48 protein-coding genes and 2 pseudogenes (2 of these 50 running past the window's edge) are annotated in these 56,568 nt (G+C 70.2%); 24 read left to right on the top strand and 26 right to left on the bottom strand.

Features of this window, described 5'->3' with window-relative positions:
* On the top strand, nt 1-1,096 hold the 3' portion of the coding sequence (locus tag D7Y04_RS05245) for a tetratricopeptide repeat protein (protein WP_121758510.1). Its footprint begins 2,681 nt before the window's first position; the window shows 1,096 of its 3,777 coding nt (coding positions 2,682-3,777); the start codon falls outside the window, past its left edge; the stop codon is at nt 1,094-1,096.
* A 59-nt stretch (nt 1,097-1,155) separates the two neighbouring features.
* Here the strand turns inward: D7Y04_RS05245 and D7Y04_RS05240 are convergent.
* Nucleotides 1,156-1,632 (bottom strand): annotated as a pseudogene (locus D7Y04_RS05240) (isoaspartyl peptidase/L-asparaginase); the annotation flags it as partial.
* Between the two features lie 459 nt (nt 1,633-2,091).
* Nucleotides 2,092-2,643 (bottom strand): annotated as a pseudogene (locus D7Y04_RS05235) (isoaspartyl peptidase/L-asparaginase); the annotation flags it as partial.
* Between the two features lie 260 nt (nt 2,644-2,903).
* On the opposite strand from D7Y04_RS05235, the gene D7Y04_RS05230 reads away from it, so the two are divergent.
* Nucleotides 2,904-3,569: a type 1 glutamine amidotransferase domain-containing protein gene (locus tag D7Y04_RS05230; protein WP_121758509.1), complete on the top strand. Its 666-nt coding sequence runs from the start codon at nt 2,904-2,906 to the stop codon at nt 3,567-3,569.
* A 10-nt stretch (nt 3,570-3,579) separates the two neighbouring features.
* Here the strand turns inward: D7Y04_RS05230 and sufT are convergent, their stop codons facing one another.
* Genes sufT through D7Y04_RS05195 form a run of 7 tightly spaced genes read right to left on the bottom strand, consistent with a single transcriptional unit; the run spans nt 3,580 to nt 9,838 of the window.
* Nucleotides 3,580-4,131, bottom strand: coding sequence for a putative Fe-S cluster assembly protein SufT (gene sufT, locus D7Y04_RS05225; protein WP_120598962.1), 552 nt, complete (start codon nt 4,129-4,131; stop codon nt 3,580-3,582).
* 9 nt (nt 4,132-4,140) lie between these two features.
* Nucleotides 4,141-4,593 (bottom strand): Fe-S cluster assembly sulfur transfer protein SufU, encoded by a 453-nt coding sequence (sufU, locus tag D7Y04_RS05220; protein WP_120580586.1) that lies wholly within the window; start codon nt 4,591-4,593, stop codon nt 4,141-4,143.
* The gene (locus tag D7Y04_RS05215; RefSeq protein WP_120580585.1) at nt 4,590-5,819 is read right to left on the bottom strand and encodes a cysteine desulfurase; all 1,230 of its coding nucleotides are present in this window, start codon (nt 5,817-5,819) and stop codon (nt 4,590-4,592) included. The genes sufU and D7Y04_RS05215 overlap by 4 nt, the downstream gene beginning before the upstream one ends.
* Nucleotides 5,816-7,126 carry a Fe-S cluster assembly protein SufD gene (sufD, locus tag D7Y04_RS05210; RefSeq protein ID WP_121758508.1) on the bottom strand — a complete coding sequence of 437 codons (1,311 nt, stop codon included), beginning with the start codon at nt 7,124-7,126 and terminating at the stop codon, nt 5,816-5,818. Before sufD ends, D7Y04_RS05215 begins: the two co-directional genes overlap by 4 nt.
* The gene (sufC, locus tag D7Y04_RS05205; RefSeq protein ID WP_121758507.1) at nt 7,123-7,905 is read right to left on the bottom strand and encodes a Fe-S cluster assembly ATPase SufC; all 783 of its coding nucleotides are present in this window, start codon (nt 7,903-7,905) and stop codon (nt 7,123-7,125) included. The genes sufD and sufC overlap by 4 nt, the downstream gene beginning before the upstream one ends.
* Nucleotides 7,905-9,344, bottom strand: coding sequence for a Fe-S cluster assembly protein SufB (sufB, locus tag D7Y04_RS05200; protein WP_120580582.1), 1,440 nt, complete (start codon nt 9,342-9,344; stop codon nt 7,905-7,907). The genes sufC and sufB overlap by 1 nt, the downstream gene beginning before the upstream one ends.
* Nucleotides 9,341-9,838, bottom strand: coding sequence for an SUF system Fe-S cluster assembly regulator (locus D7Y04_RS05195; RefSeq protein WP_120580581.1), 498 nt, complete (start codon nt 9,836-9,838; stop codon nt 9,341-9,343). The genes sufB and D7Y04_RS05195 overlap by 4 nt, the downstream gene beginning before the upstream one ends.
* A gap of 200 nt (nt 9,839-10,038) precedes the next feature.
* Here D7Y04_RS05195 and D7Y04_RS05190 point away from each other — a divergent pair, with 200 nt between their 5' ends.
* The gene (locus tag D7Y04_RS05190; RefSeq protein ID WP_121758506.1) at nt 10,039-11,238 is read left to right on the top strand and encodes an ABC transporter substrate-binding protein; all 1,200 of its coding nucleotides are present in this window, start codon (nt 10,039-10,041) and stop codon (nt 11,236-11,238) included.
* A gap of 28 nt (nt 11,239-11,266) precedes the next feature.
* Here the strand turns inward: D7Y04_RS05190 and D7Y04_RS05185 are convergent, their stop codons facing one another.
* The 6 genes from D7Y04_RS05185 to D7Y04_RS05160 are packed head-to-tail and all read right to left on the bottom strand — an operon-like array spanning nt 11,267 to nt 15,985.
* Nucleotides 11,267-11,452, bottom strand: coding sequence for a hypothetical protein (locus tag D7Y04_RS05185; protein WP_120598965.1), 186 nt, complete (start codon nt 11,450-11,452; stop codon nt 11,267-11,269).
* Nucleotides 11,436-11,714, bottom strand: coding sequence for a hypothetical protein (locus D7Y04_RS05180; RefSeq protein WP_120598966.1), 279 nt, complete (start codon nt 11,712-11,714; stop codon nt 11,436-11,438). The genes D7Y04_RS05185 and D7Y04_RS05180 overlap by 17 nt, the downstream gene beginning before the upstream one ends.
* 23 nt (nt 11,715-11,737) lie before the next feature.
* Nucleotides 11,738-12,607, bottom strand: coding sequence for a hypothetical protein (locus D7Y04_RS05175; protein WP_121758505.1), 870 nt, complete (start codon nt 12,605-12,607; stop codon nt 11,738-11,740).
* Nucleotides 12,601-13,683 (bottom strand): hypothetical protein, encoded by a 1,083-nt coding sequence (locus tag D7Y04_RS05170; RefSeq protein ID WP_120598968.1) that lies wholly within the window; start codon nt 13,681-13,683, stop codon nt 12,601-12,603. The genes D7Y04_RS05175 and D7Y04_RS05170 overlap by 7 nt, the downstream gene beginning before the upstream one ends.
* Nucleotides 13,680-15,239 (bottom strand): TadE/TadG family type IV pilus assembly protein, encoded by a 1,560-nt coding sequence (locus tag D7Y04_RS05165; RefSeq protein ID WP_120598969.1) that lies wholly within the window; start codon nt 15,237-15,239, stop codon nt 13,680-13,682. Before D7Y04_RS05165 ends, D7Y04_RS05170 begins: the two co-directional genes overlap by 4 nt.
* On the bottom strand, nt 15,215-15,985 hold the full coding sequence (locus D7Y04_RS05160) for a TadE/TadG family type IV pilus assembly protein (RefSeq protein WP_120598970.1): 771 nt from the start codon (nt 15,983-15,985) through the stop codon (nt 15,215-15,217). The genes D7Y04_RS05165 and D7Y04_RS05160 overlap by 25 nt, the downstream gene beginning before the upstream one ends.
* Before the next feature lie 228 nt (nt 15,986-16,213).
* Here D7Y04_RS05160 and D7Y04_RS05155 point away from each other — a divergent pair, with 228 nt between their 5' ends.
* Nucleotides 16,214-16,900 carry a hypothetical protein gene (locus D7Y04_RS05155; protein WP_147454774.1) on the top strand — a complete coding sequence of 229 codons (687 nt, stop codon included), beginning with the start codon at nt 16,214-16,216 and terminating at the stop codon, nt 16,898-16,900.
* Between the two features lie 33 nt (nt 16,901-16,933).
* Here D7Y04_RS05155 and D7Y04_RS05150 read toward each other — a convergent pair whose 3' ends face one another.
* Genes D7Y04_RS05150 through D7Y04_RS05135 form a run of 4 tightly spaced genes read right to left on the bottom strand, consistent with a single transcriptional unit; the run spans nt 16,934 to nt 23,046 of the window.
* A complete protein-coding gene (locus D7Y04_RS05150) occupies nt 16,934-18,484 on the bottom strand; it encodes a DUF4388 domain-containing protein (protein ID WP_121758504.1) in 1,551 nt (516 codons plus the stop codon).
* Nucleotides 18,485-18,501: 17 nt separating this feature from the next.
* Entirely contained in the window at nt 18,502-19,320 is an 819-nt protein-coding gene (locus tag D7Y04_RS05145) for a lipopolysaccharide assembly protein LapB (RefSeq protein ID WP_120598975.1), read from the bottom strand.
* 29 nt (nt 19,321-19,349) lie between these two features.
* Nucleotides 19,350-20,555 carry a radical SAM family heme chaperone HemW gene (hemW, locus tag D7Y04_RS05140; RefSeq protein WP_121758503.1) on the bottom strand — a complete coding sequence of 402 codons (1,206 nt, stop codon included), beginning with the start codon at nt 20,553-20,555 and terminating at the stop codon, nt 19,350-19,352.
* A gap of 13 nt (nt 20,556-20,568) precedes the next feature.
* Nucleotides 20,569-23,046, bottom strand: coding sequence for a plectin 1 isoform 8 (locus D7Y04_RS05135; protein WP_121758502.1), 2,478 nt, complete (start codon nt 23,044-23,046; stop codon nt 20,569-20,571).
* A 196-nt stretch (nt 23,047-23,242) separates the two neighbouring features.
* Between D7Y04_RS05135 and D7Y04_RS05130 the strand changes: the two genes are divergently transcribed.
* Nucleotides 23,243-25,846 (top strand): pitrilysin family protein, encoded by a 2,604-nt coding sequence (locus tag D7Y04_RS05130; protein ID WP_120600091.1) that lies wholly within the window; start codon nt 23,243-23,245, stop codon nt 25,844-25,846.
* A 76-nt stretch (nt 25,847-25,922) separates the two neighbouring features.
* A complete protein-coding gene (gene prmA / locus D7Y04_RS05125; protein WP_120600092.1) occupies nt 25,923-26,789 on the top strand; it encodes a 50S ribosomal protein L11 methyltransferase in 867 nt (288 codons plus the stop codon).
* Between the two features lie 234 nt (nt 26,790-27,023).
* On the opposite strand, the gene D7Y04_RS05120 is transcribed toward prmA, so the two are convergent.
* Entirely contained in the window at nt 27,024-28,052 is a 1,029-nt protein-coding gene (locus tag D7Y04_RS05120; protein WP_120600093.1) for an asparaginase, read from the bottom strand.
* A gap of 87 nt (nt 28,053-28,139) precedes the next feature.
* On the opposite strand from D7Y04_RS05120, the gene D7Y04_RS05115 reads away from it, so the two are divergent.
* From D7Y04_RS05115 to D7Y04_RS05085, 7 genes are all read left to right on the top strand, one after another.
* The gene (locus D7Y04_RS05115) at nt 28,140-28,874 is read left to right on the top strand and encodes a 16S rRNA (uracil(1498)-N(3))-methyltransferase (protein ID WP_121759281.1); all 735 of its coding nucleotides are present in this window, start codon (nt 28,140-28,142) and stop codon (nt 28,872-28,874) included.
* A gap of 109 nt (nt 28,875-28,983) precedes the next feature.
* A complete protein-coding gene (locus D7Y04_RS05110) occupies nt 28,984-29,250 on the top strand; it encodes a GlsB/YeaQ/YmgE family stress response membrane protein (protein ID WP_014393940.1) in 267 nt (88 codons plus the stop codon).
* A gap of 251 nt (nt 29,251-29,501) precedes the next feature.
* On the top strand, nt 29,502-31,583 hold the full coding sequence (locus D7Y04_RS45450) for an RDD family protein (RefSeq protein WP_233601276.1): 2,082 nt from the start codon (nt 29,502-29,504) through the stop codon (nt 31,581-31,583).
* A gap of 50 nt (nt 31,584-31,633) precedes the next feature.
* Nucleotides 31,634-34,723, top strand: coding sequence for a FrgA protein (locus D7Y04_RS05100; RefSeq protein ID WP_121758501.1), 3,090 nt, complete (start codon nt 31,634-31,636; stop codon nt 34,721-34,723).
* Nucleotides 34,724-34,739: 16 nt separating this feature from the next.
* Nucleotides 34,740-36,281 carry an ATP-binding protein gene (locus D7Y04_RS05095; protein WP_121758500.1) on the top strand — a complete coding sequence of 514 codons (1,542 nt, stop codon included), beginning with the start codon at nt 34,740-34,742 and terminating at the stop codon, nt 36,279-36,281.
* On the top strand, nt 36,278-37,669 hold the full coding sequence (locus D7Y04_RS05090; RefSeq protein ID WP_120598881.1) for a sigma-54 dependent transcriptional regulator: 1,392 nt from the start codon (nt 36,278-36,280) through the stop codon (nt 37,667-37,669). The genes D7Y04_RS05095 and D7Y04_RS05090 overlap by 4 nt, the downstream gene beginning before the upstream one ends.
* A gap of 181 nt (nt 37,670-37,850) precedes the next feature.
* Nucleotides 37,851-39,188 carry an FAD-binding oxidoreductase gene (locus D7Y04_RS05085; protein ID WP_121758499.1) on the top strand — a complete coding sequence of 446 codons (1,338 nt, stop codon included), beginning with the start codon at nt 37,851-37,853 and terminating at the stop codon, nt 39,186-39,188.
* Nucleotides 39,189-39,191: 3 nt separating this feature from the next.
* On the opposite strand, the gene D7Y04_RS05080 is transcribed toward D7Y04_RS05085, so the two are convergent.
* From D7Y04_RS05080 to D7Y04_RS05070, 3 genes are all read right to left on the bottom strand, one after another.
* The gene (locus D7Y04_RS05080; RefSeq protein WP_121758498.1) at nt 39,192-40,574 is read right to left on the bottom strand and encodes a wax ester/triacylglycerol synthase family O-acyltransferase; all 1,383 of its coding nucleotides are present in this window, start codon (nt 40,572-40,574) and stop codon (nt 39,192-39,194) included.
* A gap of 44 nt (nt 40,575-40,618) precedes the next feature.
* The gene (locus D7Y04_RS05075) at nt 40,619-41,422 is read right to left on the bottom strand and encodes a hypothetical protein (RefSeq protein ID WP_121758497.1); all 804 of its coding nucleotides are present in this window, start codon (nt 41,420-41,422) and stop codon (nt 40,619-40,621) included.
* Nucleotides 41,423-41,516: 94 nt separating this feature from the next.
* Entirely contained in the window at nt 41,517-42,512 is a 996-nt protein-coding gene (locus D7Y04_RS05070; RefSeq protein ID WP_120598877.1) for a class I SAM-dependent methyltransferase, read from the bottom strand.
* 455 nt (nt 42,513-42,967) lie between these two features.
* On the opposite strand from D7Y04_RS05070, the gene D7Y04_RS05065 reads away from it, so the two are divergent.
* The 4 genes from D7Y04_RS05065 (at nt 42,968) to D7Y04_RS43965 (ending at nt 46,606) form a co-directional block, all read left to right on the top strand.
* Nucleotides 42,968-43,360, top strand: a complete 393-nt coding sequence (locus D7Y04_RS05065) for a hypothetical protein (protein WP_121758496.1) — start codon at nt 42,968-42,970, stop codon at nt 43,358-43,360.
* Between the two features lie 89 nt (nt 43,361-43,449).
* Entirely contained in the window at nt 43,450-44,829 is a 1,380-nt protein-coding gene (locus D7Y04_RS05060; protein WP_121758495.1) for a hypothetical protein, read from the top strand.
* Between the two features lie 68 nt (nt 44,830-44,897).
* Nucleotides 44,898-46,079, top strand: a complete 1,182-nt coding sequence (locus D7Y04_RS05055) for an AAA family ATPase (protein WP_121758494.1) — start codon at nt 44,898-44,900, stop codon at nt 46,077-46,079.
* Between the two features lie 26 nt (nt 46,080-46,105).
* On the top strand, nt 46,106-46,606 hold the full coding sequence (locus D7Y04_RS43965) for a hypothetical protein (RefSeq protein ID WP_147477036.1): 501 nt from the start codon (nt 46,106-46,108) through the stop codon (nt 46,604-46,606).
* 17 nt (nt 46,607-46,623) lie between these two features.
* Here the strand turns inward: D7Y04_RS43965 and D7Y04_RS05050 are convergent, their stop codons facing one another.
* Together D7Y04_RS05050 and D7Y04_RS05045 are read right to left on the bottom strand one after the other, a co-directional pair.
* Nucleotides 46,624-46,827 (bottom strand): hypothetical protein, encoded by a 204-nt coding sequence (locus D7Y04_RS05050; protein WP_121758493.1) that lies wholly within the window; start codon nt 46,825-46,827, stop codon nt 46,624-46,626.
* Between the two features lie 76 nt (nt 46,828-46,903).
* Entirely contained in the window at nt 46,904-48,055 is a 1,152-nt protein-coding gene (locus tag D7Y04_RS05045; RefSeq protein WP_121758492.1) for a site-2 protease family protein, read from the bottom strand.
* Between the two features lie 166 nt (nt 48,056-48,221).
* Here D7Y04_RS05045 and D7Y04_RS05040 point away from each other — a divergent pair, with 166 nt between their 5' ends.
* From D7Y04_RS05040 to D7Y04_RS05020, 5 genes are all read left to right on the top strand, one after another.
* Nucleotides 48,222-49,784 (top strand): acyl-CoA carboxylase subunit beta, encoded by a 1,563-nt coding sequence (locus D7Y04_RS05040; RefSeq protein ID WP_121758491.1) that lies wholly within the window; start codon nt 48,222-48,224, stop codon nt 49,782-49,784.
* A 131-nt stretch (nt 49,785-49,915) separates the two neighbouring features.
* On the top strand, nt 49,916-50,530 hold the full coding sequence (locus D7Y04_RS05035) for a hypothetical protein (RefSeq protein WP_121758490.1): 615 nt from the start codon (nt 49,916-49,918) through the stop codon (nt 50,528-50,530).
* Nucleotides 50,531-50,570: 40 nt separating this feature from the next.
* Nucleotides 50,571-52,088 carry an acetyl/propionyl/methylcrotonyl-CoA carboxylase subunit alpha gene (locus tag D7Y04_RS05030; RefSeq protein WP_121758489.1) on the top strand — a complete coding sequence of 506 codons (1,518 nt, stop codon included), beginning with the start codon at nt 50,571-50,573 and terminating at the stop codon, nt 52,086-52,088.
* 39 nt (nt 52,089-52,127) lie between these two features.
* Nucleotides 52,128-52,637: a biotin/lipoyl-containing protein gene (locus tag D7Y04_RS05025; RefSeq protein ID WP_120580372.1), complete on the top strand. Its 510-nt coding sequence runs from the start codon at nt 52,128-52,130 to the stop codon at nt 52,635-52,637.
* Nucleotides 52,638-52,644: 7 nt separating this feature from the next.
* The gene (locus tag D7Y04_RS05020; RefSeq protein WP_120599640.1) at nt 52,645-53,166 is read left to right on the top strand and encodes a YfbM family protein; all 522 of its coding nucleotides are present in this window, start codon (nt 52,645-52,647) and stop codon (nt 53,164-53,166) included.
* Nucleotide 53,167: 1 nt separating this feature from the next.
* Here D7Y04_RS05020 and D7Y04_RS05015 read toward each other — a convergent pair whose 3' ends face one another.
* A complete protein-coding gene (locus tag D7Y04_RS05015; protein ID WP_171807452.1) occupies nt 53,168-53,947 on the bottom strand; it encodes a TSUP family transporter in 780 nt (259 codons plus the stop codon).
* A gap of 68 nt (nt 53,948-54,015) precedes the next feature.
* Here D7Y04_RS05015 and D7Y04_RS05010 point away from each other — a divergent pair, with 68 nt between their 5' ends.
* Both D7Y04_RS05010 and D7Y04_RS05005 read left to right on the top strand, forming a co-directional pair.
* Nucleotides 54,016-54,828: a hypothetical protein gene (locus D7Y04_RS05010; protein WP_121759280.1), complete on the top strand. Its 813-nt coding sequence runs from the start codon at nt 54,016-54,018 to the stop codon at nt 54,826-54,828.
* Between the two features lie 106 nt (nt 54,829-54,934).
* Nucleotides 54,935-56,568, top strand: partial view of a DnaJ domain-containing protein gene (locus D7Y04_RS05005; protein ID WP_121758488.1) — the 5' portion only. Its footprint extends 1,009 nt past the window's final position; the window shows 1,634 of its 2,643 coding nt (coding positions 1-1,634); it begins with the start codon at nt 54,935-54,937; its stop codon lies beyond the right edge, outside the window.

Below are 56,568 nucleotides of genomic sequence, written 5' to 3'. Positions count from 1 at the left end.
CACCTCGGAGGTGGAGGCGTTCGCGCGCCAGGCCACCGAGGGCAAGAAGGGCCTGGAGGCGGTGAAGGCGCTGCACTCCGCGGTGATGAAGCGCTTCTCCGGACGCGACGCGAGCCTGGCGCAGTCCGCGGCCTCCACGGTGGCGCAGGACCGCGGCAGCCGGCTCACCGTGATGAAGGCGGGCCTGGAGACGCTGGGCATCCCGTCGCGCGTCGCGGCGATTCGCACCTTCAACACCGACCCCTCGCCGTACCTCTTCCCGGCGGACGCGCTGCTGCCCTACGCGGCGCTGCGCGTGGAGGTGCCGGGTGAGCAGCCGGTGTGGCTGGACACGTCCGTGCGCTACGGCCCCTTCGGCGAATTGCCGGAGACCGCCACGGGCGAGCGTGAGGCGTACCTGCTGCCGGAGCCCGGCAAGCCCCTGCAGAAGGTGAAGACGCCGCCGCTCAAGCCGCGCACGGGCAAGGACGTGAAGCTCACGCTGGAGCTGGGCGCGGACGGCAGCCTCAAGGGCCAGGGCGAGGAGGTCTACTCCGGCTTCGAGGCCGCTCAAATCGCCGAGGCCTTCGAGCAGCTCTCCGCGGAGAGCCGCAACCAGGCGCTGCAGGGCGCGGTGGCGCGCTACTTCGGCGGCGCGGAGCTGTCGTCCGTGAAGCTGGAGCACGAGGAGGCCGTGGGCGCGCCCTTCGTGCTGCGCTACGCGTTCACCGTGCCGCGCTTCGGGCGCCTGGAGGGCGACAACCGCATGGCGCTGGGCCCCCTCACCTTCCCCGCCCTGCTGGGCCGGCGCTACGTGCAGTTGTCCACGCGCACCACGCCGCTCTACATCGACGACACGGAGGCCAGCCGCACCAACGTCGCGGTCACCCTGCCCCAGGGCTGGAAGCTCAGCGACCCGCAGACGGGCCTGAAGGTGGACAGCCAGTTCGGCCACTACACCCGTTCGGAAAAGCAGGACGGACGCACGCTCAGCATCTCGGAGTCCTTCAACCTGCCCCGCGCCCGCGTCAGCCCGGCGGAGTACGAGAAGTTCTCCGGCTTCGCGGGTGACGTGGACCTGCTCCAGGTGCGCGAGCTGTTCCTCGTGAAGCAGTAGTCCCCGCGCCGCTTCCGCGCACCCGTCAGGGGTGCGCGGAGCCGGGCTCCGCCACCTGACTAGGGCTGCTGGAAGATGGCGACGGTGGGCGTGCCGTCCTCGTTGATGTAGCCCCGATACATGCCGCTGGAGTTGAAGGGCATGGCCACGTGGCCCTGGCGGTCCATGGCGATGACGCCGCCCTCGCCGCCGGCCTTCACCAGCACATCGTTGATGACGTAGTTGGCGGCCTCCGGCAGCGGGAGGTCCTGGTACTCGACGCGGGCGCAGATGTCGCGCGCCACCGTGTAGCGGATGAAGAACTCGCCGTGGCCCGTGGCGGAGACGGCACAGCGCTCATCCGCGTAGGTGCCCGCGCCGATGATGGGCGCGTCCCCCACCCGGCCGAAGCGCTTGTTGGTCATGCCGCCCGTGGACGTGCCCGCCGCGAGGTTGCCTTCCTGGTCCAACGCCACCGCGCCCACCGTGCCGAACTTGTGGTCCCCCGTGATGGGATCCACGCCCGGCGTCAGCGATGAGCCGGGCTGCGGCTGCGCGGGCGTCGCGGGCTGGCCCGGCGGCGGCGCCGATGCGGGCGGCTGCGCGGGCGTCACCGGCTGTCCGGGCGTCGCAGGCGACGTGCGTTGTGCGGGCGTCACCGGCTGTCCGGGCGTCGCAGGCGACGTGCGTTGTGCGGGCGGCTGCGCGGGCGTCAGCGGCTGTCCGGGCGTTGCGGGCGATGCGCCTTGTGCGGGCGGATGGCCCGGTGCGGAGGGCTGCCCGGGCGTCGCGGGCGACGTGCCTTGTGCGGGCGGCTGCGCGGGCGTCAGCGGCTGTCCGGGCGTTGCGGGCGATGCGCCTTGTGCGGGCGGCTGGCCCGGTGCGGAGGGCTGCCCGGGCGTCGCGGGCGACAGGCCCTGCGTGGACGGCTGACCCTGTTCCGCGGGTGGTGCTCCCTTCGCCTTCTCCTGCTCCAGCGCGCGCTGGAGGCCCTGCCAGCGCTCCTCCGTGTAGAAGTATTTCGCGTCCACCAGGGGCATGCCCTGCGACTGCGCGAAGGCCTCCGCCCCGTCGCCCACCATCATCACGTGCGGCGACTTCTCCATCACCAGCCGCGCCAGGTCGATGGGGTTCTGGATGTGATGGACACCGGCCACCGCGCCGGCCATGCGCGTCTTGCCGTCCATCACCGCCGCGTCCAGTTCGTTCACGCCGTCGTGGTTGAACACCGCGCCCTTGCCGGCGTTGAAGTACGGCGAGTCCTCCATCACGCGGATGGCCGCCGTCACCGCGTCCATGCTGCGGCCGCCCTTCGCGAGCACCGCGTGCCCCGCCTGGAGCGCTTGCGTGAGCGCGGCGCGCATCGCGGCCTCGCGCTCCGGGGTCAGGTTCTCGCGCGAAATCACGCCCGCGCCGCCGTGGATGACCAGCCCCCACTTTGGCTTCACGCGCGGCGGCTCGTCCGTGCGCAAGGCCGCCTCGTCGCGCGCGGCGCCCGCCTGCGACGACGTGACGCAACCCAGCGGGGCCAGCAGCAGCGCGGTGCTCGCGAGCAGGCCGCGGTGCATCCGTGAAGAGAACGAGGGGGACATGCCGTGCGCCTCCAAAGGGGGGCCCGCGCTCAGGCGGACTTCCTTTGTCGTAAAGCCGTTCCCCCAAGGCGTCCAGCGCCGCCGCATGCCGCGCCGCACCAGCCCGGGAGAAGGCATCACCCCGGGCGCCTGCCTGTCCGCCTGCCCTCCGCTTCCCCTCCCGGAAGGGCATGACCACTGTGCAGGTTCGGGTTGTAGGGCATGCCCAGACATCAAGACATCGGGAGGACGGGGCAATGAAGAAGCTGAAGGGGATGCGAGTGGCCGTGCTGGCGGCGGATGGCTTCGAGCAGGTGGAGCTGACGCGGCCGGTGAAGCGCCTGGAGCGAGAGGGCGCACGCGTCACCGTGGTCTCCCTTCACAAGGGCCGCATCCGGGGCATGAACCTGCTGGTGCCCGGCCGCAAGGTGCGCGTGGACGCGACGCTGCGCGACGTGAAGGCCGCGGACTTCGACGCGCTGCTGCTGCCCGGCGGCTTCATGAACCCGGACTTCCTCCGACAGAGCGCCCTGGCACTGGACTTCGTGAAGGACGCGGACCTGTTGGACCAGCCCATCGCGGTCATCTGTCACGGGCCGTGGCTGCTCGCGTCGGCGGGACTGCTGGAGGGCCGGCACCTGACGTCCTGGCCGGGCATCCGCAATGACATGGAGAACGCGGGCGCGCACTGGACGGACGAGCCCGTGGTGCGCGACAGCAACTGGGTGTCCAGCCGCGGGCCACACGACCTGCTCGCCTTCGAGCACGCGATGGTGGAGCTCTTCGCGGAGCGCATGTCGCCCGCTATCGCCCGCCGCTCCACTGCGGAAGCCGCGCCGCGCTGGCCCCGCTGGCTCGCGGGTGGGCTCGCCGCCGCGGCCACGCTGGGCCTGGTCGCACGCGGCCGTAAAGCCCTGGTCTAGAGGCGAGGGCTCACATCCAGCCCAGCTGGAGCCGAGCCACGTCCGACATGCGGCTCTGGTCCCACTGCGGCTCCCACACCAGCTCTACGTGGGCCTCCTTCACGCCGGGCAGCGAGGACACCTTGGAGCGCACGTCCTCCACCAGCACCTGCCCCATGCCGCAGCCAGGCGCAGTCAGCGTCATCTCGATGTCCACGCGCTGCCCGCCCTCGTCCATCGGCGTGGCCTTGCACGTGTACACCAGCCCCAGCTCCACGATGTTCACCGGGATCTCCGGGTCGTAGACCGTGCGGAGCTGCTCCCAGACCTGCTCCTCGTGGAACTCGCCGGGCGTGACGCTCTCATCGGGCGTCTTCGCCTTGGCGGCGTACTCCTCGCCCAGCACCTCCGCGTTCTTCTCGTCGATGCGGAACAGCTGGCCGTACGGATCCTGCACCGTGACGTTGCCGCCCAGCGTCTGCACCACCGTCAACTCCGAGCCCGCCGGCAGCAACACCTTGTCCCCGCTGGGGATGAGCATCGCGTCCACGTCGCGCTCGATGACCGTCATCGCGCCTCGCATGACCCCTCCCTACTCCGTCGACACCGACGTGGAGCGGCCATCCAGCGCCGCGTTCAGCGTGTGCCACGCCAGGCTCGCGCACTTCACCCGGGCCGGGAACTCGCTCACGCCCGACAGCACCGCGAGCTTGCCCAGCGACTCCACGTCCACCTTGTCCGGCCCTTCGGTCACCAGCGTGTGCACGCGCTCGAAGAGCGCGTGCGCCTCTTCCCGCGTCTTGTCCTTCACCGCGCCCGTCATCAGCGACGCGGACGCCTTGGAGATGGCGCAGCCCTGGCCCTGGAAGCCGATGTCGCGGATGACGCCGTCCTCCAGCTTGAGCGTCACGGAGAGCTGGTCGCCGCACAGCGGGTTGTAGCCTTCCGCCGCGCAGGTGGCGCCCTCCACCACCCGGAAGTTGCGCGGGCGCTTGGAGTGCTCCAGCACCACCTCCTGGTACAGGTCCTTGAGGTCCGAGCTCACGCGAACACCTCCTTCACCTTGTGCAGGCCCTTCACCAGCGCGTCCACGTCCTCACGCGTGTTGTAGAGCGCCAGCGACGCGCGCGCCGTGGCCGCCACCCCGAAGCGCTGCATCAGCGGCTGGGCGCAGTGGTGCCCGGTGCGGATGCAGATGCCCTCCTGGTCCAGGATGGTGCCCACGTCGTGCGGGTGGACATCCTCCAGCGTGAAGGACAACACGCCCGTCTTGTGCGGCGCCGTGCCCACCAGCTTGAGCCCCGGAATCGACTGGAGCGCGTCCGTCGCGTACGCGAGCAGCCACTGGTCGTGCTGGGACACGTTCTCCATCCCCACGGCCTCCAGGTACCGGATGGCCGCGGCCAGCCCCACCGCGCCCGCCATGTCCGGCGTGCCCGCCTCGAAGCGGTGCGGCACGCGGTTGTAGACGGTCTTCTCCATCGTCACGGAGAGGATCATGTCCCCGCCGCCCTGGTACGGCGGCAGCGACTCCAGCATGGCCAGCTTGCCGTACAGCACGCCGATGCCCGTGGGCCCGAAGAGCTTGTGCCCGCTGAAGGCGTAGAAGTCACAGCCCAGGTCCTGCACGTCCACCGGGAAGTGCGTCACCGACTGCGCCCCGTCCACCAGCACCGGGATGTTCTTCGCGTGCGCCTTCGCCACCAGCTCCTTGATGGGATTCACGGAGCCCAGCGCGTTGGACACATGCGTAATCGCCAGCAGGCGCGTCTTCTCCGTGAGCAGCGCGTCCACGGTGTCCATGCGCAGCTCGCCGCGCTCGTCCACGGGAATCACGCGCAGCTTCGCGCCCGCCGCGTCGCACACCATCTGCCAGGGCACGATGTTGGAGTGGTGCTCCATGGCGGAGATGAGCACCTCATCGCCCGGGCCCACGTGCTTGCGGCCGTAGGTGGCGGCCACCAGGTTGATGGCCTCCGTGGTGCCGCGCACGAAGATGACCTCGCGCACGTCCTTCGCATGGATGAAGCGGCGCACCGTCTCGCGCGCGTCCTCGAAGGCCTGCGTGGCGCGCTCGGAGAGGATGTGCACGCCCCGGTGCACGTTCGCGTTGTCGTGCGTGTAGTAGCGCGTGATGGCGTCCAGCACCGCCTGCGGCTTCTGCCCCGTGGCGGCGCTGTCCAGGTACACCAACGGCCGGCCCCGCACCTCCTGCCGGAGGATGGGGAAGTCCGCGCGCACTCGCGCCAGGTCGAATCCAGGCCCGCTCATCCCATCACCTCCGCCGAACCCGGCAGCTTCTCCGCGAGCAACGCCTCCACCCGCGCGCGCACCGGACCCTCCGGCACCGCGCGCACCAGCTCGCTGGCGAAGGCCTGCGTCAAAATCCGCTCCGCCTCCACCTTCGGAATGCCGCGCGAGCGCAGGTAGAACAGCGCGTTGTCATCCAACCGACCCACCGCCGTGCCGTGTGCGCACTTCACGTCGTCCGCGAAGATCTCCAACTGCGGCCGGGCGTCCACCTGCGCGCCCTCGGAGAGCAGCAGGTTGCGGCTCTGCTGGCTGGCGTCCGTCTTCTGCGCGTCCTCGCGCACGCGAATCTTCCCGTGGAAGGTGCCGCGCGCGCGGTCGTCCAGCACGCCCTTGTAGAGCTCGCGGCTGGAGCAGTGCGGCACCGCGTGGTCCAGGTCCGTGCGGTTGTCCAGGTGCTGCGTGCCCCGGCCCACGAACAGGCCGTTGAGCACGCACTCGCCACCCTCGCCCGCGAAGGCCGCGTGCACTTCATTGCGCGCCAGCGCGCCACCGAACGAGAACGCGTGCGACTGGAAGCGGCTGTCGCGCCCCTGCCGCGAGTACAGCCCGCCCAGGTGCAGCGCGGTGTCACCCTCCGCCTGGAGCTTGAAGTGGCGCAGGCTGGCGTTGTCCCCCAGCGACACCTCCGTCACCGCGTTGGTGAACGTCGCGCCCGAGCCCAGGCTCGCGTACGTCTCCACCAGCGTGGCCTCGCTGCCCTCGCCCGCCACCACGACGATGCGCGGGCTGGCCAGCACCGGCCCGTCGCCGCCGCGCGCGAGGAACAGCAACTGCACCGGCACCTCGCTCAAGGCCCGAGGCGCGAGCGTGAGCAGCGCGCCCTCTTCCAGCAGCGCCGCGTTGAGCGACGTGAAGGCATGCGCCGACGGCCGAGCGCGCTGGCCCAGCGTCTCCTGCAACAGCGCCCCGTCCTCGCGCAGCGCCTGCGACAGCGGCTTGAGCACCACGCCGCGCGGCAGGCCGGCGAGCACCGACAGCGCCGGCACGAAGCGGCCGTCCACGAACACGAGCCGGGGACCGGGCAGCGCCAGCCGAGCCACCGCCTGCGCCACGTCCTCGCCCACTGACACGTCCCGCACGGGCTGGAACGGATGCGACGACAGCGTGGCCACGGGCGTGTACTTCCACTCCTCGTCCTTGGACGTGGGCAGGCCGCGCGCCTGGAACTGGCTCAAGCCCTCCTCACGTAGCGCCTGGAGCCACGAAGGGACATCCGCGCGCGCCTGGAAGGCCCGGGCCACGTCCACGTAGTGGGACGCGCTCATGGCCGGGCCTCCTTCGCCTTACCGGCCCCCTCCCCGCCAATCCAGCCGTAGCCCTTCTCCTCCAGCTCCAGCGCCAGCTCGCGTCCACCCGAGCGCACGATGCGGCCCGCGGCCATCACGTGCACGTGGTCCGGCACGATGTAGTCCAGGAGCCGCTGGTAGTGCGTGATGACGACCATCGCCCGGTCCTTCGCGCGCAGCGCGTTCACGCCACCCGCGACGATGCGCAGCGCATCGATGTCCAGGCCCGAGTCCGTCTCGTCCAGCAGCGCCAGCCGGGGCTGGAGCACCGCCATCTGGAAGATCTCGTTGCGCTTCTTCTCTCCGCCGGAGAAGCCCTCGTTCACGGAGCGGCTCATGAACGCCGCGTCCAGTTGCACGAGCTTCGCCTTCTCCTTGGCCAGGGAGAGGAAGTCCATCGCATCCAGCTCTTCCTCGCCCTTGGCGCGGCGCTGCGCGTTGAGCGCCGTGCGCAGGAAGTGCAGGTTGCCCACGCCGGGAATCTCCACCGGGTACTGGAACCCCAGGAACACCCCCGCCTTCGCGCGCTCCTCCGGCGGCGTGCCCAGCAGGTCCTTGCCGTCGAAGCGCACGGTGCCCTTCGTCACTTCGTACGTCTCACGCCCCGCCAGCACGCCCGCGAGCGTGCTCTTGCCGGAGCCGTTGGGGCCCATGATGGCGTGCACCTCACCAGCGCCCACCTCCAGGTTGATGCCCTTGAGGATGTCCTTGCCGCCCACGCGGGCATGCAGGTCCTGGATGCTCAACAACGACGCCATCACCCCACGCTCCCTTCCAGACTCACGCCCAAGAGCTTCTGCGCCTCCACGGCGAACTCCATGGGCAGCTCCTTGAAGACCTGCCGGCAGAAGCCGTTCACGATCATCGACACCGCGTCCTCCTGCGAGATGCCGCGCTGCCGGCAGTAGAAGAGCTGGTCCTCGCCAATCTTCGACGTGGACGCTTCGTGCTCCACCTGCGCGGTCGCGTTCTTCACCTCGATGTACGGCAGCGTGTGGGCGCCGCACTCGTCACCCAACAGCAGCGAATCGCACTGCGTGTAGTTGCGTGCGTTCGCCGCGCTCTTGAGCACCTTCACCAGGCCCCGGTACGTGTTCTGCCCGCGGCCGGCGGAGATGCCCTTGGACACGATGGTGGACCGGGTGTTCTTCCCGATGTGCACCATCTTCGTGCCCGTGTCCGCCTGCTGCCGGTGGTTGGTGAGCGCCACCGAGTAGAACTCGCCCACCGAGTCATCCCCCTTGAGGATGACGCTGGGGTACTTCCACGTAATCGCCGAGCCCGTCTCCACCTGGGTCCACGAAATCTTGGAGCGCTGGTGCGCGATGCCGCGCTTGGTTACGAAGTTGTAGATGCCGCCGCGCCCTTCCGCGTCACCCGGGTACCAGTTCTGCACCGTGCTGTACTTGATGGACGCGCCGTCCAGCGCCACCAACTCCACCACCGCCGCGTGCAGCTGGTTGGTGTCGCGCATGGGCGCGGTGCAGCCCTCCAGGTAGCTCACGGAGGCGCCTTCATCCGCGATGAGCAGCGTGCGCTCGAACTGGCCCGTGTCCGCCGCGTTGATGCGGAAGTACGTGGACAGCTCCATGGGGCACTTCACGCCCTTGGGCACGTAGCAGAACGAACCGTCGCTGAAGACCGCGGAGTTGAGCGCCGCGAAGAAGTTGTCGGAGAAGGGCACCACCGTGCCCAGGTAGCGCTCCACCAGCTCCGGGTGCTCGCGCACCGCTTCGGAGAACGAGCAGAAGATGACGCCCGCCTTGTAGAGCTTCTCCCGGAACGTGGTGGCCACCGACACGGAGTCGAACACCGCGTCCACCGCCACGTTCTGAAGGCGCTTCTGCTCCTCCAGCGGGATGCCCAGCTTCTCGTAGGTGCGGAGGATTTCCGGGTCGACCTCCGACAGGCTGTCCTTCTTCGGCTTCTGCTTCGGCGCCGAGTAGTAGCGGATGGCCTGGTAGTCGATGGGGTTGTACTTCACCGCCTGCCACGACGGCTCCTTCAGCGTGAGCCAGTGGCGGTACGCCTTCAGGCGCCACTCCAGCATGAAGGCCGGCTCGTTCTTCTTCGCGGACAGGACGCGGATGACGTCCTCATCCAGGCCGGGCGGCAGCGTGTCCGACTCCACCTGGGTGACGAAGCCCGCCTGGTAACCCTTGCGGGTGAGCTCCTGGATGGTTTCGGTGGTGCTCATGAGCGGACTCCCGTGACGGAAGCGGGCGCGCTGATGGACGCCGGCAGGCCCAGGCCCACCAGCCGCTCCGGCATGCGGGGCGCGGGCGCGCGCAGGTCCGCGAGCGTCAGCTTCCCCAGCGCTTCCTGGATGGCTTGATTGATGAGGCGCCAGTGGCCTCGCACCTGGCAGACGGATTCCAGCTCGCAGGGGCCCGCGGGCTTGCCCTGGTGCTGGCCACACTCCGTGAGGGACACCGGCCCCTCCAGCGCGGACACCAGCTCCGCCAGCGAGATGGCCTCCGCCGGACGCGCCAGGCCGTAGCCGCCGTTCGCCCCCCGGTGTGACACCACCAGACCCGCCTGCAACAGGCCCTTCAGGACCTTGCTCGCGGACGGAAGGGCGACATGCGTGCGCGCCGCCAGCTCTCGCGTGGTGCGGGTTTCCCCGTCCGCGCGCGCCAGCTCGGTCATCAGCACGATGCCGTAGTCGGTCATCTTGCTCATCCGGAGCATGTGGGGGTGTCTCCTGTGGCTGTCCGCGGGCCCGATGCCCGCGACGGCCTCTTATGTAATGTGGACCTGTTTAGTCCACATTCAAATCCAGAGCGCTTCCCTGCCCGTTACGTCGGGTGCGGGTTCGCCGCACTCCACCGGGCAAGCTAGGGTGGAGCCGTCCGCTTTTTGAGTCCGTCTCCCCCCGAGGAGCCCCACCGATGCGCCGTTCCCTCCCCCTCCTGCTCACCGCGCTGGCCCTCGCCCTGGTGGGTTGTGAGAAGAAGTCCGCCCCGGCCCCCGCGCCCGCGCCCGCCACGCAAGAGGGTGGCGCCACGGCCGCTCCGCCAGGACCTCCGCCGGCGGGCAGCATCCTCATTGGCGAGGTGGGCAGCCTCACCGGCTCCGAGGCCACCTTCGGCATCTCCGCGCGCAACGGCATCGACCTGGCGCTCCAGGAGGCCAACGCCGCGGGCGGCGTGCGCGGTCAGAAGCTGGTGGTGCGCGTCTACGACAGCCAGGGCCGGCCGGAGGAAGGCGCCCAGGCCGCCACGCGCCTCATCGCCCAGGACAAGGTGGTGGCGCTGTTGGGTGAAGCCGCGTCGTCCGTGTCCATGGCCATGGCGGACAAGGCGCAGGCGGGGAAGGTGCCCATGATTACGCCCACCTCCACCAGCCCGGAGGTGACGAAGAAGGGCGACTACATCTTCCGCGTCTGCTTCATCGACCCGTTCCAGGGCCTGGTGATGGCGAAGTTCGCGCGGGAGAACCTGAAGCTGTCCAAGGTCGCGATGCTCACCGACAACAAGAGCGCCTTCTCCGTGGGGCTCGCGGAGGTCTTCAACCAGAAGTTCAAGGAGTTCGGCGGCACCATCGTCGGCAACGAGAGCTACTCCAAGGGCGACACGGACTTCCGCGCGCAGCTCACGTCCATCAAGAACCTGAAGCCGGAGGCGGTGTTCGTCCCGGGCTACTACACGGACGTGGGCATCATCGCGAGGCAGGCGCGCGAGGTGGGCCTGCGCGTGCCGCTGCTGGGCGGTGACGGCTGGGACTCCGACAAGCTGTACGAGCTGGGCGGCTCCGCGCTGGAGGGCAGCTACTTCTCCAACCACTACTCGCCGGACAACCCGGACCCCGTCGTGCAGAACTTCCTGAAGACGTACAAGGCCGCTTACGGAGCCGTGCCGGACAGCGTGGCGGTGCTGGCGTACGACGCCGCGCGCCTGCTGGTGGATGCCATGAAGCGCGCGCCGGACACCTCTGGGCCCGCGCTGCGCGACGCCATCGCGTCCACGAAGGACTTCCCGGGCGTGGCGGGCACCATCAACCTGGACGCCAACCGCGACGCGGTGAAGCAGGCCGTGGTGATGAAGGTGGAGGGCGGCAAGGCGGTGTTCGTCACCACCGTGAAGCCCTAGGCCGCTTCCGGCCGCCCGTCCCCTACCGTCAGGGGATGGGCGACTGGATGATGTAGTAGATGGATTGGAAGTAGGTGTTGAGGGCCCGCAGCAGTTGGACGAGGAACGGCCAGCTCATCACCGTGAAGCCGAAGAACGCCGCCGTGATGACGCCGTACTCCGACATGGCCTGGCCACGCTGGAGGGCCTGCTTCAGGCTAGCGCGCGCCTTCATCGGGAGCCCCCATCGTCATGTTGCCGCCGCCGCCCTTCTTGCCGTTGCGGCACTGGTCCACGCACTTGTCCTTCGCCTGGCCAGCGACCTTCGTGCAGTAGGGCTGCGCGTTCTTCGCCTTCTCCTTGCACACCTTCTCGAACTTCATCTTGTCCTCCGCGCAGCGGCGCTCGCAGCTCGCGCCAGCGGAAGCCAGGGGGGCCCACAACAGCGCGCCCACGCCCAGGGAGAGGACCAGAAGCTGCTTCTTGAAATGGCTCATCGTTCGATCTCCATGCGCGCGGTTCACGGCGCGGCCTGGGCCCGCATCAGGGACAGATGGAAGTCCACCGACTGCTGCGCGGCGGGTTGCCTCAAGGTGGCCTGTCCGCGCAGCCCCGTGCGCGTCAGGGTCAGCTGGGTCTCCTGGAAGCCCTCCTGACCGGCCTCCGCCACGCTCCAGCCCTGCTCGCGCAGCTGCGCGCGGTAGGCCTGATCCGCATCGGAGAGCGTGGCGCCGGGCACCCGGCCCGACACGGTGATGCTGGTGGCACCCTCCATCCGCAGGGACAGGGACGCCACGTCCTGCAGGCCCCGCGGCACCGGAACGCCCGGGGGCACGCGGCCCGCGCGCTCCAGGTAGTTGCGCATGCGCGCCGAGGAGACGAAGACCAGGGTTTCGTCCCCCTGGTGCAGCGTGGACATCAGCCGCACCTCGTCGTCCTTCGGGGCCCAGTAGCCCACGTAGCCGGCGTTGTCGTTGAAGCGCACGCCCACGACGGGCAGGCCTTCATCCAGGATGACCTTGCGGTAGTGCTGCAGCACCTGGTCCGACGAGTCCTGCGTGGAGAACCACGCCACCGCGATGGGCGTGTCCGGCCCCAGGTAGTCCGCGGCCAGTGCCTCCGGACGGCCGCCGTTGGGATAGGGCGGGAAGTACGTCAGCGTGCGCGCCAGGATGGCTTCGTCCCGCTTGGAGCGCGTGGGGCCGCTCTGCGCCGCCGTCGCCTCCTGGTCCAGTTCGTCCGCGGCGGCCTCCGCCCGCTCCAGCTGCGTGCGGGCGCCTCCGTACTGCGCCTCCTCCAAGCCCATGCCGATGGCGATGCCCGCCAGCGCCACCGTCACCAGCACCGCCGCGGTGCGGAAGGCGGGGTGCGCGGTCAACTCCTTCAGCACGACTCCGGATCCTTGCACCCCATGTACCACTCGCCCCGCTGCCCGTGCTTGTAGGTGTTCTGGTTCTTGTCGTTGTCCCAGTCACGCCACTCCTGGTTGAAGTAGCGGGTGCTGCCCTCCTGGTCCACGGTGTTGGCCGGGGTCTGCATGTTGGCCAGGTGCGGGTGGATGGACACGTACGGGTCGTTGGGCGAGTCCTCGAACATGTACAGCATGGAGCCGTCCAGCAGGTCCTGCGTCAGCGCGTTGCGGAACTGCAGCATGCGCTGCTTCATGGTCATGGCGCCGCTGACGTTCGAGTACACGTAGTCCACGCGCTCGTAGAACTCACCGCTGGAGTCCGACGGGGAGATGTCCGCGTCCTCCGTCAGCGCCCAGGTGTCGGTGATGATGCTCATGCGCTGTTCCTTGAGGAAGTACGCATTGCCGCCCATGCCGGTGTCACCCGTGCCCTGCTGGGCGTTCGAGTGGACGTCACCCTCGCCCTTCCAGTTCTTCTTGGTCAGCGCCACGTTCTTGCTGAACTCCGGAAGGAACTGCTCGGGCAGCAGGTAGTTCTCCACCACCGCGCGGGCGGAGCACTCGATGTAGCCGCCGTTGGTGAACTGGCCCTGGTACTGGCCGGCCAGGCCGCCCAGCGACGCCGCGCCGGTGTCCGGCGCCTCGCACGTCACCTGCTTGGCCTTGTCGTTCATCCAGCACACGTGGGCGACGACCGCCAGGTGGTGGTCCAGGTCCTCGCAGTCCGCGTAGTTGCTGCCGGACATGACATCCGGCCGGTCGATGCCGGACTCGTGGTCGCAGTAGGTGAGGCGGGCGTTGTGCTGCACGTTGGAGGTGCCGCCCTGGGGGCCGCTGCCGCCGCCGCCGCTCTGCTTGAGCGCCTTGGTGTAGTCCTGCGTGGTGAAGTCCCAGATGGTCGTCACCGCGGCCTCCTGGGCATCCAGCGAGTAGCGCAGGAGGTCGTCCAGGAAGAGCGCGTACATGAAGATGGGGATGAGGACGATCATCGACAGCGCCATCTCCACGGAGGCGGCGCCCCGGACGCGGCGGCTCTGCGGGTGCACGGCGCTCATAGGGCCAGGTCCTTGGCGCCGGCGAGGTCCGCCGCGTCGCTGTTGCCGGCGCGGTTGAGCACGCGCGAGGCCTCCTGGGCGGTGAACGGGTGCAGCTTCACGCGCCAGTAGGGGTTGAAGAGGCCCGGGGCCTCCTTCCAGCCGTTGGGGCCCAGGCGGTGGTAGTAGACGAGCACCTTGGAGAGCGCCGCGCCTTCGCCCGGCGCGAGCTGCAGCTTTCCGTCGCCCTGGGCGCCGTGCGTGAGCGTGAAGGAGCCGGTGTCGTTGAGCTCCCAGGGCGCCTTCTTCGGGTCACCCACGAAGAACTGCTTGGTGACGTAGCTGTAGACATGCGGCTGGCCCCAGTCCGTGCTGGGGTCGTCGTTCGCGCGGAACTTCATGAAGCAGTTGCCGGTGCTCGAGCAGGACATCAGGTCCTTGGTGTTGATGCCCTTGAACTCGTCGTGCTGGCCGGAGTGGGCGCCGGAGGGCTCGTGGCTGCCGCCGTTCTCGCTGCTCTCCACCACGGCCTTGTAGGTGCCCACGCCGAAGCCGTGGCGCCACTGGGACATCATGGTGCCGTGCTCGTCCGCGACGACGACCTTGCCCTCGTTGCCGGTGACCTGGCCGGGGCCGTGGATGTTGCTTTTGGTCTGCGCGACCTTGGCCGTGCCCTGGTGCCCCATGATGACGTGGGTGCCTTCCTGGGGGATGTCCTTGAGCAGGTCCTTGATGAAGTCGCTTTTGAAGTAGGTGGGCAGCCCGCTCATGATGACGGGCAGGCTGCGGTTGGCGGCCCAGCCGGGGCGCGAGGCGTTGGAGATCTCCGTCATCACCTGGGCGCGGGCCTTGTTGCTGGAACCGGCGCGCGAGCAGTTCATGCCGTCCACCGCGCAGTCGAACTCCTCGCTGTTGAGCCCACCCACGGACGATTCGAGCGAGTTGGCGCCAGGGACGTTCCAGTCGGTCAGCTTCGACAGGTCCGCGGACTGTCCGCTGCGCACGGCGTTGCGCGCCTTGCTGTGGGCGGACTTCTGCGAATCGTGGATGCTGTTGGCCATCTTGTTCAAGTCTTCGATGACCTTGTTGAACTTCTCCTCCACGTCCTTGACCTTGGAGTCGTAGTCACTCGCCTTGGAGCTGTAGTCCATGGCGATCATCACCGCTTCCAGCGCGTCGAAGCAGTGCTGGAAGTTGTAGGGCGGGCACTGAGCGACCTCCAGCGCGGCGATGATGAAGAAGCTCATCATGCCGGCGCGCATCATGTCGCCCGTGGCGCTGGCGGCGGCCATGTAGCCGTGCGCGGACGTCATGCCCACGTAGGACGACGCGATGGCCCGGTTGCTGGCCGCGTAGTAGTTGAGCGCGCGCGCCTCCACGACGCCCATGGAGTAGGCGAGCGCGTCGCTGTGCTGCTGCAGGCTCATCTTCTCCCGCAGGGCATGGCTCAGGTTGAAGCTCAGCGTCGTCATCAACGCGAGCAGGAGGAACGACAGACACGCGAGCACCAGGGCCTGGCCCCGGTGGCGGCGCTTGGGCCGGGAGGCGGACCTCACGGTTCGAACGGGAAGATGCATTCGTTCTCCTCCGGAAGTTCCTTCTGGGTGAGGTAGATGTTGGAGTGCATCCGCATGATGTACGTGGCGCGGATGGGCAGGATGTAGAGCTTGTTGTCCGCCGCGGAGTCGTACTTGGACATCTTCTTGACGACGAACTCGTCGCGGTCCGAGTCCTTGCCCAGGCGCAAGACGTGCGGCAGCTCCCGGCCGCGCGCGATGTTGTAGATGACCATGTCCGCGAACGGGATGGGCATGCGGTAGTTGAACGTCACCTGCACGCTCAGCTTGGTGCGCAGGCTGTCCGCCCAGCCGCCGTCTCCGGAGGCGACCTTCGGATCATCGAAGTCCATCTCCTTGTTGCCGTGGGAGCCGGAGCCCATGTTCCCCTTGAGGGGGCCGCAGATGGTGACCTCCGCGAACTTCAGGCCGGAGGCGTCGTTCATCTTGTTCTTGGAGATGTCCCCGGATTCGAACTTGGACCTGAAGTCACCGGCGCTGGTGATGGGCTTGATGATTTCCGCGCCCCCGCTGGCGGCCGTGCTCACCATGGGCAGGAGCACCGCCAGGGCGGCCCTCTCCATGGTGGGGATGTCCGCGTTGTGCAGGGAGCCGGCGCGCACGGCCTTGTAGGCCGCGTACTTCGTGAGGAGCCGCGCCTGGTGCATCAACCCCAGCTGGAGGATGCCCAGCAGCATGAACACGAACAGGGGCAAGACGATGGCCGTCTCCACCGCCGCCTGGCCTGATTCGTTGCCGCGCCTCATGCTTCGCCCCTGTACTGAAAATACCCCAAGGTGGGAGTCTTCCCGACCCATTGTGCCGTTACCATACCGCCCGTAGGTTCGGCGGGAATCGGCCAAGTGGCCGGGAATGCAGGCCCGGCCTCCGGGCTTGCGGACATTATCGGGCCGGCCGGGGTCCTGGGTGCTTGACGCTGTGCGTATGCCATGGTTGGCACGGGCATTCGCGTTGAGGCGCAGGGAGACGAATCCATGATCTGGCACGTGGCGAAGCGAATGGGCGTGGTGTTGGCGGTGGCGTTGCTGGCGGCCTGCAGTGACGACGGCGAGGGCGGCGGCAAGACGGACGGTGGCACCTCCACCGATGGGGGCACCAACGCCACCAAGTCCCTGGCGCCGGGCCTGGGCTTCTCGAGGGAGGCGCCGTTGGGGCAGGCCTTCACGCTGCCCGCGGGGCTGACGCTGGAGAACCCCATCGTCGCCTACTCGCCGGAGAACCCGGTGGACTGCGACGACAAGTACTCGGACGAGGCCAAGGGCACCGGCGAGGAGGTGCGGGTGTGCCTCATCTTCAACAACACCACGAACGCGCCCATCACCGTGACGCTGCCGCCGGGGCTCATCCTCGTGTCGACCAACGACGACGTGCAGAACGGCATCATCGTGCAGACGGTCAGCATCGTGGTGCCGCCGGGCGAGCGCTACTTCGCCCCGATGTTCGCCTACTGCGTCAACGAGAACCGCTCCACGACGGGCAATGACGACCGGTACGAGTTGGGGCCCACCGTCCAGCACAAGGACTTCCAGGACATGTTCTCGCTGCTGGCGGGCAAGGACATCTCGAAGGAAGAGGCTGCTCGCATCCAGAGCGTGGTCGACCATGTGGCCCAGGGCGAGGGGCTGTCCGCCGCCGACCGCGCCACCCTGCAGGGCATGTAGCCCCCGCGCCGCGGCCCTTCGTCCGGCGGGCCTTCACCGCCGCCGGGCGATCTCCTGGATGAGCGCCACGTAGCGGCGCTGCTGGGGATTCAACTTGAAGGCCTTGCGGAGGGCATCCTCCGCGAGCGCCCACTGGCCCTCGCCCCGGGCCACGTCGCCCAGGAAGGCCCAGCCCTCTTCCAGGCCGGGATCCTGGCGCGTCAGCTCCTGGAGTTCCTGGAGCACCAGCCGGCCGTGCGCTTCCGGCTTCATGAGGTAGCGCGCCCAGGCGCGGTGGGCCTGGTACAGCGGGCGGGGGTCGATGTCGCAGGCGTATTCGAAGTACTCGAAGGCGCCCGCGAAGTTGCGCGCCTCCAGGCGCCGCTTGGCCTCGTCGAACTGGGTGGTGGCGTCCAGCAGGTCCGTGCGGATGCGGAACTGCTCCGCGGTGGAGGGCCGGCCTGTGTTGCTGCGCGCCTTCTCCCGGTGCGCCTGCCTGCGCTTCTTCCACAGCGCGTTCTGCTCCGGCTCCGACAACGAGCCGTAGGCCCGCGCGTACGCGGCGAGCATCCCTTCCGCCTTCTCTTTCAGCTCCGAGGTCTGGAAGCGCAGCGGTGAGAAGCGATCCGCGGCGGCGAGGAACGCCTTGCGCAGCGCCACCGGCTGCACGTCCTCCGGCACATCCAAGAGCGCGAACGGATCCAGGCTGCGGTGGTTGAGGAACGCGCCCACGAGCGCGTTGCGCGCGGCCTCGTCCTCGTCCGAGAAGGGCGTGCCCGACGGGGCCTGCTGGGCCTGCACGGGCACCGGCGTGAAGACGGGCTCCGGGGCGGGCGCGACGGCGGGGGCCTTCCTGGCCAGCTCCTCGGCGCGTGCGTCCACGTCCTCCGCGAAGCCCGCCACGCCCAGCAGGCACAGCGCGTAGAGCCGGCGCAGCACGGAGTCCATGTCGAAGCCGGTGCGCTCCAGCAGCTCGTTGAAGGTGGGCCGCTGGCGCAGGGCCTGGAACAGGCGCGCGTCCTTGGAGGACAGCTTGGGGGCGGACTCCACGCCGGGCATCTGTCCGAAGCGGCGGTCGTCCGTGAAGGTGAAGTGCGTGGCGACGGTGTCGAAGGGCAGCTGGGTGGAGACGCCCGTGAGGATGAGCTGCGCGGTGTTGGCGCGCACGGTGGCGTCCGGGTGCTCCACGTCCGCGATGAGGCGGTACTTCGCCTCCGTCCAGCGGAAGCAGTCCAACAGCTTGTGCGCCAGGTTCGCCTGGAGCTGCTTGTAGAGGTCGAAGGGGCTGATGAGCCCCTTCTGCACGAGCAGCCCGCCCAGCTGCATGCCCGAGGACACACTCTCCGCCAGGGACTTCTGGTAGTCGCCTTCCGGCAGGCGGCCCTTCTCCACCAGGTACTTGCCCAGCGTCTCGTGCAGGAGGTTGGAGTTGCACGCCACCGGCGCGCCGTCCTCGAAGGTGATGCGCTTCTCGCGCTGGCGCACCTTGAGCTCCAGCGTGCAGGTGCGCTCCTCCACCATCAGCGCGTGCAGCAGCAGCGGGAAGGGCGTGTCCGCCAGCAGGCCCTCGCGCTGGCGCAACACCTGGGACGGCAGGGGGAACATGCGCGGAAAGCCTACTACTACTCCGCGTCGTCGCCGCCCATGTCGTCCGCGGCGTAGGGCTCATCCTCGTAGGCGCCGTAGCGGCCGTAGGTGTCGTGCGTGGGCAGGTAGCGGGTCAGGTACGCCCCCACGCCCATCAACACCAGGGCCACGGCGGCGTACGCCAGCGGGCGGGACGGACGGGCGCGGTACGCCCACCAGCGGTCGCGGCGCTTCTGGAAGCGGGGGGCGACGGCGTACTCGCGCCAGGCGGCATCGCGGGCGTCCTGCGCCTCCACGTCCAGCCCCTGCTTGTCCATTGCACGCGCCAGGAGCACGCGCCCCTCCACGGAGCCCTGACGCACCTGGAGGAAGCGCTCCAGGGCCTCGCGCGCGCCGGGGAAGTCGCCGCGCTGGAGGCGGAAGCGGCCGCGCTCCAGGTCGATGGCGCCCTGGCGGAAGTCGGCGTCCAGGCGCTCGGCCTCGGTGAGCAGCAGCTCGCCCCGGGGCGCGTCGCCCGCGCCCAGGTAGGCCACGCCCAGCAGGTAGAGGGTGTCCACGTCGTCGTCGCCCGCGTCCAGGTTGGGGCGCAGCAGGTCCACCGCCTCCTGGTAGCGCTTCTGGCCCAAGCGGATGTCGGCCAGCTCCGCGCGGGCGCGGCGGTCGTGGGTGTTGGTGAGGATGGTGCCCGCGAGGTCTCCCGCGCGCTGCCACCGCTTGAAGGCGCGCATGGGGCTGGGCAGCACCTGCAGCGTGAACCGGTCCGCCGCGAACAGCAGCACGGCCAGGATCCCGAGGGACAGCAGCGGGCTGCCCGTCAGCATCGTGAGGCCCATCCACATGAACCACTTGGTCAGCACGGTCGACTCGTCCTTCCTGGATCCACCTACAGCAGCCGCGCGCAGATGGCGCTGTGCACGTCCGCTCCCCGCTCCGTCAGGGCCAGCCTGCGGCCATGACGGGTGGCGAAGCCGTGGGCCACCAGCCGCTCCACCTCCGCGCGCCGGGGCTCCACGGGCTGGCCGTATCGCTCACAGACGGCCTCCCAGTCCACCCCCGACACCAGGCGCAGGCCCATGCTCAGCCGCTCGGCGAAGAGCTCCTCGGCGCTCAGGTCCTCGCGGCTCGCCTCCGGGAGTCTCCCCTCCTCCACCGTGCGCAGGTAGGCCTCCGGGCTCCGGAGGTTCACGTAGCGGTGGGGCGTGGGGGACAGCAGCATGCCGGTGGCGCCCACGCCCAGCGCCAGGTACTCGCCGCCGGTCCAGTACAGCGCGTTGTGCCGGGAGCTGAGGCCGGGGCGCGCGTGGTTGGAGACCTCGTAGCGGGTGAGGCCGTGCGCGCCGTACACGTCGCGCACCACCTGGGCCATGGCCACCACGTCGTCGTCCTCCGGCAGGAAGAGTTCACCGCGGTCCAGTTGCTTGGACAGCGGCGTGGACTCCGCCAGCACCTCGCGCTCCACCGTCAGCGCGTAGGTGGACAGGTGCTCCGGCTCCAGCGCCACCGCGCGGCGTGCGTCCGCCTCCACCTGCGCGACCGTCTGGCCGTGCACGCCGTAGATGAAGTCCATCGCCACCACGGGGAAGGCCGCCTGACGCGCCGCCGCCACCGCGCCCTCCACCATGGCGGCGTCGTGCGCGCGGCCCAGCGCCTTCAGCGTCTGAGGCTGGAAGGACTGCACGCCCAGGGACAGCCGGTTGATGCCCGCGGCGCGGTAGCCGGCGAAGCGCTCCGCGTCCGCGCGCTCCGGGTTGCCCTCCAGCGAGACTTCCAGGCCGGGGGCGAGCGACATGCGCGCGGCGATGCCCTCCAGCACGCGCGCCACATGGCGGGGGTGCCACAGGGACGGCGTGCCACCGCCCAGGAAGAGGGACTCCAGCGGCTTCGTGCGCAGCGACGGGTCCGCGGCGAGGCGCGCGTCCAGCTCCGCCAGCACCGCGTTCGCGTAGCGCTCCTCCGGCACCTGGCGCGCCACCGCCACCGCGAAGTCGCAGTAGGGGCACTTGGCCAGGCAGTACGGGAAGTGCAGGTACAGCCCGAAGCGGGCTGCCTGCATGCCCGTCAATGGGTCCGTGGGCGCGGCGAAGGACATGGAGGTCCAACCTCTACTTCAGGGCCTTCAATTGCGCTTCCAGCCGCGCCACCTTCGCCTTGGCACTGGCAGCCGATTCGAGCGCTGCCTCGGCCGCCATCAGCTTGCGCTTCATGGAGGCCACGTCCGCCTTGAGCTGGTCGCGTTCCGCCGCCAGGTCCGAGGGCACGTCCGCGCCGGCAGCGGGTGCCGCCGCGAGCTTCGCTTCGAGCGCCTGACGGGCCGCCTGCTCCGCCTTGAGCGAAGCGCTGACCTGGGCGAGCCGGGCCTCCAGCGCGGCCTTGTCCGCCTGCCGCGCGTCACCCACTTCGGCCTGCGCCTGGGACTCGCCGAGCTTCGCCTCCAACGCGGCCCGCTCCACGTGCTCCGCTTCGAGCGCGGCGCGAGCCTCCTCGAGTTGCGACTCCAGCGCCGCCTTCACGCCCTGCTCCTCCAGGAGCGTGACGTCGGACTGCGCGAGCTTCGCCTCCAGCAGCGCCTTCGCGTTCTGCTCCGACGTGAGCTTCGCTTCGAGCGCGGCCTTCGCCGCGTCCAGGTCCTTCACGCGGGCTGCCTGTGCTTCGGCGACGCGCCGCTTGGACTCGGAGGCCTCCAGCGCGCCCTCCACCATCTTCACGCGCTGCTGGAGCCGGTCCACCTTGTCCGCTTCCGCGCGGGCCGCCTCCAACTGCTCGCCGAGGGAGACCAGCTCATCGCGCTGGCCGTCATGTCCCGCGCTCAGCGCCTCGGCGCGGCCCTCGGCCTCGGCGGCCTGCACCCGGGCGTCCGCGATCTCTGCTTCCACCGCCTCACGGCGGGCGCGCTCCAGCGACAGCTCCTCCTGGGCCTTGGCGACCAGGGCCTGCTGGCGCTGCACTTCCGCCTCGCGCTGGCCCGCGGCCGTCTCCAGCATGGACACGCGCGCGGAGTAGCCCACGCGCTCCGCCTGCGTGGTGGCCAGCTTGCGCTCCACGGCGGCCATCTGCTGCTGGTGCGCCTCACGCTCGGCCTGCGAGGCCGTGGACTGAGCGGTGAGCTCCGCCAGCTGGGCCTCCAACGCCGCCACCTTCGCCTCGGACTCGTGGACCCGGACCTCGGCCTCGTGCACCGCCTCGCCGAGCGCCGCCGCGTCCGACTCCATCCGGTCGCGCAGCGAGACCTGTTCGACCTCCGCGGCCTCCAGCACCTCGCGCAGAGAGGCCAGCTCCGACTCGGTCATGCGCGCGCGGACCTCCGCGGCCTCGACCTCCGAGCGCGCGGCTTCACGCGCCTGGGCGACCTCCGCCTCCAGCTCGCGCACGCGCGCCTGGACCCGGGCGGCCTCCGCGGCGCGGCCCTCCAGGGCACTTCGGAGCGAGGGCAGCTCCGCGGCCTCCACCGTGCGCGCGGTGAGCGCCGCGCGCAGACCCACCGCGTCCGCGTCCTTCAGCGCGAGCGCGCGCTCCAGCTCCGTCACCTGCGTCTGGAGCGTCTTGAGCCCGTCCTCCACCACCGCGAGCTGCCGGCGCGCGGCGTCCCGCTCGCCCTCCATCCCCTTCGCGTGGGTGTGCGCCTCCTCCAGCGAGCTGCGCGACCAGTCGCTCTCGCTCTCCAGGGCACCCATGGCGCCCTTCGCCTCCGAGAGCGCCGTCTCCAGCTGGCTGATGTTGAGCGCCTGCGCGTCGCGCTCGGTGGTCAGCCGCTCCACGTCCGCGAGCAGCGACTGGTACTGCTCCTGGACCGCCTCCAGCGCGCCCTGCGCCTCGGACTTGCCGGAGGCCAGCTCCGCCATGCGGTCCTGCGCGAGCCCCAGCGCCTCCTTCGCGCCGACCAGCTCCTCCGCCATCGACCCGCGCGACTCGCGCTCGGCGTGGAGTTCCTCCGTCAACCGGGGGACCTCCGACTCCACCTCCGCCAGCGCGCGCGTGAGGTCCTTGCGGTCCGCCTCCGACGCGGCGAGCTCCGCCTCCAGCGAGGCGACCTTCGCCTGGGCCAGCTTCAGCCGCTGCTCGTCCTGCGCGGACGGCGCCGGAGCACCGCCGCCGCCTTCCCTGCGCGCCTTCTCCAGCGAAGCCTTGAGCTGGGTGACTTCGCCCTCGCGCTCGGCATACAGCGCGCGCGCCCGGGCCAGGGTCTCCGTCTTCTGCTTCAGGATGCCCCGGAAGAACTCCAGCTTCTCCTCCGGCGAGCCCCCCATGGGCAGCCGGGGCTCCGCGGGCTCCGCGAACGGGTCCCCCTTGCCGGGGCTGCGCGCCGCGGCCGCCGGGGACGGAGGCGTGGTCGTGGGCAACCCTCCACCCCCGATGGGCGCGGGGTTCGTGGGCACCCGGGCAGCGGGCGCGGCGGCAGGGGCTGCGGGCAAGCCTGCGGCGGGCCGCCGGGGCGGCAGGGGGGGAGGCGCGGAGGGGGGAGGCCTGGGAACCGCGAGTGGCCTGGGGGGCGCCGGAGCGGGCGCCGCCACTGGGGCGTCGCCGTCATCCAACAATTCCTTCAGGTCCGCGAGCGGATCCGCCTCGTCCGGGGGAGACGGCATGTGCGCGGCCCAATTTACCGGCCACGGGGGGTTTCCACCAGTTACGCGATGGACACCGCGCCGCTTCGCCTGCCTGGTGGGAGGCGGACGGCACGGTCCGCTCGACGTGGAGGGGGCGGGACGTTAGCCAATGGAGCAAACATCACACCTCGCCTTGCCTCTCCTCGGCAGGGGATGACAGCTTCGGACCACTCCTATGGCCATCCGCTACACCCTGCCCAACGGGCTCACCGTCGTCTTCGAGGAGCAGCACGCCGCCAAGGTCGCGGCCTTCCAGGTCTGGGTCAAGGCCGGCAGCGCGGACGAAAGGCCCGACCAGGCCGGACTCGCTCACTTGCACGAGCACATGCTGTTCAAGGGCACGGAGCGCCGGGGGCCCGGTGAAATCGCCCGGGACATCGAGGCGCACGGCGGCGAAATCAACGCCTGGACGTCCTTCGACCAGACCGTCTACCACATCGTCATCGCCAGCCAGTTCGCCCGCACGGGCCTGGACATCCTGGGCGATGCGGTGCGCCGCTCCGCGTTCGACAAGGACGAACTGGCGCGCGAAATCGAGGTCGTGTGCGAGGAGATCAAGCGCAGCTACGACTCCCCGTCGCGCCGCGCGTCCCGCGGGCTGTTCACCGCCGCGTTCCAGACGCACCCCTACCGGCTGCCCGTCATCGGCACCGAGGAGAGCGTGCGCAGCTTCACCCGCGAGAAGGTGCTGGAGTTCTACCACCGGCACTACACGCCCAAGAACCTGGTGCTGTCCGTCGCGGGCGACCTGAACGAGGCGGAGCTGCGCCAGTGGGTGGAGGAAATCTTCGGCGGTGACTGGGGCCGCCCCTACGCGGGCCCGGTGGAGCGTCCTCGCGACCCGCCGTCCACGGGCCGCCGCGTGCTCATCCAGACGGAGGACGTGAAGGAGGCCTATCTGCACCTGTCCTTCGCCATCCCGGAGCTGGAGCACCCGGACGTGCCCGCGCTGGACGTGCTGGCGATGCTCGCCGGCCAGGGCAATTCGTCGTGGCTGGTGCGCGAGGTGAAGCGCCGCCAGCACCTGGTCAACGACGTGCACGCGTCCGCGTACACGCCCAAGGACCCGGGCATCTTCTCCGTGTCGCTGACGCTGCCGCCCGCGCAGTCGCTGAAGGCGCTCACGCAGACGGCGCGCGTGCTGGAGGCGCTGCGCACCACGGTCGTTCCCGAGGACGAGCTGCGCACCATCCAGTCGGTGGTGGAGGCGGAGTCCGTCTACCGCAAGGAGACGGTGCAGGGCACCGCGCGCAACCTGGGCTCGTACCAGACGTCTCCGGGCGGCCTGGAGTCAGAGGCCCGCTACCTGGAGGAGATCCGCAACCTGAAGCCGGAGGACCTGCGCCGCGTGGCCCAGAAGTACCTGCGGCTGGAGCACGCCGTCGTCACCGCGCTGGTGCCGCCCGCCGCGGAGCTGACGGAGGCGCTCGTGCACGCCGCGCTGGATGAAGCGGCGAAGAGCCCCGGCCTCACGCCCCCGGAGCGCACCGCGAAGCAGCCTCCCCCGGAGGCCCCGCCGCGTCCGGCCCGGAGCGCCATCGCGTCCGCGCGTTCGGAGGTGGTGCAGGAGAAGCTGCCCTCCGGCGCCACGCTCATCATCCGCGTGGAGCCGCACGTGCCGCTGTTCTCCATGCGCGCGGCGTTCATCGGCGGCGCGCGCTACGAGACGCCCGAGGACAACGGCATCACCACGCTGCTCAGCCGCGCCCTCACCAAGGGCACCACGACGCTCAGCGCGGATGACATCTCCCACCTGACGGACCTGTACGCGGGCAACCTCACCGGCCAGGGCGGCCGCAACTCCGTGAGCGTGAAGGCGGACTTCCTGTCGCGCTACTTCGAGCAGGGCTTCCGGCTGTTCGCGGACGTGCTCGTGAACCCCGCCTTCCGTGAGGAAGAGGTGGCGCGGGAGCGCGCGCTGCTGCTCCAGGACATCCTCACCCGCGAGGACAAACCGTCAGGCCTGGCGTTCGAGCTGTTCTCGCGCACGCTCTACCAGGAGCACCCGTACCGCCTGTCCATGCTGGGCGAGAAGGCGTCCGTGGAGGCGCTGGGGCCCGAGCAGCTGCGCGCGTACCACCGGTCGTACATGGACCCGTCGCAGATGACGCTTAGCGTGGTGGGCGACGTGGACGTGGAGCAGGTGCGAGCGCTGGCGAACGAGTACTTCGGCAAATCGCGCGGCGGCGCGCTGGCCCCCAAGCAGGTGCGGCCGGAAGCGCCTCCGTCCGCTCCTCGCACGGAGAAGAAGGTGCTCGCGCGCGCGCAGACGCACCTGGTGATGGGCTTCCAGGCGGCTCGGCTGGGCGACCCGTGGCGGGTGGTGCTGGACGTGCTGTCCACGGTGCTGTCGGGCCAGGGCGGGCGGCTCTTCATCGAGCTGCGCGACAAGCGCTCCATGGCCTACAGCGTGAGCAGCTTCTCCATGGACGGTTTGGATCCCGGCTACTTCGCCGTCTACATGGGCACGAGCCCGGAGAAGGTGGAGGCGGCGGTGGAGGGCATGCGCCGCGAGTTGCAGCGGATCCGCGACGAGCCGATTCCCGCCGCGGAGCTGGAGCGCGCCAAGCAGCACATCATCGGGGCGTATGAAATCGACCTGCAGCGAAACAGCGCCCGCGCGACGCTGCTGGCGCTGGACACCTGCTACGGCATCGGGCTGGACAACTTCCTGCACTACTCCGAGCACGTGGCGAAGGTGACGGCGGAGGACGTGCAGGAGGTGGCCCGCCGGGTCATCGACTTCGACCGCATGGCCATGTCCGTCGTCGGTCCGTAGGTACCCCCATCGCGAGCGTGGAAGCGTCACGACGACGGCGCTTCCACGCCGCACCGGGTGCGGTAGAAGGGGCGCCATGTCCCAGACCTACCTGTCACTCACCGTGGATATCGCGGAGGAGGCCTCCGAAATCCTCCAGGACCTCCTCCATGAGGCCGGCGCCCTGGGCCTGGAAGTCCGCGACACGGAGACGCCCACCATGCCGGGCGTGCGCGCCCCCGTGAAGGGCGAGTCCATCGTCGTCGCCTACTTCGAGGACCGCGAGAGCGCGGAAGAAGCCCGCGACGCGGTGGCGGAGAGCCACCCCAACGCGCGCCTGTCCCTGGACGAGCAGCCCCAGCAGGACTGGAGCAACGAGTGGAAGTCGCTCATCAAGTCCGTGCAGGTGGGCCGCCTGTGGGTGGGCCCGCCCTGGGACGTGGTGAACGCGCCGGCGGACAAGGTGAAGCTCGTCATCGAGCCGAAGATGGCCTTCGGCACGGGGGACCACCCCACCACGTCGCTGTGCCTGGCGGCGGTGGATGGCTTCATGTCCACGCACCCGGGCGCGAGCGTGCTGGACGTGGGCACCGGCACCGGCGTGCTCGCCATCGCGGCGAAGAAGCTGGGCGCGGGCCACGTGGTGGGCACCGACAACGACCCCGTCTCCGTGGAGCTGGCCCAGGAGAACTGCACCGACAACCAGACGCCCGACCTGGACATCTCCGGGCGCGAGCTGACGGAGGTGTCGGGCACCTTCGACCTGGTGCTCGCGAACATCCTGGCCAACACGCTGATTGAACTGGCGCCCCTCATCGTGCCCAAGGCGAAGGACCGGCTGGTGCTGGCCGGCGTGCTCGCGCATCAGCGCGCGGACGTGGAGGCCGCGTACCGCAACCTGGGGTGCACCGTGATGGAGGGCGCGCAGCAGGGCGAGTGGGTGCGCATCGACTTGAAGCGCTAGAAACAAGAGGGGGTCGGGCAGCGAAACCTTGGTTCGCTTACCCGACCCCATCTGGACTCGCGAGGCTTTCCCCCTTGGCGTCAGGACCTCGCGAGTCCCGCCGTGTGACGGGCAGGCATTGCAGTCCGCGTGCCTGCCGCTGAGGCCTCGGAGTTCCAAGGGACACGGGCGCGGTTGTAGCGGGGCAGGTTACGGGGAGCGCGGCGCGTGTGACCTTCCGCGCTACAGCGGGCCTCAGGTGAACGCGAGTGTCCCGGCCGCGCGCAGGGAGCCCACGACTTCGTTCCGGGTGTTGAGGATGCGCGGCTCCGCGTGGTGCTCCAGGCCCGTCATGGGCAGGGACATGCCCTGCTGCTCCGCGATGAGGCGCAGGACGGCGAGGAGCGCGGGCGCGGCGCAGCGGGCGTCACCGTCCTCGACCTTGATGGCCACGCCCAGGCGGGCCTTGGGCAGCGCGGCGCAGTAGACGCCCTCCGCGCCGATCTTCACCACGGCATCGCCCTGGAAGGCCGTCATCAGGTCCGTGCACGCGCGGCCCTTGCCCGCGACCAGCTCCGGGTGCTCGAGCATGGCTTCCCGCAGGCGGCGCGCGGCGGGCGCTTCCGAGACGCCGAAGCGGGCCCACGCGGTGGCCATGGCACTGAGCGGCAGGCCGAAGCAGACGGCGAGGCAGCCATCCACGGCCTTCACCAGCGCGTCGCTCGGCAGGCCCGTCCACTTGGCGATTTCGTCCTGGATTCGCTCCTGCACGGGGTGGCCGTCGCTGGCGTAGCCGTGGACGTCCCAGCCGTGGTGCCGCGCCAGCGCGAGCATCCCCGCGTGCTTGCCGGAGCAGTTGTTCCACCGGGGCGTGAGCACGATGCCCGCCTTGAGGGCCTCCTCCGCGACCGCGGGTGACAGCGGCGGGTGCGGGCCGCACGCGAGGTGGCGCTCCTCGCAGCCTGAAGCGCTCAGCATCTGCATGGCGAGGGCGCGGTGCACGGGCTCGCTGGAGTGGGACGCGCAGGAGAGCGCCAGTTCGCGCGGGCCGAAGCCGTACCGGTCCGCCGCGCCGTCCTGGACCATGGGCAGGGACTGGAAGGGCTTCGCCGCCGAGCGCCAGAAGGTGACGCGCTCCGGGTCGCCCGCGTACGCGACGCGCGTGCCCTCCGCGCTCACCACCGCGACGGACACGGTGTGGAGGGATTCGACGAAGCCGGAGCGGGTGGACTCGATGACGAGGGTGGCCATGGGCGTGGGCGCGCCATAGCAGGAACGGGACACGGCCGGGCGCTCGCGGGTCGAGGAAAGACGAACCCTGGACGCATGGAGGGCTATCCTCCAGGCGCCCTCCCCTTCAAGGAAGCCGCCGTGGTCCGCCTCTTCGTTCCCCTGCCCGACCCCGCCCCCGCCGACGTGACGCTCACGGGCGAGCGCCGCCACTACCTCGTCCACGTGCTGCGGCTGGAGGACGGCGACGCGCTGGAGGTGTTCGACGGCAAGGGCCGCGCCTTCGAGGCGCGCGTCACCGGCCTGGACGCGGAGTCCGTGCGGCTGGTGCTGGGGGCCGTGCGGGTGACGCCGCCCGCGCGCGAGATGAGCATCCTCCAGGGCCTGCCCAAGGGGGACAAGCTGGAGCTGGTGCTGCAGAAGGGCACGGAGCTGGGCGCCACCGCGTTCCATCCGGTGGCCACGGCGCGCAGCGTGGTGAAGCTGGAGCCGAAGCGCGCCGAGGAGCGCACCCAGCGGTGGGCCAAGATTGTCGAGGAGGCCGCGCGCCAGTGCCGGCGCGATGACGTGCCGGTGGTGCATCCGCCCCGGCCGCTGCTGGACGCGGCGCGCGCCCTGACGCCGGGCACGCTGCTGCTGGTGCTGGATGAAGAAGAGTCCGCGGTACCGCTGGGCGAGGCGTTCCGGAGCGTGGCCGCGGGGACGCCGGTGGCGGTGGTGATTGGCCCCGAGGGCGGGCTCGCGCGCGAGGAGGTGGAGGGCTTGCGTGGGCTGGGCGCGCGACCGGTGACGCTGGGCTCGCGCATCCTGCGCACGGAGACGGCGGCGCTGGCGGCGCTCGCGGTGATGCAGCATCTGGACGGGTCGCTCGGTTAGCAGTCGAGCAGACAGTCCCTCCCTGCATCCCAGGTCACGGATTCGTGTGGTGATTCCTACGTTTCTGCCATTCGGGACCTCGCGGGTCCCTCACACGGGAGAGACTCTCATGGGGATCATCGCATTCATCATCATTGGCCTCATCGCGGGACTCATCGCCCGGGCCATCCTGCCGGGCAAGCAGAGCATGGGGCTGGTGGCCACGACGCTGCTGGGCATGGTGGGTTCGCTGGTGGGTGGTCTCATCGGCTCGCTCTTCGAGCGCAACGGCCGGCTGTTCGACCTGCATGCCTCCGGCATCATCATGTCGGTCGTGGGAGCGATCATCGTGCTTCTCCTGGTGGGAGCAGCGGGACGGCGCCGCGTCCACGCCTAGCGTGAGGCGCCCATACGCACCGTCCCTCGGGGCGGGTTGCGTGGTGCTGACGAGCCCCTGACGGTTCCTCGGGCGAGGGACCAGCAGGGGCTTGTCCTTTTCTTGCTACAGGCCTGAATGCGGCCTTTCATGGCGACGGTTGTCCGCGTCACTGGGAGGATCCGTTGTCCAAGTGCCTGAAGTGCGGCGCCTCGCTGCCGCCGGTTGGAGATTGCCCCGCTTGCGCCGCGAATGGCGCGCGCCCACCCGCGGTGGCCCCCCTTCCGAGCCTGCTCGACCGCGACATCCACATTGATCGCCGCAAGGCCGGGGACCGCATGGCCCAGGACGTCGGCGGCGACGACCCCATCACGCTGAACAGCGAACCGCTGGAGCCGGAGACGCTGCGCGGCACGCCGGCCTTCGCGCTGGAGGCGCCTCGCGGCCCTGTCACTCCGCCGGGCATGACGCCGTCGGTTCGTCCGGGGATGGCGCCCGTGCCGCCCGCCGCGCCGCGCGCCGCAGCGCCCCGCCCGCCCGCGCAGGCTCCGGCCGCCGCGCCTCGCGCCGCTGTGCCTCCGATGGATGGGCCCGTGCGTGCGCCCAATCCGGGTCCCGCGGCTCGCCCCGCGCCGGCCCCTGCGTCCCAAGCGGATGCGACGATTCGCGCGGCGGCTCCAGCTGCGCGCCCTGCCGCGCCCCAGGCGGATGCGACGATTCGCGCGGCGGCTCCTGCCGCGCCCCAGGCGGATGCGTCCCCCGCGGATGCGACGATTCGCGCTGCGGCTCCGGCTGCGCGCCCTGCCACGCCCCAGGCGGATGCGTCCCTCGCGGATGCGACGATTCGCGCGGTGGCTCCGGCTGCGCGCCCTGCCGCGCCCCAGGCGGATGCGTCCCTCGCGGATGCGACGATTCGCGCGGCGGCTCCGGCTGCGCGCCCTGCTCAGGCCGATCGCGTCCCCGCGCAGCACGCGGAGGGTCAGGCGGTCCGGGCTCCCGCGCAGCACGCGGAGGGTCAGGCGGTCCGGGCTCCCGCGCAGCAAGCGCCTCGGGCAGCGGCGCCCATGCCTCCTCGCGCCACGCCTCCCGTTGGGAATGTGCCCGCTGGCGCCGTGCAGCCTCCGCGTCCCGCCGCGCCGCCTCCGGGCGTGGCACCGATGGCCGCCGTGCCTCCGCGCGCCGCGCCCACCGCGGCCCTGTCTGAGCCGGGCTTCCAGAATCCTGGCGTCGCCGTGCCTCGCGCCGCGCAGCCTCCGGTGTCCTCCACGGAGCCCCGCCCGGGCTCCGCGCTCACGCCGGCCTACGGCACGGAGCCGCACGTTTCGCGCCCCCAGGCCGCCTCGGGCCAGCCTCGTGGCAACGCGCAGGGTTCTCCCGGCCTGCCCCGTATGGACGCGCCCGCGCAGGCCCAGGCCGCCTCGGGCCAGCCTCGTGGCAACGCGCAGGGTTCTCCCGGCCTGCCCCGTATGGACGCGCCCGCGCAGGCCCAGGCCTCCGGTCTGCCGCACATGGATTCGGCCTCGCAGGCCCAGGCCTCCGCCCGGATGGGTGGCGCGCAGGCCCAGGCCTCCGCTCTCCCCCTCTGGGAACCCGCCTCCGGACCGTCGGCCGCCGAGCACTGGGATGCACCGCAGGCCACTTCCGGCCTGCCCTTGATGGATGCTCCCGCGCAGGCCTCCGGTCCGTCTCGCCGGGACGCCGCTCCGGGTCTTCCCGTCATGGAGGACCCGGCCATCCTGCCTCCGCTGGAGACGCCGGCCTACGCGACGTCCCCGGCGCCCGCTCCGGGAGTGTCCCTCATGGAAGCCTCGCCCGCCCCTGTCCCCGCCGCCCCCGCGAAGAAGTCGAAGGTCTCCGCGGCCCCGGCTGCCCCGGCCACGGGAGAGGTCCACGCGCGCCCCGCCTCGCTGTGGCGCCGGCTGCTGTCCTTCACCGTCGACACCGCGGCCATCAGCGCCGTTGCGGCGGCCTACATCACCCTGGCCTCGTCGGTCGCGGGCGTGAAGGGTCCGCAGCCGGGGTTGACCGGGCTGGACGCCTTCGTCGCCTGGCTGCGCGCGCTGCACTCCGTGCTGCTGCCGGGTGTGGTCCTGGTGCTGGTGCTCGCCACCGTGTACTGCGCGGTCGCGGCCTTCCTGTGGAATGGACGCACCCTGGGACGATTGCTCCTGGGCCTGCGGCTGGTGGACACCCATGGCATGGCGCCCACCCCGGGCCGGGCCATCTTCCGGGCGCTGCTCGCCGGGCTTTCCTTCGTTCTCTTCCTGGGCGGGTTCTGGATGGCGCTGTTCGACCGCCGCGGCCAGACGCTCCATGACAAGCTGACGTCCACCTTCGTCGTCCAACCGAGCTGAAACAGGCTCATTGTGCCTTGCGGCCGCGGCCGTAAGATGCCGCGGCCTTCATGCCTTCGCGTCTTGCCCAGCACCTCGTCTCGCGCGCCCTCCTGTCCCAGGAGCAGGCCGGAGAGTTGTTGCGTCTGCACCAGGCCCAGGGAGGCCATGTGGACACCGCGCTCCTGGAGCGCGGCATGTCCGAAGCGGACGTCCTCGCGATGCTGGGCGAGGTCTCCGGCTTCCGGCCCGTGAACTTGGTGGACTTCGAGCCCAACCTCGAGGTCGCCAGCTTCATCCCCCCGAAAATCGCCGAACGCCTGAGCGTCGTTCCCCTGTCCCTGGACGGCAACACGCTGCACGTGGCGTGCGCCTACCCGGTGCCCAAGAAGGAGCTGGACGAAGTCGGCTTCCTCCTGGGCAAGCCGCTGGAGCTGTGGGTCGCCATCGAGCTGCGGGTGCGCGAGTGGATCTCCATCATCTACCGCCAGCCGCTGACGCCCCGCTTCGTGCAGCTGGCCGCGGCGGTCGCCCAGCAGGCCGGAGCGCTCACGCCGCCCCCGCCTCCGCCGCCAGACGACGAGTCGATGACGGTGGACATGGTGGAGCAGCTGGCGCGCAACGTGGCCCAGGAGCCCGTGCCCGCGGCAGCCCGTCCCGCCGCCGCGCGTGAGCCCGAGCCCGCGGACATCCCCCCTCCCGCGTACACGCGCGAGCCGCTGCGCCTGAACACCTCCGCGGGTCCGGTGACGACGGCCCGCGCGGTCCAGCGCCCCACGCCGCCGCCGGCGCCCACGGACATCCCGCCCCCCGCGTACACGCGCGAGCCCCTGCGGCTGAACATGCCGGGCACGCCCGCGCGCGCCACGCCTCCCGCGCAGGCTCCGAACCAGGGCGCGTCGGGGAACGCCGCGCCGCCGACCCTCTACCCGCCGGGAGAGCGTCCTCTGCCGCCGCCGCAGCCCGTGCCCGTGCTGTTGCCCGTGGGTCCGGCCGGCACGTCCGCACCCGCGCCCCAGGGGGGTCGACCCGCCGCGCCCGGTGCGTTCGCCACGCCGCCGCCGACCGCGAGCCGTCCCGGAACCACCGTGCAGGGTCCCGCGACTCAGGGCTTCGGAGGACAGGGCCCCACCGCGCAGGGCATCTCCCCGACGCAGGGCTTCGGAGGACCGGGGCCCACGACGCAGGGCTTTGGTGGCCAGGGTCCCGCGACGACGGGACAAGGCGCTCGACCGGGCACGCCCGTGCAGAGCCCCCAGGGCACCACCCCGGCCGCGCAGCCGGCACAGGGCCCCGCTCGACCGGGCACCACCGTCCAGACCTCGCAGGGCACGGCCCCCACGGCGCCTCCGTCCGCGAACCGTCCCAGCGCCCCCGCCCAGCCCCCGGGAGCCCGTCCCGCAGTGTGGCCGCCCTCGCCCGAGCAGCAGGCCCGCGCGGTCCAGACCGCCACGCCGACCCAGCCGCCGGTTCCCCCGGCGCCGCCCCGGGGCGAGCCGTCGTTCATCATCTTCAGCAACCCCGCGTCCACGCAGGGCGCGACCCGTCCTCGCGCGCCGGAGCCCGCCTCCGTTCCGGGTGCCTCCAGCGCGCCGGATGCCGCCGTGCCGGAATGGACGCTGCCCCAGGCCCGCTCCGCGCTGCGCGAGTCGACGCGAGACCTGGACCGCCTGCTGGACGTGGCGCTGCGCTTCGGCCGCCGCACGTTCGACTACGTGGCCGCCTTCGCCGTCGTGCGTGGCGCCGCGGGTGGCTGGGACGCGCGCGGTGAGGGCCTGGACGCGAACGCCCTCTCCCTGGTCTCCATCCCCCTGGACGCGAGCAGCGTCTTCCGCACCGTCGCCGTCACGCGCGGCAGCTACGCGGGCCCGTTGCCTCCGGACGCGCTCACGCGTCACTACCTGGAGCTCTTCGGCCGCCAGGCCCCGCGCACCGTCTTCCTGTACCCGGTGGAGGTGAAGGGCCGCCTCGTGGCCATCCTCTACGGCGACTGCGGCCAGAAGCCGATGAGCCAGCGCCGGCTGAGCGACTACATCCTGTTCTGCCAGGACCTGCCGGCCGCCTTCCAGGAGCTCATCCTCTTCCGCAAGCAGCGCGTGTCCGAGCTGCGCGCGCCGGAAGAGGACATCTCCATCGACGTGGACGTGCCTGGCTTCCCGGTGCCGGTCCAGCCCGCTCCCGCGCCCGCCGTGGTCGCGGGGCTCGGGTGGAACCCCGTCTTCGGCCGGGGTGGCGTGGCCAACCTGGGCCGCGCCGCCGCCCTGCCTCCGCGCGTGCTGTCGCCGGAAGAGCGCCCGCCGCCGGACTTCACGCCGCTCCTGCGCCGGCTCACCGGCCCCGACGCGTCCCAGCGCTCCAGCGCCATCGCGGAGCTGGCGCGTTCACCGGAAGCCAGCGCCCGCGTGCTCGCGCAGCACTTCCCCGGCCCCACCGCCTGGAGCCGCCTGCCCGTCGTGGAGCTGCCGGAAGCGGACGAGCTGGGTCCCATCCCCGCCGCCCTGTCGCGCCTGGGCCGTCCCGCGGCCCTCGCGCTGGCGCCGCTGTTGGACTCGAACGACGCGGACACGCGCTACCTGGCGCTGCTCACCGCGGGCAACCTGCCCTACGCGGAGCTGGTGGACGGCGTGCTGCGCGGCCTGTTCGACATGGAGCCGGACATCTCCAGCGCCGCGCGAGTCGCCGCCGCCGCGCTCAAGCACCTGCCGCGCCTGGACGCGTCCCTGCGCGACCTGCGCCAGGAACTGGCCAGCCGGGACGCGCTGCGCCGCTCGCTGGCGGCCCGTGCCCTGGGCACACTGCACGACCGCGACGCCATCGAGGGCCTCATCAACCTCACCGGCAGCGACGACGCCATGTGCGCGCAGGCCGCGGCGGAAGCCCTACGCGAAGTCACCCGCGCCACGCTGGGCCTCCAGCCGCGCCAGTGGTCGGCGTGGTGGGCGGAGAACCGCAGCCGCCGCCGCGCGGACTGGCTGGTGGCCGCGCTGCGACACCGCGAGCTGGACGTGCGGCTCGCCGCCATCGAAGAGCTGAGCCGCGCCCTGCACGACACGCTGGGCTACTACGCGGACGCGCCCGACGCGGAGCGCGAGGCCGCGGTGCGGCGCTGGGAGTCGGCGGCGGTCGACCCCGCCAACGCCCGCCGGTTGGGCATGCTCTGAGCCTCGGAGGCGCGCGATGACGGGCGCCATGTGGCTCAGCCTGCTGGCGTGCGCGGGGCAGCTCGCGCTCGCCGGCATCGCGCTCGCCCGCGTGGGACGAAGCCCCCTCGCGCTGCCGCTGTCATTGCTGTCCATCGCGCTGTCCACCTGGAACTTCTCCGCCTTCGGGCTGGCGCGTTCGGGGGACACCGGCTGGCGGCTGATGGGCTTCGCCGCGGCGCTGATGACGCTGCCGTGCGCGTTGCACTTCATCCTCGCGTTCGTGGGCCGCCGCCGCCGCTCCGCCCGGGTCCTCTACGGCACCTACGCGGTGATGGGCGCGCTCGCGCTGACGATGATCATCGCCATGGGCGTGCCCGCGCTGCAGGAGCGCATCTACACCTTCGGCTTCGGGCTCGCGGTCGCCGTGGGCGTCATCCCCATCCTCACCACGGGCTTCGTGCTGCTCACGCGCCACCTGCGCCACACGAGCACGGAGAGCTCGCAGGACGAACGGGCGCGAGCGGGGTTGATGCTGCTGGGACTCACGCTGCTCGTCGCGCTGCTGCTCACGGACCTGGCGGCGGACATGGCCCTGCCCGTGCCGAAGCTGGGCAACGTGGGCACACTGCTGGGCCTGCCGGTGATGGCCACCGCGTCCCTGCGCTTCCAACTCTTCGGCAAGGACGCGCGCGCCACGAACGCGGCGATGCACGCGGTCGTGCTCGCGCTGGTGGGTGTGCTCGCATACCTCGTGCTCTTCCGCGCCTTCGCCGCCGAGTCGGGAGCGCTGGTCGTGGGCACCACCGCCATCACCTTCGCGCTGCTCGCGGCGGCACGGCGGGGCGTCACCGCCTTCGTCACCCAGCGCGAGCGACTGGAGCAACTGGCCACGCTGGGGCGCTTCTCCGCGCAGATGGCGCACGACCTGAAGAACCCCATCGCCGCGCTCAAGGGCGCCGCGCAGTACCTGAAAGAGGAGCACGCGCGCGGCCACTCCTGGGACGCGCACGGTGACTTCCTGGACCTGCTGCTGGAGCAGGTGGAGCGCCTGGACCGAGTGGCGGGCACGTACCAGCGCCTCGCGCGAGTGGAGCCGCTGCGCCGGCCGCTGGACTTGAACCGGCTGGTGGAGGGAGTGCTGTCACTCCAGGCCTTCGCGACACCGGGCGCGGTGGAGCTGAAGAAGGAGCTCGCCCCTGGCCTGCCCGAGTGCGCGGGAGACGAGGACCTGCTCGCCAACGCGCTGGAGAACCTGGTGCGCAACGCCTTCGAAGCCATGCCCGAGAGCGGCACCCTCACCGTGCGCACGCAGCGGGACGGCGGCGCGGTGGTGGTGGAGGTGCAGGACACCGGCAGCGGCATGGACGCACGCACGCGAGAGCGGGCCTTCGACGACTTCTTCACCACCAAGGCGACAGGCAGCGGACTGGGGCTGGCCTTCGTCCGTCGCGTGGCGGAGGCGCACGGAGGCACTGCGTCCCTGACGAGCGGCGAGGGGCATGGCACCATCCTCCGCCTGCGTCTGCCGGCGGCCCCCGTTTCCCAGGCCCCGGCATCCGAGGGAGAAGCCGCGTGAGCGAAGCACTGAAGGGCCACGTCCTGGTGGTCGACGATGATCCCGCGCTGCTCAAGGTGCTGGGCGCGCTGCTCACCCAGGCGGGCCTCACTCCGCATCCGGCTTCCAACGCGAAGGACGCCCTGGCCCTGCTCGCGCGCCGTCCCATCGACGTGGTGCTGAGCGACGTGCGCATGCCGGGCATGAGCGGCATGGAGCTGCTCGCGGAGGTGGGGCGCGGCTGGCCGGACGTGCCCGTGTTGCTGATGACCGCGCACGGCACGGTGCCGCTCGCGGTGGAGGCGATGAAGGCGGGCGCGGCGGACTTCGTGCTCAAGCCCTTCGACCGCGAGGAGCTCCTCTTCACGCTGAAGAAGGCCCTGCTCCACGCGAGCCAGGACCCGGAGCCCACGCGAGGCACCGGCAAGGCGCCGGACGGACTCGACAGCCTGCTCATGGGCGCGAGCCGCGCGATGAAGGACGTGAAGGCCCTGCTGGTGAAGGCCGCCCAGGGCACCGCCACGGTGCTGCTCCGAGGCGAGTCCGGCACGGGCAAGGAGCTGGCCGCGCGAGCCCTGCACGAAAACAGTCCCCGGCGCGCGGGCCCGTTCGTGAAGCTGCACTGCGCGGCGCTCCCGGACACGCTCTTGGAGAGCGAGCTGTTCGGCTACGAGAAGGGCGCCTTCACCGGCGCGGCGACGCGCAAGCCCGGACGCGTGGAGCTGGCGCACGGCGGCACGCTGTTCCTCGACGAGATTGGCGACGTGTCCCCCGCCGTGCAGGTGAAGCTCCTGCGCGTGCTCCAGGAGCGCGAGTTCGAACGGCTGGGCGGAACGCAGACAGTGAAGGTCGACGTGCGCTTCGTCGCGGCCACGCATCAGTCGCTGGAGGACGGCGTGCGCCGGGGCACCTTCCGCGAGGACCTCTTCTACCGGCTCAACGTGGTGCCCCTCTGGCTGCCCACGCTGCGCGAGCGGCCGGAGGACATCACGGCCCTCGCCCGCCACTTCCTGGACGTGCACGCGAAGTCCAACGGCCGGCCTCCGTTCACCCTGAGCGAAGACGGACTGCGCGCGCTCCAGGCCCAGCCGTGGCCCGGCAACGTGCGCCAGTTGCAGAACTTCCTGGAGCGGCTGGTGGTGCTCTCCGACGGGCCCATGCTCACCGGCGAGGACGTGGCGCGTGAGCTCTCCCGCCAGCCGGGACTCGCGCCACCGCCCGTCGCCGCGCCGCTGCCTCCTTCGCCGTCCGACTCCGTCACGCTGGAGTCACGTCGCAAGGACGTGGAGAAGGAAGCGCTCGTGGATGCGCTGAAGCGCTCGGGTGACAACCGCACGCTGGCGGCTCGGCTGCTCGGGGTGAGCCGGCGCACGCTCTACAACAAGCTGGAGGAGCACGGCCTGCTGTAGAGGTGCCGGGAGGGCGGCCCGCTGGAATCCAGCCCGTGTTGTCACCGAATGCTTCCGTGTACGGACCTGACTTCCAGGTTTATGCTGCTTCGCGCTCGAACTCCCTGGACGCGGCACCGCAGCGCACCCGAGTCCCCCTCCCGGCCCGCAAGGGCTGGCTGACACGAAGGAGCAACGCCCCATGACCCAGTCCCTCGCCGGCCGCGTGAGCGGTCCCGTCTACACCCCCAACGACGCGGGCTATGCCCCGGAGAGCGCCGGCTTCAATGTGCTGGTCAGCCACTCGCCGCAGTACGTGGTGGCGGTGAAGTCCACGCAGGACGTGGCGGAGGCCATCCGCTTCGCCCGTGAGAACCAGCTGCCCGTCGCGGTGCAGGCCACGGGGCACGGGACGTACGCGTCCATCACCTCCGGCGTGCTCCTCTCCACGAAGGCGCTGAACCACGTGAGCATCGACCCCGCGACGCGCATCGCCACCATTGGCGCGGGCGCTCGCTGGGAGCCGGTCATCGAGGAGGCCGCGAAGCACGGCCTGACCCCCATCGCCGGCTCGTCCACGAACGTGGGCGTGGTGGGCTACCTGCTGGGCGGCGGCCTGGGGCCGCTGGTGCGCAGCCACGGCGTCAGCTCCGACTACGTCGTCGGCTACACGCTCGTCACGAGCGACGGCGAGACGGTGGAGGCGAGCGCCGAGCACCACCCGGACCTGTTCTGGGCCCTGCGCGGCGGCAAGGGCGGCTTCGGCATCGTGACGGAGGTGAAGCTCAAGCTGGTGGAGATGCGCTCGCTCTACGCGGGCAGCCTCTTCTTCGCGGAGGAGCACATCGAGGCTGTGCTGCGCGGCTGGGTGAAGTGGACGGCGGAGGCGGACGCGCGCGTGTCCACGAGCATCGCCGTCATGCGCTTCCCGCCGTTCGACTTCATCCCGCCCCCGCTGCGCGGCCGCACGGTCATCAACCTGCGCTTCGCCTTCCCGGGCTCCACGGAAGAGGGCACGAAGCTGGCGGCGCCCCTGCGCGCGCTGGCGCCCCTCTACCTGGACATGCTGGGCGAGCTGCCGGTGACGCAGATCGCGCGCATCCACAATGATCCGGACAAGCCCAGCCCCGTGTGGACCCACGGCATGATGCTGACCCACGTGGACCAGGACCTGGCCACCACGCTGCTGCGCCACGTGGGCGCGGGCGTGCAGACGCCGTACTTCCTGCTGGAGCTGCGGCACCTGGGCGGCGCCTGCCAGAAGGACGTGGCGGGCGGCTCCGCGGTGGGCGGCCGCGGCGGCAACTTCGTCGTCGGATTGGTGGGCATGCACCCGCCGCTGTTCGAGACGGTGCTGCCCGGCGCCACGGAGGGCCTGCGCGCGGAGCTGAAGCCGTGGCTGTCGCCGGAGATGACCATCAACTTCATGGGCAAGGTCCGTGACGCGCAGCACTTCGACAGCGCCTGGCCGGACGCCATCCGCGCGAAGCTCAAGGACGTGCGCGGCAAGTACGACCCGCACAAGCTCTTCGCGAAGTAACGCTCAGGGGGCCGTCGTCTCCAGGGCGACCAGTTCGTCCTGGAACGCGGCGACCAGGGCCTCCGGGTCGGGCACACGCACCTCATCCGCGGCCACGCCCAGGGTCACCTGCCCCGCGTAGCTGAACAGGCTGATCCCCAGGCCGATGTTGCCGGCCTGGGGGACCCAGAACGTGAGCCTCGACAGCCGGGTGCCCGCGAGCGCCACCGGCTGGCGGGGCCCGGGCACGTTGGTGGCGATGAGCGACGCCTTGGCGCCCATCACGTCCACGACCTTGCGCTCCAGCGCCCTGGGCGCGTGGCCCAGCAGTTCCAGCGCGCCGGACGTCATCAAGGCCTCTGGCGAACGCTTGAGTTCCTCCATCCGCTTCACCACCTCGCGAAGCCGGCGCTGGGGCTCCGCCAGGTGCACGGGGAGCCGCAGGAACACCACGCCGAAGCGGTTGCCCAGCTCGCGAGGCACCGGAACATCCATGGGCCGCAGGTTCACCGGCACCAGCGCGTGCACGTCCTCCAGTGGAGCGTCCCGCGTGGCCAGATAGCGCCGCAGCGCGCCCGTCACCGCAGTGAGCAGCACGTCGTTCACCGTGCCACCCAGGATCCGGCCCACGGCCTTCACCCGCTCCAACTCAATGGGCTCCGACCACGCGGCGACCTTCCGGGGACTCAAAGGCCCACGCAGCGGAGAGCGTGGATCCGGAGGAAGCACCAACAGCTTGCCCAATGCCGCCGCGCCCTTCGCGCCCTCGCGAACGAGGTCGCCCGCGAGGATGGGCTCGCGCACCATCTCCGCGCCCTTGCGCAGCGCGGAGCGGGCGCCTCGGGCGAAGCGCATCCAGCCTGGAGCCTGAGGTGGCCGCTCCACCTCGGAGGGCGTCACCGCCTCCAGGCTTTCATCCCAGGTTTCCGGCACGGCGACCGCGTCCACCGGATCCGTGAGGGACAGCAACACCCGCGCGAGCGCGATGCCATCCGCGATGCAGTGGTGCAGCCGCGCGAGCAGCACATCCCCGCCCGGCGCGCCGCGCACCAGGTGGAAGTGCCACAGCGGACGGGAGCGCTCCAACGGCACGCCCAGCCAGTCCCCGACGAGCGCCTCCAGTCCCGCGCGTCCCGCCGACTCCGGCACGCGCAGCGTGGACAGGTGCTCCTCCAGCTTGAAGTCCGGCGCGTCCTCCCAGTGCGGCGCGCCCAGCGGCCCGGGCACCACCCGCTGCCGGAAGCGCGGGTAGCGCTCCACCAGCCGCTCGCGCACCACCGTGCGCAGGCGCTCCAGGTCCACGGCGCCGTCGAACCACAGCACCGCGGTGATCATCATCAGGTTCGCGGGCTCCTCCATCTGGAGCCACGCCGCGTCCATGCTCGACATCCGCTCGCGACCCGCCATGGCGTCCTTCTCACCCGTGCACCCCGGTGGGGGCAAGGTCCTCCTCAAGGCTTGGGTTGCGGCTCCGGCGCTTCCTGCTTCTCCCGTTCGAACTGGAACGTCTGCCGGGTGGCGCCGGGCACCGTGAGCACGAGCGAGTCCTTCTCCTCAATGGCATACGTGAAGTCCCCGCCCTTGAACTTCCCCTTGGACAAGGGCACCACGCGCTCCTTGCCGCACACCGGGCCCACCGCCTGGCCGTCCTGCGTGCGCAGCGCCAAATGCTTCTTGTCCTTCACCTCCAGCCGGCCCCACGCGCGAACATCCAGCGTGCTGCCGCGCCCGAGCGTCGCGTCATCCAGCTTCGTCCGCATCACGAAGCATCCGCTCGGCGTGATCTGCAACGCCCGCGCGTAGTCGGACCGGGGCTGCACGTCGATGCGCTCCTCCTTGCCCTGGTCCGTGTCCGGGATGCTCGCCGCGGACAGCACCCACGTGCCCACCAGCTCTTCGGGGACGGCCGTGCCCTTGGGCGCCTTGTCGCCCTCGCACGGGTTCGCCGCCAGCTTCTCCGGGCTCTTGGGCGCGGGCTCGAAGGACTTCTCGCAGGTGAGGCCGCATGACTTCGCCGCGCACGCGGTGTCGTCTGGCGCGCAGGCCGCCTTGCTGGTGCAGGTCTTCAGCCGCTTGAGCGCGTCCTCGCAGCCCTCGCGCATGCACTTGTCGACGCACTCCGCGTCGATGCACTCCGCGACACAGACCCAGTTGGTGCGGCCACACACGCCCGCGACGGTGCGGGGGGACTGGGCCGCCGCGGGCAGCGCGGCGGCGGAGACGAGAAGCAGGACGAGGAGTCGGAACGGTCGCATGCGTCCTGCAAGCTAGGCAGTGCGCCCACCTCCGGCGACACCCGGAGGCAGGCAGGCTGTCCACCGGGCATCACTCCGGGCTCCGGCACTGCCGTCAGGTGAACTGCCACCGCCAGGTGCGCGGGTCGGACGGATTGGGCAGCTCCAGTTCGAAGTCCAGCGTGTCGTAGCGGTTGAACTCGCGAGGCTCCACGCGCAGGAGCGTCATCGCCGTGGTGTTGCGCTCGCGCATGGGCGACACGTCGAAGGCCAGCTCCGCGTCGAAGGCGACCTTGTAGAACAGGCAGAAGCCATCCACCCGCCCGTCCTCCTCCACCGGCCGCTGGATGCGCACGCGCGAGGGCAGCCCCTCCGCGCGCATCGTCTCCAGGTCGAACCCGAACACGGGCTCCGGCTCGCACAGCAGGTGGTCCACCTCGTAGGAGCGAACCAGCCGCGTGAAGTACGACGGGCTCATCGCCTCGCGCAGCGACTGGAGGCAGCGGAAGTCCACGTGGGGCAGGTGCTGCGTCCAGATGAACGGGACACACGCCTCCTCGCGCAGCTGCACGGGCTCCACGTAGACCTCGAAGCGGTTGGGGAGGATGCGGCCGCCGGGCTTGAGCAGGCGCGAGCGCAAATCCAGCATCCGGGGCACGAGCCCCGCGTCGAGCAGCGCATCTCCCAGCAGCTCATGCAGCAGCACGTCCGCCTTCTCCTGCGGCTGGAAGTGCCAGGTGGGCTCGCGCACGAAGGCGATGCGGTCCAGGCCGTTGCGGCGGGCCACCCATTGCGTGGTGTCCAACAGACGCGAGTCATCCACCGCGTACAGCTTGCGCGGGTTCTGGTGCGCGGCGAGGAAGGTGCGCAGGCCGGTGCCGGCCTTCACGTCCACCACCACCTGGTTGGGGCGCACGTAGCGCTCCACCGCGCGGCGCCACATCTCCACCCGTTGTGGATCCGCCAGCACGGAGTCCTGCGGCGCCGGACTGGACAGGGACAGGCTGTTGGGCGCGTGCCGACGGTGGAGATGGGACACGAGCGGCAGGTGGCTGAGGCGCGAGCGCAGGTCCATCAATGCCTGACGCGGCAGGTCGAGCAGGTTCGACATGGTGGCTTCCCCCCGGAAGGCCGTGACGGTCCCGACAAAGACGCGGTCGACCACCCCGTCCCCCGGAACCGGACCCCGAACGATGCGTGAGAGACGGGCTCCGACCCAATACGTCCCGAGGGCCGCTCACTGTCCCCACTTGAACATCCCGCCTCGCACCGGGGTCCGAGAATCCACTCGCACCGCTTCGTGACAATCCCTCAAAGCAGGAAGGCACCGGTCACCCCGGTGCCCTCTCGCCAGCGGGTTGGAGACGGCGCCGGCGAGAGGCTTTCCCACCTGCACGGGAGCGTCCGCGAATGACAGTCCAAGCATCCCTCCGGGCGGGCAAGAAAACAGGTGGAGTGCGTCTTTTCCGGAAAGCCGCTCATTCGCGAGCCCTGCTCGTGGACGGGAGGAAGGCTGCCGGTCACGCCCGTGGATGGACCCAGGTCTTGATGGAAGAGGGGGCACGGATGATGCGAGCGATGGAATCGCGGACGCAGGGCGGGCGGGAGCTGGTGGAGAACGTCGAGGGCGCGGCGCACTGGGAGGCGCAGCCGTGGCGTCTTCAGCTCCAGGACACGAGGGCGCGCGAGCACCGGGTGGCGCGGTCCGTGTGGGTGGCGGCGCTGCTGGCGGAGGGCTGCGCGGCGGAGGCGGAGGTGGCGGGGTTCGTGGGGGCGCTGGAGGACCGGGCGTCGCTGAGCATCGGGCAGGTGCTGCGCTTCGTGGACGGCGTGCGGGTGCGCATGGCGCTGGCGTGCACGGACGACGAGGTGTTGCAGCTGGCCTACCTGCGCCGCAACGCGGAGGAGCTGGCGGAGCGGATGATTGACTGGGCCAACACGGGGCGGCTGCCGGCGTAGGGCCAGCGGGGCGCCGCGCGGACGTTGGTGATGGGCGTCCCGGGTGGGAGTGCCTTGACAGGGGCCGTGGGTCGCTTTCAGGTGGAGGCATGCTCGCCCTCGCACTTGCCGCCACGCTGGCGGCCGCACCCGCGCCTCGCGTCGCCGCCTCCACGGTCACGGTCCTCCACGCCCCGCAGTTGGATCAGCTCCAGGGGTTGAACGCGTTCCTGACGCGGGCCGGGGCGTACTCGCAGCTGTTGAACCCGGAGGCGTGGCGCGGAGAGCTGCACCCCATCCTGCAGCTCGACCTCGGGAAGCCGGAGGTGATGGAGGCGCAGGGCATCGACGTGACGGGGCCGCTGACGGTGTCCATGCGGCAGGACGGCCGCATCGCGTGCACGCGGGTGAAGGACACGAAGGTGTTCCAGGAAGCGACCGCGAACGTGCTCGCGCGCAACGGCGACGTGAAGGCGGGCACGGTGAAGGGCGTGACGACGCTGCGCGCGCCGAGCGCCTCGGGAGGCTTCGGCGGCTACGTCATCAAGGGCCAGGAGGCCTGCGCCTTCCTGAGCACGGACTCCGACGACGCGCTCCGCAAGGAGGCCGCGAAGCTGGTGGCGCTCAAGGCGGCGGCCGCTGACGCGCGCATGGCCACGGTGCCGGGCGTGCTGTACCTGTCCACGAAGGACGGCGTGTTGGCATTGGACGGCACGGCGACAGGGCTGAAGGTGGAGGGCACGACGACGAAGCTGCCCCTGCCGCCCTTCCAGGCCAAGGGCACGAGCCCCTACGGCGCCATGGCCCCCGCGGGCCTGCTCTTCGCCAGGGCGCAGGTGGCGCCGACAGGCGTGGCGCAGGCGGTCGATTCAGTGGGGGCCGCGGTGCAGTCGGTGTGTCCCGCGTGTCCGGCGGCGGACGTGAAGGCGGTGACGGACGCGCTGGCGAAGCAGATGACGGGGCAGGTGTTGTTCGGCGTGGACTCGGTGGCGGTGCGCGGTTCACTGCGCAAGCCGGAGGTGCGCTTCTTCGCGGCGAAGCAGGCGTTGGCGGCGGAGGTGACGGACGCGGCGGCGGTGAAGGCGGCGCTGGCCCCGCTGGCGAAGTTCCCGGGCGCCAAGACGCTGGAGGACGGCTACGCGATGGAGGCCAAGGGCGGCAGCGTCTACGTGCGGCTCAAGGGCAAGCAGCTGGTGTTCGGCAACGACTCCACGGTGACGCAGACGATGCTCGCGTCGCTGCCGGAGAAGGGCGGGCCGCTGAAGCGCGCGGTGGAGTTCACGTTGGATCCGAAGAAGTTGGCCAGGGGCCTGTCCCAGGTGTCGCTGATGGACGTGATGGGCGACGAGCGCCTGGCCGCGTTCTTCGGCGCGAGCACGGAGCTGGGCCCCCTGCTCGCGAAGAGCGACAGCATCACCGGCTGGCTGGACAGTGCGCCCAACGGCGCGCACCGTTTCCAGATGAACTGGTCACTGCCGGAGAAGCCTTAGTATCCACTTGGACAGAGGCAAGTGAAACCCAATACACTGAAACCACCATCCTCCATACAAACCCACAAATGAAAAAAAGAACTCGCAAATCAAGGCCAACCGCATCAAAACCAATTAAATTGGCTATCCGGAACTTCGCACATCTCAACAACGTCGATCTGACACTTGGTGATTTAACCGTACTTGTAGGACCGCAAGGAGCGGGTAAGAGTCTTGCGCTTCAATGGCTGAAGGCTGCGATGGATGGGCGCCAACTGGTTGATGCGCTCAAGGATGCAGGCCATCCAGTTGATCGATCTGAAGTACTCATCGATCTGATTTTCGGAACTGGAATGGCACAAGCATGGCGCGGGACGACAGCGGTGCGCCTTGGCACCCGACGAGTTTCCCCCAAGAGTCTTAGCCGCGTCGGGGATAACACCGAGCGACTCTTCTTTGTGCCAGCACACCGCGCCATGTTGATCAGTGACGGATGGGCGTCACCTTTCCAGAAGCTTTCATCTGAAACACCCGTTGTCGCACGGGTTTTCAGCCAGAATCTGTTTGATCAATTCAGCGGCAAAGACGCAGGCACCTTGTTCCCAGTCGAAAAGAGGCTGAAACAAGAAATCCGCAGAAAAATTGACTCCGCCGTTTTTCATGGAGGCGAGGTCGGCATACATGAAGATGCACAGCATGCAAGGCGACTGAGGCTGGCTCACGGGAAAATGCATTTGCCCTTCATGACCTGGACTGCCGGGCAACGTGAGTTCACCCCTCTACTTTTGGGACTATATCACCTACTGCCCTCAACAAAGCTTCGCAAACGTGAAGGACTCGACTGGGTGGTTATCGAAGAACCGGAGATGGGCCTACATCCACAAGCCATCACTGCTGTCATGCTGCTCGTTCTCGACCTACTGTGGCGCGGATATCGCGTAGTGCTCTCCACACACTCGCCGCACATCATCACGATGCAATGGATGATGAACCAACTCAAACGTCACAAGGCGCGCTGGCAACTTGTTTGCGAAGCCTTTGATGTAGACCACCCTCAACAAATGCAGAAGGTCGCGGAAGCAGCATTGCAAAAAGACTACCGCACTCATCTGCTGCGATTTAACTCGCAAGGGAAGGTCACTTCAAAGGACATCTCCGAGCTGGATCCGAATTCGGAAGATGAGAGCATCTCGGGCTGGGGGGGCCTGACTGAATACTCATCGCGTTTTGGCGACGCTGTACGAAAGGCAGTGAACGAGGCGAATTCTTGAGTAAATCAAGTTCAAAGAAGAGTTCATTGCGCCGGTCCCTCACTCCAAATTCAACTCTCCACGACTTGGTATGCGATGGAATAAAGGCCGTAGAAAACAAGCACCATCAACACTTCGACCCATCCATCCGCTCTGAATTTGACGACAGCATTGACCTTGACAAGGCGATGCTGAGCGGCCGGGAAGGAGAGAATCGCTGGGATTACTTACTGGGGCATGAACCAAGCGGTGAAGTCATTGCCGTAGAACCTCACTCAGCAAAGGAAGACGAGATATCAACAATTATAAAAAAACGTTCGGCCGCAATGGAACAACTGAGCACCCACATGCAGAATGGAGTGCGCATCAAGACGTGGCTGTGGGTTGCATCCAGCGAAGTTTATTTCGCTGACACGGAAAGGGCGCGGAGAAGGCTTGACCAAAATGGGATCGAGTTCGTAGGTAAGAAAGTCATGGCGAAACACCTGCCGAAGAGCGCTCCAGCAAAAAAACAGGAGCATCGCCGCATCAAGACCTCAAAAAAGTAGACGCGAGGTGACAGACACTATCTACGGGCCGATCTCCTCCGAACCGTGCTCTTGCCCGCGGTCTTCTTCGCCGCGGTCTTCTTGCGCGCCGTCTTGCCCCAGTCGCGCTCCATGTTCTTGTAGGACTTGCTGGACACCTTGGAGCGGCTCTTCGGCCGCGACGTCCCCGCCTTCTTGCGCCGGTTGATGTTCGCCACGAGGCTGTTCTTCTTCTGGGCCATGCGCTCCCTCCGATGCCTGGAGGGCAAGGTCTTCATCCCCCGGCCTTGCCGCAATGTCCCCGTCCCGCCTCGAACCCTACGCCGTCCGCTCCCGAGGCCACCCCGTCCGCGACCGCTGGCGCTCCGCCTCCTCCGCCCGCGCCAGCCCCCGCTGGATGTCATTCCAGTCCAACGTCCCCGCGAGCAGCCCGTCCTCGTCCACCACCGCGGCCATGGGCACGCGCGCCTCCGCCATCCTGCGCAGCGCCGTCCACCCGTCCTCGCGCAGGTCCGCCACCACTCCGTCCTCCATCGCGTCGCGCACCACGTAGCTTCCGCGCTGCGCCTCCGGCACCGCCTGCACCGCCGCCCACGTCACCCGCCCCACCGGCCGCCCCGTGCTCGTCACCGGCAACATGCTCACGTGCTCGTGCCGCAGCGCCCAGTGCGCGTCCTGCATCGACAGGTCCAGGTCCACGCCCACCATCCGCGGCGTCATCAGCGCCTCCACCTGCACCTTCTCCAGCACTGCCTTCATCCGCACCTGCCGCGACTCCCCTTCCGCCCCCATCAGCACGAAGAACGCCACCACCAGCGTGAACGGGTTCAGCGTCACCAGCCCCCACACGCCGAACAACACCGCGAACAGCCGCCCCAGCCCCGCCGCCACCTTCGTCGCCCGCACCAATCCCAGCCGGGGCGTCAGCGCCGCGCGCACGATGCGGCCTCCGTCCATGGGGAACGCCGGCAACAGGTTGAAGCCCCCCAGCACCGCGTTGAGCATCGCCAGCGTGAAGAGCGCGAACTGCACCTGGAACATCCCCAGGCCGTGCACCAACCACGTCAGCGCGCCCAGGAACGCCGCCAGCCCCAGGCTCGTCAGCGGGCCCACCAGCGCCATCACCGCCTCGTCCCGGGGACGCTTGGGCACCTCCGCCAGCTCTGACACACCGCCGACAATCATCAGCGTGATGCCGTGCACCTCGCCGCCATGCCGCAGCGCATAGAACGTGTGCGCCATCTCGTGCAGCAGCACCGACACGAACAGCCCCACCGCCACCGCCAGCCCCCACGCCCACGGGTGCCCACCCAGCGCGCCCGGCGGCACGTCCGCTGTCTCCGCCGCCTGCTGGAGCGCCCCTCCGAACGACAACGCCAGGAGCGGCAACGCCACCAACAGGGAGACATGGACCCGGATGGGGACGCCCCGGAATGAGCCCACCTGCAATGCTCCCGGCCTCGCGCGCATCGCCAGCCTCCCTGTGCCCGCCTCCCCCACTGGAAGACGCCGTGTCGGAAATCCTGAACTTCCGTCCCGTCCCCGTCCCATGCACACCGGGCCCGGCCGTTCGCCCACCCCTCCAGGAGCAAGGGAAGCGCTGCCAGCGACGTCCAATCGTGTTAGAGCGCCCCCCATGGCCACGACCCCCGAGAACGATCCCTTGCGCGCACGGCTCCAGCAGATGGAGCAGCAGGCCGAGCAGGGCGGCGGCGCCGACCGCATCGCCAAGCAGCACGAGGCCGGAAAGCTCACGGCCCGCGAGCGCATCGACCTGCTCCTCGACCCCGGCTCCTTCAGCGAGCTGGACAAGTTCGTCACCCACCGCAGCCACGACTTCGGCATGGGCGACAAGAAGATCCTCGGCGACGGCGTCGTCACCGGCTACGGCACCGTGGAAGGCCGCCAGGTGTTCGTCTTCGCCCAGGACTTCACCGTCTTCGGCGGCTCGCTGTCCGGTGCCTACGCCCAGAAGATCTGCAAGATCATGGACCTGGCCACCCGCGTGGGCGCGCCTGTCATCGGGCTCAACGACTCCGGCGGCGCGCGCATCCAGGAAGGCGTGGAGAGCCTGGCCGGCTACGCGGACATCTTCCTGCGCAACACGCTGGCGTCCGGCGTCGTCCCCCAGATTTCGCTCATCCTGGGGCCGTGCGCGGGCGGCGCGGTGTACTCGCCCGCCATCACGGACTTCATCATGATGGTGAAGGACACGTCGTACATGTTCATCACCGGCCCGGACGTCATCAAGACGGTGACGCACGAAGAGGTCTCCAAGGAGTCCCTGGGCGGCGCGCTCACGCACAACCAGAAGTCCGGCGTGGCCCACTTCGCCGCGGAGAACGAACAGGCCGCCATCGCCATGACGCGCGAGCTGCTCTCGTTCCTGCCCTCCAACAACCAGGAGGACCCGCCGTCCCAGCCGTGTGAGGACGACCCGTTCCGCGCCGAGGAGTCGCTCAAGTCCATTGTTCCGGCGAACCCGAACAAGCCCTACGACATCAAGGAGATCATCCGCGCCATCGTGGACTCCAAGCACTTCTTCGAGGTGCAGGAGCACTTCGCGAAGAACATCGTCGTCGGCTTCGCGCGCATGAACGGCAAAAGCGTGGGCATCGTCGCCAACCAGCCCGCGGTGCTCGCCGGCTGCCTGGACATCGACGCCAGCGTGAAGGCCGCGCGCTTCGTGCGCTTCTGCGACTGCTTCAACATCCCCCTGCTCACCCTGGTGGACGTGCCCGGCTTCCTCCCCGGCACCGACCAGGAGTGGGGCGGCATCATCACCCACGGCGCCAAGCTGCTCTACGCGTACGCGGAAGCCACCGTTCCCAAAATCACGCTCATCACCCGCAAGGCCTATGGCGGCGCGTACGACGTCATGGCGTCCAAGCACATCCGCGCGGACATCAACTACGCCTACCCCACCGCCGAAATCGCCGTGATGGGCCCCGAAGGCGCGGTGAACATCATCTTCCGCAACGAGCTGATCAAGGCTCAGGACGCCAACGCCGAACGCAAGAAGCTCACGGACGACTACCGTGAGAAGTTCGCTAACCCGTTCAAGGCGGCGGAGCTGGGCTACATCGACGAGGTCATCCGCCCGGAGGAGACCCGCGCCAAGGTCATCCGCGCGCTGGAGATGCTCAAGGACAAGCGGCAGGAGAACCCGCCCCGCAAGCACGGCAACATCCCGCTGTAGCAGTAGTCCCCAGAAGTTCTGGAACCCGCCCGCACGTCCCCTGTCGCCTGGGGGGCAGGCGGGCGTCGTCACTTCCGGAAATTCTCAGCTAACGCCGGGGCTTTCACGGGGCCACTCAAGGAGCCCCCCACGTGTCCCAGCAGCGCCGACTCGTTCTCTTCCTCTCCGACGTCGAAGGCAACCTCACCGCTCTGCGTCAGACGCTCAAGGGCGTGTGCGAGGGGCTGGACCTCCCCTGTCCCGAAGTGAAGTGGGTGGAGTCCCGTCCGGAAGCACTGGCTGACAGCGGCTGGCACGTCGCGGAGATCCCCCTCGTCTCCGGCAAGATGTCCGGCAAGGTGTCCTCCCCCGAGGAGCACCTGGACGCGATGACGCAGGCCCTCTCCAAGGACTTCCGCGACCGCTCCATGGGCATGTACGTGGACCGGGAGCACAGCTACGCACGCGTCTGCATGGCCGCCCCCAGCCGCCCACCCCGCGCCATGGAGGGCGAGTACCTGGACGTCCTGCGCCAGGCCGCGCGCTGGCTGGACGTGGAGACGACGGGGCTGGCCCGCCTCTTCAGCGGGAATGCCGCGCGCAACCTGCTGGCGGCCGCGGTGGACTTCGGGCCGGATGGCAAGGCCGTGGAGGCCCCCGCGCACCCCGCCCCGCCGTCGGAGCCGGACGAGGACGACCGCTACGTGGAGGCGAAGCTCGCCCAGGCGAAGCAGCTGATGGATGAGTACCTGAACCTGCGCAAGTAGGGACGGGCAATCCCGGGCGCCCCATGCTAGACGGGCGCCCATGCCCAAGATCCGCAAAGTGCTCGTCGCCAACCGCGGCGAGATCGCCATCCGGGTAATGCGCACCTGCAAGGACCTCGGCATCGCCACCGTGGCGGTGTACTCCGAAGCAGACCGCTCCGCGCTGCACGTGCGCACCGCCGACCAGGCCTACTTCGTCGGCCCCCCGCCCTCGCGCGAGAGCTACCTCGTGCAGGAGCGCATCCTGGAGGTCGCGAAGGAGTCCGGCGCGGACGCCATCCACCCCGGCTACGGCTTCCTCTCCGAGAACGCGTCCTTCGTGCGCGCCTGCGAGAAGGCCGGCATCATCTTCATCGGCCCGCCGGCCGCCGCCATGGACGCCATGGGCGAGAAGACCCGCGCCCGCGCCAACATGATCAAGGCGGGCGTGCCCGTCGTCCCCGGCACCACCGAGCCCATCGCCACCATCGAGGAAGCGCGCGAGTACGCGCAGCAGATCGGCTTCCCCATCATGCTCAAGGCCGCCGGCGGCGGCGGTGGCAAGGGCATGCGCCGCGTGGAGGGCATGGCCGACTTCGACTCCGCGTGGCGCTCCGCCAAGAGCGAGGCGCTCAACGCCTTCGGCAACGACGCGGTCTACATCGAGAAGTACCTGGAGAAGCCTCACCACGTGGAGATCCAGGTCTTCGCCGACCAGTACGGCAACACCATCCACCTGAACGAGCGCGAGTGCTCCGCGCAGCGCCGTCACCAGAAGGTGGTGGAGGAGACGCCCAGCCCCATCCTCACGCCGGAGATGCGCGCGAAGATGGGCGAGGTCGCGGTGAAGGCGGCCAAGGCCGTCAACTACGTGGGCGCCGGGACGGTGGAGTTCCTGGTGGACGTGCACCGCAACTTCTACTTCCTGGAGATGAACACCCGCCTCCAGGTGGAGCACCCGGTGACTGAGTGGGTCACCGGCCTGGACCTGGTGGCCATGCAGATCAAGGCCGCCGAGGGTGAGAAGCTCCCCCTCTTCGAGGCCCCCACGCCGCGCGGTCACGCCATCGAAGTGCGCGTGTACGCGGAGGACCCGGCGCGCAACTTCATGCCCAGCCCCGGCAAGATCCACGCGCTGCGCGTGCCGAGCGGCCCGAACGTGCGAGACGACTCGGGCGTGTTCGCGGGCTTCACGGTGCCCAACTACTACGACCCCATGATCTCCAAGCTGTCCGTGTGGGGCGCCACGCGCGAGGAGGCCATCGCGCGGGCGAAGCGTGCGCTGTCCGAGTACGTGGTGAAGGGCATCACCACCAACATCCGCTACCTGCACGGCATCCTGTCCCACCCGGAGTTCGTGGGCGGGGACTACGACACCAGCTTCCTCACCCGCCATCACACGGCGCTGCTGGGCGAGGAGGACACCAAGCTCAGCGAGGTGGCGCTGCTCGCGAGCACGCTGCACGCGTTCCAGCGCGACCAGAAGCGCGCGAAGACGCTGCCGTCGCGCGCCGGTGGCGGTGACGCCCCTGGCCGCATCAGCCCGTGGCGTCTGGCGCTGAAGAGCCGCCGCCGCTGACCTGCTTCCTCCCGCAAGCCTCCGGAAGGACCTTTCCTCATGCGTTACTTCACGAAGCAGCAGGGCCAGAAGGAAGCGGTGCCGGTGGACCTGGAGTCACTGGGCCAGGACCGCTACCGGCTCACGGTGAACGGCCAGACGTTCCAGGTGGACGCGCTGTCCGTGGACCAGGGCACGCTGTCGCTCCTGGTGGACGGCCAGTCCTACAACGTCGAGTTCGAGGAGAACGGCGACGAGATTGGAACGTTGGTGCGCGGACAGGTGAACCGCACCGACGTCGCGGATGAGCGCAAGCTGCGCATGCGCGCCGCGGCCGGTAGCTTCTCCGTGGAGGGCCGTCAGGTCATCCTCGCGCCCATGCCCGGCAAGGTGGTGAAGGTGCTGGTCGCGGTCGGGGAGGAAGTGAAGGAGGGCCAGGGGCTCGTGGTCGTGGAGGCCATGAAGATGGAGAACGAGCTCAAGAGCCCCAAGGCCGGCAAGGTCACGGAGGTGTTCGCCAAGGAAGGCACCGCCGTGGAGAACAACGCCAAGCTCGTCGTCGTGGAGTAGCCGCCCCATGGAGATGCTCTGCACGCTGCGCAGCACCACCGAGTCGCAGCGCCAGTCCCTGCACCAGGCGCCCGAAGCGCTGGAGCCCTTCCTGGAGGACGAGGAGGACTTCGGCGACGCGAAGGGCGTGGCCTTCCTGGAGCTGGACATTGGCGAGGCGTGGCACGGCCTCCAGTACCTGCTCACCGGCACGGCCTGGGAGGGCACGCCGCCCCTGGACTTCCTGGTCCGCGGCGGCGAGGACGTGGGCGACATCCCGTCGGATGAAGGCACCGCGCGCGTGTTCGACGTGGCCGCCGTGAAGGCGCTGGCGGAGGCGCTGAAGAAGGCCTCCGTGGAGGACCTGCGCAAGCGCTTCGACCCCGCGACGCTCCAGGCGGAGGACATCTACCCCGGCACCTGGGACGAGGAGGAGCCGGCGGAGGACGTGGATCCGCTGGAGGAGCTGCTCTCCTACTTCGTGGAGCTCCAGAAGTTCACCGCCGCCGTGGCGAAGCGCGGCCTGTGCCTGCTCGTGCACATCGGCTGAATCAGGCCGCCCAGCCCTGCCACACGTCGTACCCCAGCTTCAGCACCAGCGCGGCCACCACGCCGAGCACCACGACGCGCACCACCCGGTCGCCGCCCTTCACCGCCACGTGCGCGCCCAGCCACGCGCCGGTGAACTGCGCGGCGGCCATGGGCAGCGCCACCTTCCACAGCACCACGCCCTTCAGCGTGAAGAGCGACACCGACGCCAGGTTGGAGGCGAAGTTCACCACCTTCGCGTCCGCGGACGCGCGCGCCAGGCCGTGGCCCAGCAGTGACGAGAACGCCACGATGAGGAAGGTGCCCGTGCCCGGACCGAAGAAGCCGTCATAGGTGCCCAGGCAGAGCGCGATGAGCGCGCCGATGGCCTGCGCGCGCGGCCGGGGCGAGGGCTCCACGCCATCGCGCTTCGGCGGTGTGCGGCGGAAGGCGAGGAACACCGCCACCGCGATGAGCAGCACCAGCACCAGCGGCTTGAGCACCTCCGGCTTGAGCAGCAGCACCAGCGCCGCGCCGCCGAACGCGCCCATCAGGCCGAAGGGGAACGTCGCTCGGGCCAGCTTCCAATCCACCAGCCCCGCGCGCGCGAAGCGCACCATCGCCGCGCCCGAGCCGAACACGGACTGCCCCTTGTTGGTGCCCAGCGCCACGTGCGCGGGCAGGCCCGCCGCCAGGAGCGCGGGCAGGCTGATGAGCCCGCCGCCCCCCGCGATGGCGTCCACGAAGCCCGCGCTCAGCGCGGCGACACACAACAGCACCAGCTGCACTGCGCTGACGTCCATGTCCACGATGGCGCCCCGCTTATCACCCTTACTTGCGCGGGGTCGAAGCTTGGGGGTCAATGGGGTCCATGCTCGCGACCCTGATGACCGTGCTGGCGCTGACGCTCGCCGCGCCGCCCTCGACGCCTGACGCGACCACCGCCACGTGCCGCTCCATCGATGGGCACGTGTCCTGTGGCTATGCGTGCAAGTCGGATGGACAGCGCGTGCGGTGCGCCCAGACGCTCCAGGGCAAATGTACCGTCATCGACGGACAGGCCACCTGTTTCGACCCGCCGGCCTACGTGGTGAAGGCGTACGGCGCCGCGCTGCCGGACTCGGAGTGCAAGACCATCGACGGGGTGGTGGGCTGCGGGTACGGGTGCGCCACGGACTTCGGCAAGGTGCAGTGCGCGAAGACGCCCGCGGGCGCGTGCCGCAGCCAGGGTGGCAACGTGATGTGCTTCGACCCGCCCGCCGCGGTGTTCGCGGTGTTCGGCCGGCAGGTGGCGCGCGCGCAGTGCGTCAGCAACGGTGTGCAGATGGCGTGCGGCTACAACTGCGTGAACGCCTCCGAAGGGGTGCGCTGCGCGAAGACGCCCCTGGGCGTGTGCAAGGCGATGAACGGCCACCTCACCTGCTTCGACCCGTCGCCCGCGGCGCTCTGCGCGTGGGGCAAGGGCCTGCCGGCGCCCCAGTGCAAGCTGAGCGAGGTGGGCCCGGTGTGCGGCTTCAACTGCACCACGGCGTACGGCAAGGTGGCGTGCGCGGGGACCCCGGCGGGCATCTGCAAGGTCTTCGATAGCGAGGTGTACTGCTTCGACCCGCCCGCCGAGCAGCAGGCCGACGCGGCGTGTCTGGCCAACGTGGGGCTGGCGGCGATGGAGGGCGCCACGCCCTGAAACGCCCGTCCGGCCGCTCGTGTGCGGTCGTCTGCTTGGACGCGAGCCTGGGCGGCGATAAAATTCCATCTTCCCGGCGGTCCAGGGACTGGGAGCAGGACGGCACATGGCGGAGGGCGAGGTCCGGCAGTACTGGGTGCGGAACGATCGGGGCACCACCTGGGGGCCCCTGACGGGCGCGACCATCGAGTTGCTCATCGACAGCGGCTCCATCCAGGGCAAGATCCAGGTCTCCATCGATGGCCTGCAGTTCGCCTTCCCGTGGCGCTTCCCGGAGGTGCGGGACTCGTTCCCCCGGGAGCTGTGGGGTGACGGCGCGCCCGCGTCGCTGCTGCAATCCACGCCCGCCGCCATCGCTCCACCCCCACCCGGCCCTGCCGCACCCGTCGCGGGTCCGGCCGCCGTGCCCATGGCGGGCCCTGGAATGGCCCCCGTCGCGGGTCCTGGCACCCGGCCGCCCATGGCGGGCCCTGGCGCGATGCGGCCCGGGCCTGGAGCCGTGCGTCCGCCCGTCGACGCGGCGGGACGTCCTGTCGCGGCCGCGCGGCCTCCGGGTCCTCCGGTCGCGGCGGCCCGTCCGGCGGGAGCACCTGGCGCGGGAGCGGCTCCGGCGGCGGCTCCGCAGGCACCGCAGAGTCCGGCGGATGACGGGACCAACACGGTGCCGCCGCAGGGGCAGCTCCAGCAGTGCTCGCCCCTGCAGTTGTATGGGCGCATCGCCGCGGGCGAGCAGACGGGCCTGCTGACGTTGGGGCTTTCGGACCGCACGCTGTCGGTCCACTTCCGCAAGGGCAGCCCGGAGTACGTGGACTCGTCGCACGCGGAGGACGCGCTGGGCGTGTCGCTGATGGGCGCGAGGCTCCTGACGGCGGAGCAGCTCCAGCAGGCGGAGGGTTCCAAGGAGCGCTTCGGAGGCGACCTGCTCGCGGCGCTGTTTGGGTTGGGGCTGCTCCAGCCGGCGACGGCGTTCACGCAGCTGGCGCAGCGGGCGCTGGGCATCCTGGGCAAGGCGCTGCGTGCGGAGTCCGGCACGTTCACCTTCGAGGCGCGAGACCTGCCCGCGCAGAAGGCGATGCCGCTGGGCAACCGCTGGGCGCTGATCAGCGACCAGGTGCGGCGCATGCCGACGGCGGACCTCAAGCGGCGGCTGGCCTTCGTGCTGCCCATGCCCATCATGAAGTCCGGGGGCCGGGTGGCCTCCAGCGAGCTGCGCCTGACGCCGCACGAGGTCCGCGCGCTCTCCTTCATCGACGGGGTGCGCTCGCTGGGGCAGTTGCTCCAGGACGTGCCGCAGGACACGGATCACCTGCTGCGCGTGGCGTTCCTGTTGAAGGAACTGAACGGCGTCTCCTTCGCGGCGGCCTCGCGCGCGCAGACAGCGCCGCCGCCGCCGGCCTCCGGCCCCACGGCGGGCAACCCGACCCGTCCGTCCGGCACCGTGCCCACCGTGGGTGCGGGGAATCCGACCCGTCCATCCGGCACCGTGCCCACCGTGGGTACGGGCAGTCCGACCCGTCCATCCGGCACCGTGCCCACCGTGGGACCTGGAGCCACCGGCCCGGGTGCCGCGCCCGGTGCGCCTGCCGCGCCCGGTGCACCTGCCGCCGCGAGCACCGGGGCCAGACCCGGTGCACCCGTCGCGGGCCCGGGTGCCGCGCCCGGTGCGCCTGCCGCAGCGAGCGCTGGAGCCAGGCCCGGCGCGCCCGTCGCCGGTCCGGGTGCCGCGCCCGGTGCACCCGT

The organism is Corallococcus sp. AB038B (assembly GCF_003668955.1).
GTDB lineage: Bacteria > Myxococcota > Myxococcia > Myxococcales > Myxococcaceae > Corallococcus > Corallococcus exiguus.
Note: the sequence above shows the minus strand (reverse complement) of the source record. Positions and strands in the feature narration are given on the sequence as shown.

Coding starts and splice junctions, on each gene's coding strand:
- D7Y04_RS05215 (WP_120580585.1), bottom strand. CDS start 5,819: ATGAGCGGGCCTGGATTCGACCTGGCGCGAGTGCGCGCGGACTTCCCC.
- D7Y04_RS05030 (WP_121758489.1), top strand. CDS start 50,571: ATGCCCAAGATCCGCAAAGTGCTCGTCGCCAACCGCGGCGAGATCGCC.
- D7Y04_RS05045 (WP_121758492.1), bottom strand. CDS start 48,055: ATGCGCGCGAGGCCGGGAGCATTGCAGGTGGGCTCATTCCGGGGCGTC.
- D7Y04_RS05095 (WP_121758500.1), top strand. CDS start 34,740: ATGACGGGCGCCATGTGGCTCAGCCTGCTGGCGTGCGCGGGGCAGCTC.
- D7Y04_RS05180 (WP_120598966.1), bottom strand. CDS start 11,714: ATGAGCCATTTCAAGAAGCAGCTTCTGGTCCTCTCCCTGGGCGTGGGC.
- D7Y04_RS05060 (WP_121758495.1), top strand. CDS start 43,450: ATGCTCGCCCTCGCACTTGCCGCCACGCTGGCGGCCGCACCCGCGCCT.
- D7Y04_RS05195 (WP_120580581.1), bottom strand. CDS start 9,838: ATGCTCCGGATGAGCAAGATGACCGACTACGGCATCGTGCTGATGACC.
- D7Y04_RS05085 (WP_121758499.1), top strand. CDS start 37,851: ATGACCCAGTCCCTCGCCGGCCGCGTGAGCGGTCCCGTCTACACCCCC.
- D7Y04_RS05070 (WP_120598877.1), bottom strand. CDS start 42,512: ATGTCGAACCTGCTCGACCTGCCGCGTCAGGCATTGATGGACCTGCGC.
- D7Y04_RS05065 (WP_121758496.1), top strand. CDS start 42,968: ATGATGCGAGCGATGGAATCGCGGACGCAGGGCGGGCGGGAGCTGGTG.
- D7Y04_RS05130 (WP_120600091.1), top strand. CDS start 23,243: ATGGCCATCCGCTACACCCTGCCCAACGGGCTCACCGTCGTCTTCGAG.
- D7Y04_RS05185 (WP_120598965.1), bottom strand. CDS start 11,452: ATGAAGGCGCGCGCTAGCCTGAAGCAGGCCCTCCAGCGTGGCCAGGCC.
- D7Y04_RS05190 (WP_121758506.1), top strand. CDS start 10,039: ATGCGCCGTTCCCTCCCCCTCCTGCTCACCGCGCTGGCCCTCGCCCTG.
- D7Y04_RS05165 (WP_120598969.1), bottom strand. CDS start 15,239: ATGCATCTTCCCGTTCGAACCGTGAGGTCCGCCTCCCGGCCCAAGCGC.
- sufB (WP_120580582.1), bottom strand. CDS start 9,344: ATGAGCACCACCGAAACCATCCAGGAGCTCACCCGCAAGGGTTACCAG.
- D7Y04_RS05155 (WP_147454774.1), top strand. CDS start 16,214: ATGATCTGGCACGTGGCGAAGCGAATGGGCGTGGTGTTGGCGGTGGCG.
- D7Y04_RS05020 (WP_120599640.1), top strand. CDS start 52,645: ATGGAGATGCTCTGCACGCTGCGCAGCACCACCGAGTCGCAGCGCCAG.
- hemW (WP_121758503.1), bottom strand. CDS start 20,555: ATGTCCTTCGCCGCGCCCACGGACCCATTGACGGGCATGCAGGCAGCC.
- D7Y04_RS05075 (WP_121758497.1), bottom strand. CDS start 41,422: ATGCGACCGTTCCGACTCCTCGTCCTGCTTCTCGTCTCCGCCGCCGCG.
- D7Y04_RS05100 (WP_121758501.1), top strand. CDS start 31,634: ATGCCTTCGCGTCTTGCCCAGCACCTCGTCTCGCGCGCCCTCCTGTCC.
- sufC (WP_121758507.1), bottom strand. CDS start 7,905: ATGGCGTCGTTGTTGAGCATCCAGGACCTGCATGCCCGCGTGGGCGGC.
- D7Y04_RS05040 (WP_121758491.1), top strand. CDS start 48,222: ATGGCCACGACCCCCGAGAACGATCCCTTGCGCGCACGGCTCCAGCAG.
- prmA (WP_120600092.1), top strand. CDS start 25,923: ATGTCCCAGACCTACCTGTCACTCACCGTGGATATCGCGGAGGAGGCC.
- D7Y04_RS05010 (WP_121759280.1), top strand. CDS start 54,016: ATGCTCGCGACCCTGATGACCGTGCTGGCGCTGACGCTCGCCGCGCCG.
- D7Y04_RS05170 (WP_120598968.1), bottom strand. CDS start 13,683: ATGAGCGCCGTGCACCCGCAGAGCCGCCGCGTCCGGGGCGCCGCCTCC.
- D7Y04_RS05025 (WP_120580372.1), top strand. CDS start 52,128: ATGCGTTACTTCACGAAGCAGCAGGGCCAGAAGGAAGCGGTGCCGGTG.
- sufD (WP_121758508.1), bottom strand. CDS start 7,126: ATGAGCGCGTCCCACTACGTGGACGTGGCCCGGGCCTTCCAGGCGCGC.
- D7Y04_RS05015 (WP_171807452.1), bottom strand. CDS start 53,947: ATGGACGTCAGCGCAGTGCAGCTGGTGCTGTTGTGTGTCGCCGCGCTG.
- D7Y04_RS05110 (WP_014393940.1), top strand. CDS start 28,984: ATGGGGATCATCGCATTCATCATCATTGGCCTCATCGCGGGACTCATC.
- D7Y04_RS05080 (WP_121758498.1), bottom strand. CDS start 40,574: ATGGCGGGTCGCGAGCGGATGTCGAGCATGGACGCGGCGTGGCTCCAG.
- D7Y04_RS05055 (WP_121758494.1), top strand. CDS start 44,898: ATGAAAAAAAGAACTCGCAAATCAAGGCCAACCGCATCAAAACCAATT.
- sufT (WP_120598962.1), bottom strand. CDS start 4,131: ATGCGAGGCGCGATGACGGTCATCGAGCGCGACGTGGACGCGATGCTC.
- D7Y04_RS05160 (WP_120598970.1), bottom strand. CDS start 15,985: ATGAGGCGCGGCAACGAATCAGGCCAGGCGGCGGTGGAGACGGCCATC.
- D7Y04_RS05135 (WP_121758502.1), bottom strand. CDS start 23,046: ATGCCGTCTCCCCCGGACGAGGCGGATCCGCTCGCGGACCTGAAGGAA.
- D7Y04_RS05230 (WP_121758509.1), top strand. CDS start 2,904: ATGAAGAAGCTGAAGGGGATGCGAGTGGCCGTGCTGGCGGCGGATGGC.
- D7Y04_RS05150 (WP_121758504.1), bottom strand. CDS start 18,484: ATGTTCCCCCTGCCGTCCCAGGTGTTGCGCCAGCGCGAGGGCCTGCTG.
- D7Y04_RS05050 (WP_121758493.1), bottom strand. CDS start 46,827: ATGGCCCAGAAGAAGAACAGCCTCGTGGCGAACATCAACCGGCGCAAG.